Here is a 47447-nt window from a genome sequence, read left to right as displayed (position 1 = left end):
TGTCCCCCGGTAAACGACGGCGGCGAACGGTCGCATGCGCAGAAAGCGTCAGACAGTGCTGTATCCACTCGACGGGAAGGTGCTCTGCAAACAGTTGTGCAGAGGGCGGTGGCATAAGCGGATGGTCACTGAAATCGAGCAGATCATTTAGAAGTGGCATAAGAAAACGGCTCCCTGTTGTGGAAGCCGTTATAGTGCCGCAGTTTAAGGATCGGTCAACCGATCCTTAACTGATCGGCATTATGCTGGAAAGCGAACTTTTTGGTCATGAAAAAGGCGCATTTACCGGTGCACTGACCCTGCGCCAGGGACTGTTTGAGCGTGCCGACAGCGGCACATTATTCCTTGATGAAATTGGTGAAATGCCGTTGGTATTGCAGGCTAAATTGTTGCGCATTTTGCAGGAGAGGGAATTTGAACGCATAGGCGGCCATCAAACCATCAAAGTCGATATTCGCATCATAGCCGCTACCAATCGCAACCTGGACGCGATGGTAAAAGAAGGAACTTTCCGTGAAGATCTCTTTTATCGACTCAACGTGATTCATTTAATGTTGCCGCCACTTCGCGAGAGACGAGAAGACATTTCCCTCTTAGCCAATCATTTTTTGCAAAAATTCAGTAGCGAAAACCAACGCGATATTATCGAAATCGACCCCAGCGCAATGTCATTGCTTACCGCCTGGTCATGGCCTGGCAATATCCGTGAGCTTTCTAACGTCATTGAACGCGCCGTGGTAATGAACTCGGGGCCGGTGATTTTTGCAGAAGATCTACCACCACAATTTCGCCAGCCTGTCTGTATGAATCACGATGTGAAAAGCACGCCACCGGGCGAGCGCAATCTCAAAGAAGAAATTAAGCGCGAAGAGAAACGGATTATTATTGAAGTGCTGGAGCAACAAGAAGGAAACCGTACTCGCACCGCGCTGATGCTCGGTATCAGTCGCCGTGCCTTAATGTACAAACTGCAAGAATACGGCATTGATCCAGCCGGTGCGTAAGACAAAAACTGCTATGCAGAAATTTGCACAGTGCGCAAAATCCTGCATAGCAGTGCAATATCCCCTCACCACCTCCTTCCTTTTTATTTCAATATTTTCAATCTATTAGAAATTATTTTCGCATAATTTCATTCTGGCACTCCCCTTGCTATGCCTTCTGTGTACCCACAACGGTGTATTCAAGAGGGATAAAAAATGAAAACAAAATTGATGAGCATAGAGGACGCCGCCAGCTTCTTTCGTGATGGCATGACCATTATGGTTGGCGGTTTTATGGGAATTGGCACGCCTCCCCGCCTCGTTGAGGCATTACTGGAATCCGGTGTCAGGGATCTGACCTTAATCGCCAATGACACGGCATTTATTGATACTGGTACTGGCCCGCTGATTGTCAACGGTCGGGTCAGCAAAGTCATCGCTTCACATATTGGCACTAACCCGGAAACCGGACGGCGCATGATTCTGGCGAAATGGAGGTCGTTCTCGTACCGCAAGGTACATTGATTGAGCAAATTCGCTGTGGCGGTGCCGGACTTGGTGGTTTTCTCACCCCAACCGGTGTCGGCACCGTCGTCGAAGAAGGCAAACAAACGCTCACCCTCGATGGCAAAACCTGGTTGCTTGAACGTCCATTGCGGGCAGACCTGGCGTTGATCCGCGCCCACCGTTGCGACGCACTCGGAAACCTCACCTACCAACTCAGCGCCCGCAACTTTAACCCCCTGATTGCTCTCGCAGCAGACATCACGCTGGTGGAACCCGACGAACTGGTCGACACCGGCGAATTGCAACCTGACCACATTATCACCCCCGGCGCTGTTATCGACCACATCATCATTCCACAGGAGAGCAAATAATGGACGCGAAACAACGTATTGCGCGCCGCGTGGCGCAGGAACTTTGTGATGGTGACATCGTTAACTTAGGGATCGGTTTACCCACAATGGTCGCCAATTATTTACCGGAGGGTATTCATATCACTCTGCAATCGGAAAACGGCTTCCTCGGTTTAGGCCCGGTCACGACAGCACATCCCGATCTGGTGAACGCAGGCGGACAGCCGTGTGGCGTTTTACCCGGCGCGGCGATGTTCGACAGCGCGATGTCATTTGCGCTGATTCGTGGTGGTCATATTGATGCCTGTGTACTCGGTGGCTTACAGGTCGATGAACAAGGCAATCTCGCCAACTGGGTCGTGCCAGGAAAAATGGTGCCTGGTATGGGTGGTGCGATGGATCTGGTGACCGGGTCGCGCAAAGTGATCATTGCCATGGAACATTGCGCCAAAGATGGTTCAGCAAAAATTTTACGTCAATGCACCATGCCGCTAACCGCGCTTCACGCAGTTCATATGCTGGTGACAGAACTGGCGGTGTTCCGCTTTATCGATGGCAAGATGTGGCTCACTGAAATTGCCGAAGGTTGTGATTTAGAAACTGTGCGTGCCAAAACTGAAGCGCAGTTCGCCGTCGCTGATGATCTTTTGCTCCCACAGGGGGCGCTATGATCGGTCGCATCTCGCGTTTTATGACGCGCTTTGTCAGTCGCTGGCTTCCCGATCCCCTGATCTTCGCCATGCTACTGACATTAATCACCTTTGCCGTAGCTCTCTGGTTAACGCCACAAACCCCTCTCAGCATGGTGAAACTATGGGGTGACGGCTTCTGGAATCTGCTGGCATTCGGGATGCAGATGGCGCTCATCATCGTGACCGGACATGCGCTCGCCAGTTCTGGTCCGGTGAAAAGTTTGTTACGTACTGCGGCGTCAGCAGCCAAAACGCCTACCCAAGGGGTCATGTTAGTCACCTTTTTTGGTTCCGTCGCCTGCGTAATCAACTGGGGATTCGGTCTGGTGGTTGGCGCAATGTTTGCTCGCGAAGTTGCACGTCGGGTACCAGGCTCCGACTATCCGTTGTTGATCGCTTGCGCCTATATCGGCTTTCTCACCTGGGGCGGTGGTTTTTCCGGCTCAATGCCGCTACTGGCAGCAACACCGGGGAATCCCGTTGAGCACGTCGCAGGGTTAATTCCGGTCAGCGATACCCTGTTTACTGGCTACAACATCTTTATCACCCTGGCCCTGATTGTGGTGATGCCGTTTATCACCCGCATGATGACGCCTAAGCCTTCCGACGTGGTGAGTATCGATCCGAAGCTGTTGTTGGAAGAAGCGGATTTCCAGAAGAAGCTCCCTGCAGACGCCCCACCTTCAGAGAAACTGGAAGAAAGTCGCATCCTGGCGTTGATTATTGGTGCTCTGGGCATTGCTTATCTGGTGCTGTACTTCTCCGAGAAGGGATTCAACATCACCATCAACACCGTCAACCTGATGTTTATGATTGCCGGTCTGTTGTTGCATAAAACGCCGATGGCCTATATGCGGGCGGTAAGTGCGGCTGCGCGCAGTACTGCCGGGATTCTGGTGCAATTCCCCTTCTATGCCGGGATCCAGTTAATGATGGAACACTCCGGCCTCGGTGGCCTGATCACCGAATTTTTCATCAATGTCGCCAACAAAGATACCTTCCCGCTGATGACCTTTTTTAGCTCTGCGCTAATTAACTTCGCCGTGCCTTCTGGCGGTGGACACTGGGTTATTCAGGGGCCATTCGTCCTTCCTGCCGCGCAGGCGCTAGGGGCCGATCTGGGTAAATCAGTAATGGCGATAGCTTACGGTGAACAGTGGATGAACATGGCACAACCGTTCTGGGCGCTACCTGCACTGGCAATAGCCGGACTCGGTGTCCGCGACATCATGGGCTATTGCATCACTGCCCTGCTCTTCTCCGGCGTCATTTTCGTTATTGGTTTAACGCTGTTCTGACGGCAACTTTATAAAAGGAAGAAAAATGAAAAATTGTGTCATCGTCAGTGCGGTACGTACTGCCATCGGTAGCTTTAACGGTTCACTCGCCTCCACCAGCGCCATCGACCTGGGGGCAACGGTGATCCAGGCCGCTATAGAACGCGCAAATATCGATTCACAACACGTTGATGAAGTGATTATGGGTAACGTGTTGCAAGCCGGGCTGGGGCAAAATCCGGCACGTCAGGCACTGCTAAAAAGCGGACTGGCAGAAACGATATGCGGCTTCACGGTCAATAAAGTGTGCGGTTCAGGTCTGAAAAGCGTGGCGCTTGCCGCCCAGGCGATTCAGGCAGGTCAGGCGCAGAGCATCGTAGCAGGTGGAATGGAGAACATGAGTTTGGCGCCCTACTTACTCGATGCAAAAGCACGTTCTGGTTATCGACTGGGAAACGGGCAGGTTTATGACGTAATCCTGCGCGATGGCCTGATGTGCGCCACCCATGGTTATCATATGGGAATTACCGCCGAAAACGTGGCTAAAGAGTACGGGATTACCCGTGAAATGCAGGATGAACTGGCGCTACATTCACAGCGTAAAGCGGCGGCAGCAATTGAGTCCGGTGCTTTTACAGCCGAAATCGTCCCGGTTAATGTTGTCACCCGGAAGAAAACCCTCGTCTTCAGTCAAGACGAATTCCCGAAAGTGGATTCTACGGCTGAAGCGTTAGGCGCATTGCGCCCGGCCTTCGATAAAGCAGGAACAGTCACCGCCGGGAACGCGTCTGGCATTAACGACGGTGCTGCCGCACTGGTGATTATGGAAGAATCTGCGGCGCTGGCAGCAGGCCTTACCCCCCTGGCTCGCATTAAAAGTTATGCCAGCGGTGGCGTGCCCCCCGCATTGATGGGTATGGGGCCAGTACCTGCCACGCAAAAAGCGTTACAACTGGCGGGGCGTACAACTGGCAGACATTGATCTCATCGAAGCTAATGAAGCATTTGCCGCGCAGTTCCTTGCCGTTGGGAAAACCCTGGGCTTTGATCCTGAGAAAGTGAATGTCAACGGCGGGGCCATCGCGCTGGGGCATCCTATCGGTGCCAGTGGTGCTCGTATTCTGGTCACACTATTACATGCAATGCAGGCACGCGATAAAACGCTGGGGCTGGCAACACTGTGCATTGGTGGCGGCCAGGGAATTGCCATGGTGATTGAACGGTTGAATTAACGAACAAAAACGCCCGATAGCGAAAGTTATCGGGCGTTTTCTTGAACATCGGCAGCGAAGGTAACCCCATTAATCACCAGTCAAAACTTTTCACCAGCGTCAGCTCGCCAGCATTACGCATCGGTACAATAAAAGTTTCCTGTTTCTCATTGACCGATCCTTCATCGGTGATCAGCGTCAATTGGGCGGTAGTTAATTCCGTTTCGCTGCGCCCGCCGTAGTAGTTGATATACACCTGATAGCGCCCGTGAATCGGCGCTGGCATGGCGAAAATCTCGGGTCCGTACCCCGTCGTGACATCCATATCCAGTGCACCACTGTTTTTCAGCACCGTGTTACCGTACCAGGCATGTTCACCGTCAGGCGTAACGACATGAAGATCGAGGTCGGTATTGTCCGTATCCCACGAGAGAACCAGCCGTAAACGCGCGCGAATCGCTCCAGCCCCCGGCGTAGAGTAAAACTGCATTTTTTGTCGGCTTTGCCCATCGGGGCTGATGACCTGCACGCTGTTACTGCCTTCCGTGAAAATATAAGGGCGTGCAAATGAACCATCGGATTCAATTCTCTGCGGCATACTGGCACCGTTGACCACCAGTCGCCCCTGCTGGACTTTTCCCGCCGCAGCATAATTTTTTATTTTGCCGCGGATTTGCGCAGAGATATTTTGATCATCAGCCATGTTGACAGATGACGCGGGGTAATTGATCGACTGTGAAAAACTGGCATCTTCGCCCTCTGCCGGATGCCAGCCAGAGAGCGGTGCATCAATCTCGACTTCCTGCACACCTTCACTGTGAGCGACAGGCGAAAGCGCCACCAGTAACAACGGAAGAAAAATCTTTCGCATAGCATTAGTCCATTAATAATTGTCGGGTCAGCGTTTCGATATAGTTCTCATCAAGCCCGGTGGGATAACCATCAAAGGCCAGGTGAAGATACTCATGGGTTAAATCAAGACGATCCTGAAGCGTAAAGAAGTTACGAATAAACAGCCGTTTCTGCTGCCGATCGGTAAAGGGGAATCCCGAGGCTAAACGGCAAACCGCAAATACATCTGGTTCGTTGTAACCCGTCTCGCCTTGTAACACGCGTCGCCACTGGGGCATTTTTTTCGCCAGCCAGGCTTTCGCTTTTGGCAAAATCTGGCAAGTGGAGCGTGGAGCTCCCCAGCGACTAAGGCTGTTATCGGGATAAGCAAAGGCGAGTATCTGATCGTAACGTTCACCTTGCACCGCCTGGACCGTGGCTTTACGCCAGGATAACGTGCCTTCGGCAGCACGGCTGCCGTGATAATGAACCGGATCGCCCGCATAGATGAGATCCTGCGTCCAGGCGGTCATCGTTCGCGCCCCCGTGGTAGCTGGCGAAGCAGAAACACGCTGCGTGGCGCTGCTGTCCGGGATGGTCAGGCAATCGCCTTCCCGATCGGCATTTTGCTGTAAAAACGTGCGAATCGCCACGGTCATGGCTTTCGCTGCTTCAGGAGGCGTGCTTTTCGCTTCGCGATCCAGAACTCTGGCAACATACTCTTCACGATCGAGATGCGACTGTAATTTCAGTTTGCCCTTCTCTGTAAGTAACGTCGTCTCACCACGGCTAACAAACGTAATGTGGTTACCATTGGCGAACGTCACACGATAACGCCCATTGAGCACACCAGGTTTTACTGCCGTCGAGCTCTTTTCCTCAGTGACTTTTTTCAACGGATAGCGAGCAAACAGATCCACCAGTACACATTGCCCGCTGGCAACTTGCGTCGGCACAGGCAAAACCTGATTAAGTACCGTCGCATAACGGGTTAGTACCGTTTTGCTGGTGCCGCCACCTGCAACCCACAGCGGCGTGCCATCAGTTAACCATCCGGCAAAACCACCCTGGCGGATTTCCTGTTTATCATCGGCAAACCAGCTCCAGGTTTTCACCCGCACACGACTACCGAGCATAGACGCAACACCAATTTTCGCCTCGTCCAACACCACATCCAGTAAGACTTCCTGAGCTTTGTTTTGCGCGGGTAACGTCGCTAATGAATCAAGCAGCGATGTAACGGTTACCGACGTTTCTGGTTTCAGCGTAGAAAGAGATGCTAACCACGCCGGAGCCTGACGCGGTTGCCAGTATTGCCCCCATACATCTGCACTAATGTGCAACCGCTGCGGTGCAAAATAGAGTCCACAGGAGCGTACCAGCGCGGTATCGCGCGTTATGCTCTCCCCCGCCTGGCAACAATAAACCTCTTCCGGGGAGTTTCCGCGACACTGGTAGGGCTGCTCCGGTTGATGGGTATCCTCCAGCCAGGCGTAAACATACAGTTTCCACAAACTCCCTAACGGCGTGGTGAGCGTGTCAGGTAACGTCGAGACATTTGTCACGCCTGACGACGATAACTGATACAGTTGGTCATGCTGCGCGCCCCGCAGCGCCAGTTGTAACGGCTTCTCCTGTGCAAACGTCGGCAGGGTAACCAGCGTTAATAGCCAAACGACTCTGCGCCAGTTCACTTATTTCACCTGCATTCCGGTCCATTCGCTCCCTGCCGCAACACTTTGCTGCGCAGGTGCATAGGAACGCACATAGCGAGCAGGCGGCAGAACGAATTGCCCTTTTTGTGAGAAGCGCAGCAGATGGCGGAAAGTGACCGTTCCCGTCAGTTCTTTCACCGGCACCATATAGGCCAGTTCGCCCATTTCATTACGCGCTTTTTCCAGCGATTGCCCCTGCTGTTTCGCGGCGTTGGGTTTATTGACCGAAATGCCCCACGTTGTCCGTTCAACATCGGCTCCCGGCGGCAGTGGGACTTCCACCTGACCGTAGCGCAGAACTGCATCCTGCTCGCTGGTAAGCGTGATTTCATCGAGATACAGCGCATCGCTGTTAATCTCATTGCTGGTCACCGGCTGCAACGTAAAACTCATTTCTTCATCACCGGGGATAAGCAGATACAACTGGCGTTCAACGGTCACCGGAATATTACTTTGTTGAGCCGTTTTTATCGGTTCACGCCAGCGGACCTGCACGTTTTGCGGCGGTAATTCGTCACCCAAAGAGAGAATTTCCGGCACGCCCTGACCCACCCAACGCCAGTATTCGCCCCCTCCGGTTAACTTATGTTTGGCCCATGCGCCCGCAGGCGCAGGCAACACAACTGGATGCATCGTCGCCATATATTTCGCCAGCCAGTTCATGGCCAGCGCGCGCTCAATAGTGGATTGCTCAGCGGTCAAACCACTTAAAATAGCGGCCGCCTGGGTGGTGTCGCCACCGCTATTGAGCAGCACAACCGTGTGCGCCAGCGGCTGATTGCTGCTTGCCGCTTTATCCCACGCATATTGCTGAACCTGGGGCATCACAGTGGACTTCAACTGCGCTTTTTTCAGCAACGTCATGGTTAAGACGTTTGCCACCGCATCTGCCAGCGGAGATTCCGGTGTATCGAGGATCAAACTGTCATTGATATCGCTGGTGTATTCCTCAGAGAAATCTTCTGTTTTAGTTCCGCGCCGGGCGATAACTTCATCCAACCCTTTCAACAACGTTTTGCACGGCAGATTCATCTCCTGCGCCCACGCCAGCACCAGCGCCCGATGCAATAACGGCATGTTATCCGCCTGCTCCGCGTAGCTGTCGAGCATATGTTGCCAGTATTCCGGTTGTTGCGTTACGCCGAGCGCCTGGCTGGCCTGCCAGTCGGCGTACCATGCCCATGCCGTGAGGAATGCATCGCCATTGCCATCTTCACCCCACCAGGTAAAGCGCGCTCCTGGCCCCGCCAGTTGCATCAGCCGCAGACGGTTATCCTGAATCATCTGACGAATGTCGTTAGCGGCGGCACTTTGATGATCGGCAAGCGAACGCCAGGCAAGACTGAGCGGGATCAGACGGCTACCGGTGTTGATCACGCCCCCCCAGGGTTCCTCTATTAACGCATCAAGATTGTTACGGAAAATCTCCTGCGGCGTTTCGCTACTTTGTAGCCGGATATTGCTCGCCTGCTCGGGCAACATCAGCGCGTTATCGCCACCGCCGAGCATGACGTTTTTCTGCTGTTCAACGGGCCAGCTGTTATCAACAAAAGACAGTTTTGTGCTAATGCTGTCCTGCACTTGCCCATTTTGTTGCAGTTCTGCGCTTAACAAGCCAGATTGCTGAATGTTCTGCGTCAGCGAAATATAATTCGCCCCTTTGTGCAGCGTCAGCGTCTGGCGCATCTCAGCGCCCGCAAATTTAGTCACCAGCGCCACCGGTTCGTTATCCTGCTGACTGAAGATAAACAGTCCTGCCGCCGGTTTGTCGCCCATGCGATAGACCGTTGGCATACTCCACTTCATGTAGAGATTTTTTTCCGAACGCAGATAAGCACGCCCCTGCCCGACCAGTCCGTCGCCGTTCATCCCTCGAGCGGTAATGCGCCAGCGCGTTAACGAATCCGGCATCAGGAATGTAAAGTACGCTTTGCCTTGTTTATCCGTGGTTAGCGACGGTATCCATGCCGCGGTATCCACCTCTTCACGCCGTGGACGTTCAAGCATTTTTACTCGCCGCTCGCTGCGGTTAGTCGCGCCAGGCGCAACCGGCTCGCTGGAGAGCGCCTGATCGTAGCTGATAAATGACAGGCTGGAACTGGTGCGTACATTGTTACGCCCCAGCGGATAGAAAAATTTGCCGATACTCGGCGCGATTTCCGGTTGCAGCGCGTAGATCATTTCATCGACCACGCCAACCGTTAGCTGCGCAGAAACAGGTTTACCTTTCAGCGACGAGGTTAATTCGACATTGACCAGTTCACCTGGCTGGTAATGGGTTTTGTCCGTTTTCACCCGGATATCCAGCTGGGGAACGGCAACTTTGATCCCGGCGTTCTGAAAACTGTACTGACCGTTACGGGTATACAGCACCGAAAAAGTGATGTTAGGCGCAAAGGAATTGCTCACCGGAACGCGGGCTTCATACTGGGTATCGTTTAAGCGTTGTAGCGTCAGCCAGTTTGCCGGATGCGATAGCAGCGACTGCTGTTCCACGCGATCGCGTTCCAGCGTCAATAACGCTTCATCAATTGGCTCCGGGAAGGTAATCAGCATCTTCGCGGTTTCGCCTGGCTGGTACAGCGTTTTATCCGCCACGATGTCTACCGTACCAGTATGCGCCGTGCTGCCCTTACCGCTGACGGCATGGCTTAACCCGGCGAGAATTAAGCCGTCTTTATCGCGTAATGTCAGATTGTAGTTGCCAGGTTTTTCGAAATTAACGGTGAAGGATTTACCGCCAGACGGTAGATCTCCGCTGTGGCTTGTTCGGTCTTCCAGACGTAACCACTCATACTTAACAGGAACCTGCTTTGAAGATTCCAGCGCGGCATAACGGAAAACAACCGACTCGCCGCTATTACTGTATTGTGCGGCGGTGCTTAGAGAGTAATGCGCCAGACCGCGTTCAATGAGGATCTCTTTGGTTGTGGTAACACGATATGCCGCACCGTCGCTGGCAGAGACGGTCAGTAAATAGCGGCTCGGTTTATCTGCTGCGGGAAGATTTAACGCCACATGACCGCTGGCGTCTGAAACTGTTTCACTGCCTTCAAGCGACACAGGGAAGCGCCCGGCATAACGCAAATCGTTACCGACCATCGAAAGTTGTTGAGCGCGCAAACTTAACTGCACGCGGGCATTTTTTACCGGCTCGCCATCCGGGTAGAGCAGTTGCAGTTTGCCGCTGACCGCTTCGCCAGTTTTGAAATCTTTTCTGTCGAGAGCTAAACCAATTTCGAAATGTGGTTTGATGTAGTTTGCCACGCGAAAACTGCTGCTATAGACCTGCTTGCGGTAAGCCAGGCGTAACTCATAACCTCCGGCAACGGCATTTTCTGGCAAGCGGAAACTCCCCTGCCCGCCATTGCGCGCATCAAGCGTGACATCGACGGTTTGCAACAGGCTACCGTTGGCGTCCAGCACTGAAAGCTTCGCCGGTGCGCTGACGATAGGGGATGAATGCAGCGGGTCGTGGAACTCGCGGCCCATCACTTTGACATCAACACGGTCGCCTGCGCGGTATAGAGGGCGATCGGTAAAGATATACAAGCGGGTATTGTAGATTTCGCTTTCGTAGAAGAAGTTCTCGGAGACAAAAACGCCGCCTTCAGCATCTTTACCCAGAATGTATGAACGTTCAGGCGATATATGTTGTAACTGCAAGGTGCCGCTGTCATTGGTGACGCCTCGGGTCATCACGCCAAGACCGTCAGTCCACAGGATTTCTGATCCAGGCTTCGCTTCCCCCTGCTTTTTGCCAGCGGTCCACACCAGAAGCTCGTTACCCGACACTTTACTCAACGCCACGGTATTGGAGACAAACACCACCGTTGTTGCCCGATAACCACCCACCATCGCTTCGACGAGATACAGCCCCGGCTCTTGTTTGCCGAGAGGAATATAAATGTTGCCAGGCTGCGGCGAGATGAAGTTACTGGATGCGCCTTCCAGTTTTACCCCTTGCTGCGGCTCAACCGGTTTTGCCTGCCATAGTGGATAACGGAACTGTTCCACCAGTGGATATTTCTTCAGCGGTGAAAACTGGCTGTTTTGTACATAACGGGAAGGTTTGATGATGGCATTGCCGAGCTGCAATTCCGGTAATGCCTGGGTCACATTCTGCCGTGACTGATAAGAGAAAGAACGCTGCATGACACGGCGAGATTTGCCGTACCAGTTATCCCACAGCCAGGTTAGCGTATTGTTCAGACCGTCACCCAGATACTGCGGTTGTACCACAATGCGGTGCAGGTTTTTCTGCTGGCGCAGAAATGCCATCGGATCAGGAATACGATACAGGCGAACATCCACGCCGCCGTACTCTTCCATCTGATAACGTTGATAATCGCGCCCCGGCGCTTCTAGCCGCACTTTCGCCTCTTCGCTGCTGCTAAAACTGCTGTCAGCGAGCAAAAAGAACGTTCCCCCGGCTGGCGGCGCATAGTTGCTGGAAGGAAGCGAATCGTCAGCATTAACAAGCCCCGCCCCCACAAGAGACAGGCACAGGCAGGCCGCTATTGCGCCAGAAAATTTAAACGATAAATGCCAATGAAATTGGGATTGGAATCGTTGGGTATCCATCGGGTGTCCTTCCATGTCATAAGTTGTTGCAGACTGACTGCGCGCATTCCGTTGTCAGTTTTCGTGGCGCTTCCGGTGTGGTAGATGACGTAACGCCCCATCCAGACCATTAAGTGCTGGGCATCGCCCTGATCGAAAAAAATCATATCGCCAGGCAGTGCCTGGTTTATGTCCTGGCCAATAAACTGGCTGTTGTACTGAATCAAATTAATCGCGGTCACATAGGGTCCGGTTTTCCCGTTCCCCTGGTTCCAGTTTTGTGCCAGTTGTCGTTGCTCAGGTGTTAGCGTCATCTCTGGCGGTAGATACTGGTTTGACAGACCGTTACTTTTTAGCCATTTGCTATCATGAACTTTCAGCGACTCGTTCGCTGCAAAGCGCACCAGGCCTGCGCAATCCTGCTGATACCAACGTGGACTTGGCCCCTGGCGTAGCTGTTCCTGCGCAATGCGCACAAACCAGGCACGAAACAGCCCCGATTGTTCGACATTCAGCATTTCACTCTGAACGCAAAAACAACACAGCCAGCAAATCAGTGCCAGCAGTCCACGCCTCATAATGGCTGCCAGTTGATTGGTAACCATTGCCAGGCGGCGCCCGGTTTCATCTGGTCCAGCTTCATGACATAACGAGGCTGTTGCGATAAAGCGTCCAGTTTCGGCATTAATAAAGTTTGTGCGGCGTTATAAAAAACCGGTTCGAGATTCTTCGGCAGACTGGTCAGCGTTTCGTTACGCAGCAGTTTCGCCATTCCTTGTGGATTGATATAGACCGGAACGACGCCATCAGTGGGTATCACATCCACCATTGCCGGGCGGGTTTTATTCAGTGTTTGCAGCGCGTTATTAACCAGCGTGTCATCGAGGGAGAAAAGCAGCGTTTTGTTTTGCATCGCCAGCGACACGCGGAAAAAATAATCCGACATTAATTGATCTGGTTGCGCCGCCTGCGCTTTCGGATACTGACCGTATCGGGAACTCACTTCGCGACGCCAGATTTGCGCTTCGCCCTGCTGAGTTTGAGTTACCGGTAATACGCCTTCTGGCGCTTTGCTTTCACGAGCACCAATATTTTGGGTAAACAGTTTCCCTGGCAATGGCGCCTGTTCGTCAGTGCCATCAAACTGACCAACAAACAGCGGGGTTTGCAGTTTTGAATCCTCATACCAGCACAGCCCGGCGGCACCATCTAATGCCCCATTCAACTTGTCGTTTTCCTGAGCGATTTGTGAGAGCATCTCTTCAGCAATACCGTGCGAGTAAGGCACCGCCACGCAGAAGCTGGCCCCGGCAGGCATACTGCTCCATACCGGCATAAAATCGAAACTGGCATCCACACTAGCGGATTCATCATTTAACGCCAGAAAGCTATGCCAGCCGTCGTTGCTCATTTCGAAGCGTACGCCAGCAAAAGAAGGCATTAATCGCTGGTAGCCAAAACCCAGCAAATTTGCACTGACCACGATGCGCTGGCGTACTGGCGTTTTTTTCGGCAGCACGCTCTTCCAGACCGAAGCTGGCTTGCCAACGTTTTTTACCGCTCAACAAATCACTTGCGATCGCCGTGGCTTCGGTATCCTGCTGGTCATCTTTAAACAACATATCCGTGCTGGAAAACACCAGCATCTTGTCCTGATATGTCGCGAACATCAGGGCGTTATTGCCGTTATAGCGCAACTGATAAACAGGGATGGTTTCACTATTTAGCTTAATACTACTGATTTCCGTCTTGCTTAATTGGCTGTCGCTGGTAGCAGCAAACAGCAATGGCTCCAGCAACTTGCTCAAGCCACTACGCTGAATAAGCACCATATAATGTGAAAGATGGCCTTGTTTATCGTGCCACAGTGCCGCCTGCGCGGGCTGGTCTAAGAGCGACGAAAAGAGCTTATCTTTCAGCGTGAGATCGTGTTCATAGACAATGCGGCGAATACTGCCTTCAATGCCCAGACGATCGGCATGATTCTGATAATAGAAAACGAAATCTTCACTCAGGACATCGTGGAGAAAAGGAATAGTAAGGAGATCTTTGGGAAGCTGGCTTAGAGAGTCGCTATCGAGAAAGAGGTCAGGTTCATTGAGATCGATTTGCAAATTATTGTGCACTACCAGCGGCGACAACGTTTTTTTCTGGACCACTGCCAGTGTATTGCAATGCCCAGACGCCCGCGGAAAGGAGCGCAACAACACCGACACCTACAAGGCCATAAAACTGCCAGCCTTTCGCCTTTTTTTCACCGCTCATTGCCACATTCCTTGTGTATAACCGTCATTTTTGACGAACGAACTCGCCCTTTAGCGCGCCCTAATACGACAAAAGCCCAGACTTTGCAGCCTGGACTTTTCATTTCGAAGAAGGGATGTTTACTCCCTTCAGTCATGAAGCGATGAAATTATTCTTCTTCCGGTTCGTCGTCAACGTCCACTTCCGGAGCGATTTCATCGTCCCCTTCCGCGGCACTGCCGTCGATGGTATCCAGATCTTCTTCGTCAACCGGTTCAGCAACACGCTGCAGACCCACTACGTTTTCATCTTCCGCAGTACGGATGAGGATCACGCCCTGGGTGTTACGGCCAACGATGCTGATTTCCGAAACGCGAGTACGTACCAGCGTACCGGCATCGGTGATCATCATGATCTGGTCGCAATCATCTACCTGCACCGCGCCAACCACTAAACCGTTACGTTCGGTAACCTTGATGGAGATAACCCCTTTCGTCGCACGCGACTTGGTTGGGTATTCCGCCACTGCGGTACGTTTACCATAACCGTTCTGCGTTGCGGTGAGGATGGCGCCATCGCCACGCGGCACGATCAGAGAGACGACTTTATCGCCTTCGCCTAAGCGAATACCGCGAACACCGGTGGTGTTGCAGCCCATCGCACGGACAGAAGACTCTTTAAAGCGCACCACTTTACCTTCGGCGGAGAACAACATTACTTCATCTTCGCCACTGGTCAGGTCAACGCCGATCAGCTCATCGCCTTCAACCAGTTTGATCGCCACTTTACCGGCGGTACGCAGACGGTTGAACTCGGTGAGGACGGTTTTCTTCACAGTACCGTTAGCGGTCGCCATGAAGACTTTCACGCCTTCTTCAAACTCGGTCACCGGCAGGATCGCGGTGATACGTTCGTCCTGCTCCAGCGGCAGCAGGTTGACGATCGGACGACCGCGCGCGCCACGAGAGGCTTCCGGCAACTGGTAAACTTTCATCGAATAGACGCGACCGCGGCTGGAGAAGCACAGGATATGATCGTGAGTGTTCGCCACCAGCAGTCGGTCGATAAAGTCTTCTTCTTTAATACGTGCGGCAGATTTACCTTTCCCGCCACGACGCTGCGCTTCGTATTCAGAAAGCGGCTGATACTTCACGTAGCCCTGGTGAGAGAGCGTGACGACGACATCTTCCTGGGTGATCAGATCTTCCAGGTTGATGTCTGCGCTGTTGGCGGTGATTTCAGTACGACGTTTGTCACCGAACTGTTCACGAACCAGCTCCAGCTCTTCGCGGATCACTTCCATCAGACGATCGGCGCTACCAAGAATACGCAACAGTTCCGCGATCTGATCCAGCAGCTCTTTGTATTCGTCGAGCAGTTTTTCGTGCTCAAGACCGGTCAGTTTCTGCAAACGCAGATCCAGAATCGCCTGAGCTTGCTGTTCGGTCAGGTAGTACAGACCATCACGCACGCCGAACTCTGGCTCCAGCCATTCCGGACGCGCAGCATCGTCGCCAGCACGTTCGAGCATCGCGGCAACGTTGCCCAGCTGCCACGGATTAGCAACCAACGCGGTTTTCGCTTCTGCAGGCGTCGGCGCATGACGGATCAGCTCGATGATCGGGTCGATGTTTGCCAGCGCCACGGCTAATGCTTCAAGGATATGCGCACGGTCGCGGGCTTTACGCAGTTCGAAAATGGTACGACGGGTCACCACTTCGCGGCGGTGACGAACAAACGCAGCGATGATGTCTTTCAGGTTCATGATCTTCGGCTGACCATGGTGCAATGCCACCATGTTGATACCGAAAGAAACCTGCAACTGGGTCTGGGAGTAGAGGTTGTTGAGCACCACTTCACCGACCGCATCGCGTTTCACTTCAATCACGATGCGCATGCCGTCTTTGTCAGACTCGTCACGCAGCGCGCTGATGCCTTCCACGCGTTTTTTCTTTTACCAGTTCCGCAATCTTCTCGATCAGGCGCGCTTTGTTCACCTGATACGGAATTTCGTGGACGATAATGGTTTCACGCCCGGTTTTGGCGTCGACTTCCACTTCTGCACGGGCGCGGATGTATACCTTGCCGCGACCGGTACGGTAAGCTTCTTCAATACCGCGACGACCGTTAATGATTGCCGCCGTCGGGAAGTCCGGACCCGGGATGTGTTCCATCAGCCCTTCAACGCTGATGTCTTCATCATCGATATACGCCAGACAACCATTGATGACTTCCGTCAGGTTGTGCGGCGGGATGTTGGTTGCCATACCTACGGCGATACCGGAAGAACCGTTCACCAGCAGGTTAGGAATTTTGGTCGGCATGACGTCAGGAATTTTTTCCGTGCCGTCATAGTTATCAACGAAATCGACCGTCTCTTTTTCGAGATCGGCCATCAGTTCATGGGCAATTTTCGCCAGACGGATTTCCGTATAACGCATTGCCGCCGCAGAGTCGCCGTCGATAGAACCGAAGTTACCCTGACCGTCTACCAGCATATAACGCAGCGAGAATGGCTGCGCCATGCGGACGATCGTGTCATAGACCGCCGAGTCACCATGGGGATGGTATTTACCGATTACGTCACCAACGACACGGGCAGATTTTTTATAGGCTTTGTTCCAGTCATTGCCTAGTACGTTCATGGCGTAAAGTACGCGACGGTGTACCGGCTTCAGGCCATCTCGGACATCTGGCAGCGCACGGCCAACAATGACCGACATCGCATAATCCAGATAGGAGCTTTTCAGCTCTTCCTCAATGTTGACCGGTGTAATTTCTCTCGCAAGGTCGCTCATCTAACCGCTATCCCTCTACTGTATCCCGGATTCAAAGGTCGCAAATTATAACACAGCCGCGAAGATCTAGGTAAACCTATACGCTTTATTCACATCCAATGCCTGATATACTCGATTGTCTTGCCAATTACGGAGTAGAAGTGCCAATGAATGCCGAAAAATCGCCGGTAAACCATAACGTAGACCACGAAGAGATCGCTAAATTTGAAGCCGTCGCCTCCCGCTGGTGGGATCTGGAAGGCGAGTTCAAACCACTGCACCGCATTAACCCGCTGCGTCTAGGCTATATTGCCGAGCGTGCTGGCGGATTGTTTGGCAAAAAGGTGCTCGATGTTGGTTGCGGCGGCGGTATTCTGGCCGAGAGTATGGCGCGAGAAGGTGCGACGGTGACCGGTCTGGATATGGGCTTTGAGCCATTGCAGGTGGCAAAGCTGCACGCGCTGGAAAGCGGCATTCAGGTAGAGTACGTACAGGAAACCGTGGAAGAACACGCGGCAAAACATGCCGGGCAGTATGATGTGGTGACCTGCATGGAGATGCTGGAGCACGTCCCCGATCCGCAGTCAGTGGTCAGAGCCTGTGCACAACTGGTAAAACCGGGTGGCGATGTCTTTTTCTCCACGCTTAATCGTAATGGCAAGTCGTGGCTAATGGCGGTGGTCGGCGCTGAATATATCTTGCGCATGGTGCCTAAAGGCACGCACGACGTGAAGAAGTTTATTAAACCGGCAGAATTGCTGGGCTGGGTGGATCAAACCAGTCTAAAAGAGCGCCATATGATCGGGCTGCATTATAACCCGATCACTAATACTTTTAAGCTCGGCCCCGGCGTTGATGTGAACTATATGCTGCACACGCAGAATAAGTAAGGTTATTGTTTGGATTCATCCGGCAACCGTGCCAATGCCTGATGCGACGCTTGCCGCGTCTTATCAGGCCTACAAATGCTCCCCGTCGGCCGGATAAGGCGTTGACGCCGCATCCGGCAACCGCGCCAATACCCGATGCGACGCTTGCCGCGTCTTATCAGGCCTACAAATGCTCCCCGTCGGCCGGATAAGGCGTTGACGCCGCATCCGGCAACGATGCCGGGCGGACAGCGATTACCATTTCACCGTCATCGACAAAAACCCGGCCGTCTGGGCAAAATCATCGCTTCCTTTCTGCCACGCCACGCTGCCACGCAGCGAAACTCGCTGACTGATATTGCCCGTTACTCCCACTTTTATTTCACCACGCTGCTTCGCCGCATCGTCGCTGATTTGGCTACCATCTTCTTCAATTTCCGTCGAATGGGGATCGTGATAATAATTCAGATCTAATGTTGGTGTGACATGAACAGCGGTACGCCATTCACTGTGTAATCCCAGCCGCGTCTGAATATCATCGCCCTGCGATTGTGACACCCGCGCATGGTTAGCGGCGGTAAAATCATCCTGCTGCACGCCCTGATAAATCACCTGCGCCTGCGGTTCAATCACCACACCACGCCCCGGTAACCACTGATACCCCGCTTCCAGCGAAGCAACGATCCCTGATGAGTGGTAATGGTCCGCGCCGTCGTTTTGTTCGCTAACATCATTCGTAAACCACGCGTATTGCAGCCAGCTATCCAGCCAGGCCCCCTGCTTCTGATTACCGTGCTGAAACCAGCTTGAGGTCAGCCCAACAGCATAACCGTGGTTCTGGTTATCGGCGTGAGATCCGGTCATATTCGAGCGGCTGTCCCCCTGGTTATCGCTGTAGCCACCTACAATCCCAAGCATCCACTCGCCATCATCGCCCCTGCGCCCCCTAATCAGGTCACCGCTAAGCTGCACCGTAGAAGTGTCTTCATGCTGAGCCAGTTGCCCTGCCGCCGTGTAATGATAACGTCCGCCGGTAACACGTAAATTCAGCGTTTGACCATCGCCACCAGCGTGATCGTGTCGCTCCATCACAAATGCCTGATTTGCCGCCCGCAGGTTATTAAAATATCCACCAACTTTGGCATTCAGCACAGGCTGATAAGCGGGTGTTGGGTCGGGCTCCGGCGTGGGATCGGGAGTCGGATCCGGATCGGGCGGTGGCGTCGGAGTGACTTTTTGCGAGCGCAGATACCAGTCATTATCATCTTCCACCAACGTATAGTCGTAAGCGCCCATATTGACGTAGCCGCTGCCCGCCAGACTAAACTGCGCATTGTTTTGAAATTGCGTGGGTTCGGCTGCGAAATCAATCACTTTAATGCCTGTAGATGTCGGCTCACCAATCCCGGTAATGGGGTTAACCACCACGGTCGTGTTGCCAGCAGTATTACCGTTCAACACCAGTTGGTCGCTTGCTGAGTCCTCGCCGTTTAATTCGCTATCGAGCAGTAGCGTACCGCCGCCGGTATAATCACCGTTTACCGTCAGCGTATCGCCAGCGACGCCATTTTGCAGGCTAACCGCACCGGACGTATTGGTCAGATCACCATTAACCGTCACGTCTGAAAGATAAGTCAGACTGTCGGTTTCCAGGTTGGTATTAAGCTCACCTGTCAACATCACACCATCGGTGGCATTCACCAACGTACCGTCGCCGTTAAACAGCGAGGCATCCAGTGCGGCGGAAGTATCCTGACTAGTCAGGCGTAAAACCGTACCATCGCTGATGTCGATAGTGCCGCTGGAAGTAGCATCAATAGACTGAATATCCTGATCCGCACCAGTCTCGAACGTCCGCCCCATCACCGACCCACAGCGATGATGCATAAGGAAAGATATCCACAGCATCGCCTTTCAACGTGCCTTCTTCCACTCGCACCGCCGACTGCGCCGTGCCACTGGCAGTCAGTTCCAACGTTCCTGCACCGGTTTTCGTCAGTGTGGTTCCCGCGTCCTGCTGCTGCCCGCTGCTGTCAGCCATCAGTGCGCCCCACTGCGTGTCTACACCCGCATCCACCATCACTTCACCATCGGCGCGCATTTCGATATCACGTCCGTGGCCTGCCGCATCTGAACGCGTGTCAACGTCGGAGGTAATCTCCATCGTGCTATCTTGTTGATTATCAGTAAAGATAACCTGGCGGTTATAGTGGGTATCACCAAGCTGAGAGTTGTCGCTCACCACCAGCGTACCGGAAGCGATTTGTGTTGTGCCGAGGTATTGATTGTCATTTGCCAGGCTGACCTGCCCGTCACCTGCATCCACCACCACATAAACACCATTATTCCCGTCATCGCCAATATGCAGATCATCGCCACCGTAAAGATCGACAACATCCTGCTGACCAATCACCGTACCGCCGCTGCCACTGATTTCCAGACCATCGTTCTCTGACGTACCGCTCTGCCAGGTAGTGAAATCGGAGAGATCCAATACGCCGCCGTTTAACACGATGGACTGCGGATCGTCCTGCATATCCGCAAGGTCCGTGGCGTTACCCGAAAGCGAGAGGATTGCGCCATCTTCCACCACAATATCGCCGGTCAGCGCCATCGACTGCGCACCCGCCAGTACATAACTCCCGTTTTCAGCAATAGTGAGTTGCCCGGCACCTTCAATGGTTCCGCTAAACCCACCTGCATTAACGGTAACATTACCGCCAGCATCAATATTTAACGTGCCATTCTGAAACCCCGTCAGGGAGTGAACAAAAGTCTGCTGTGTAGCGCCAACGTTCAATTCCGCCAGGTCATCCCGATGGCTGATACTGCCGACCATCAGGCCATAGCAATTTTGCGAATTACTCTGGCAACGGTCATCGCCGACATTCATCAGCGAATTGCTACGCCCCAGCGTCACTTCACCGTTTTCGATCCGCATCTCGCCGGTAAAATTATTATTATCCGCATTGAGCACCAGTTCGCCCGCGCCGGTTTTACTGATACTCCCGGTTCCGGCAATGGAATCGATCGCACCATCGTTACTTACGTTACCGATAACCAGAGTTTTATTGGCAGCGATATCAAACCTTACCTGGCTTGAATCGACGAACATAAAGCCGCCCGCCGCTGGAGAAGGAGCATTGCTATAACCTGCTGCGCTGTTGTTCTCATCCACTAACACGCCGCCGTTCTGGCTGTAGCTGTCATCAACAGAAATATCAATAAGATAGGGAGCCGTCGCGCTATTGGTATAAATCGCCCCGCCATAACCTTCGGCAGTATTATTTGTAAAGGCAGTGTTATTTATTATCGTATAACCTGAAGGGTGTGTAATATCGCTATTATTATCGGTGACATCGATTGCACCACCATCACCATCACTGTAACTTGTTGATGTGTATGCCTGGTTATTATCAAAAATATCATCACTTAAATAGACGTCATTATTGATAGTATAAATTGCACCACCTTTGCCGTCATTGGCAATGTTTTTGCTGAACACAGTATTAGCAACACTTATATCTACTGCACCAGGGTCATTGGTCCCAGAAGAGTAGATAGCGCCACCATATCCTCCGGCCACGTTACCCACAAAAATAACATTATCAAGATTCAGCGTTGAGTTTTCTTTGGCAAATATTGCCCCACCATTATTATATTCGCCATTTACGGTATTATTCGCAAACAAGGTCATACCGCTTTCATTTTCTGGCGATAGTAAAAGTCCTGCCCCCTGTTGCAAAAATACTGCCCCTCCGCTGGCGTTATTTGTCATATCCGAAAAAACCAGCCATTGTCCATCAGCGACGATCCAGTCTTGTGTAATGCCTGAAAGGCTTTGTCTGCTGGCCTGGCAACTGCTGGTTACGTAGCTTCCCTGACATGATTCAAAAGCCTGCGACGAGGCATTTGCGGCTGTTAATGACCCCGCCATTATGGCAGGGATCCCCCATATCATCCCTTTAGCAGAAAAAAGAATCCATTTTTTACTTTGCATGACCTGGTTACCACTTAAATAACATCGGTCTATTAAAAAACAGGTTCTGCCTTTAAATAAAAATTAATTGTAAATCGAAAATAAATTAACCTTATGATATGGCAGTTAATGATAATAAATAGATCTGAAAATTTTCTTAAACTCACATTAATTCTTTAATTAACAATACTTAAATGACATTAATTTTATTAAATAATTTATCAACCATAAGAAAAATCAACATTGAGAGTAATTATTTAACATTAACTGAATAAAAAAACACCGTTACCGACCTTACAGCAGGTTACAAATGCTCATATTGTGAACAATGAAAATAAATGATTGCTCCAGATGCTGTTGTGGCAAAATCAATTTTTGTTGAATTGAATTAAGCGCAACAAATAACCTGGATCAATAATCATCTTAAATTGAACGTTCAAGAAATCACCGAACGGTTATTTTTAACAAATTTTTCTCTTCCCATTGACTTTCCCGAACACCTTGTCTGACCTAAGGTACGCGGAAGTCACTTTTTCCTTCCTGAGTTATCCACAAAGTTATGCACTTGCAAGAGGGCCATTTTCACACTATCTTGCAGTGAATCCCAAATAGACCCCCTATATATAGTGTTCGTTGCAGCTTTCCTTACTACAGGTAGTTGCGCGAAACTATTGCGGAAAAAACAGGTACGACATACATGAATCAGAATCTGCTGGTGACAAAGCGCGACGGTAGCACAGAGCGCATCAATCTCGACAAAATCCATCGCGTTCTGGACTGGGCGGCAGAAGGACTGCATAACGTTTCGATCTCCCAGGTCGAGCTGCGCTCCCATATTCAGTTTTATGACGGAATCAAGACCTCCGACATCCACGAAACTATTATCAAGGCTGCCGCTGACCTGATCTCCCGTGATGCACCGGATTATCAGTATCTCGCCGCGCGCCTGGCAATTTTCCACCTGCGTAAAAAAGCCTACGGCCAGTTTGAGCCGCCTGCGCTGTACGACCACGTGGTGAAAATGGTCGAAATGGGCAAATACGATAATCATCTGCTGGAAGACTACACGGAAGAAGAGTTCAAGCAGATGGACACGTTTATCGTTCACGACCGTGATATGACCTTCTCTTATGCTGCCGTTAAACAGCTGGAAGGCAAATACCTGGTACAGAACCGCGTGACCGGCGAAATCTACGAGAGCGCCCAGTTCCTTTATATTCTGGTTGCCGCGTGCCTGTTCTCGAACTACCCGCGCGAAACGCGTCTGGAATACGTGAAGCGTTTTTACGACGCGGTTTCCACATTTAAAATTTCGCTGCCGACGCCAATCATGTCAGGCGTGCGTACTCCGACCCGCCAGTTCAGCTCCTGCGTGCTGATCGAGTGCGGCGACAGCCTGGATTCCATTAACGCGACCTCCAGCGCGATTGTGAAATACGTTTCCCAGCGTGCGGGGATCGGCATCAACGCCGGGCGTATTCGTGCACTGGGTAGCCCGATTCGTGGCGGTGAAGCGTTCCATACCGGATGTATTCCGTTCTACAAACATTTCCAGACGGCGGTGAAATCCTGCTCCCAGGGCGGCGTGCGCGGCGGTGCGGCAACGCTGTTCTACCCAATCTGGCATCTGGAAGTGGAAAGCCTGCTGGTGTTGAAAAACAACCGTGGGGTTGAAGGCAACCGCGTGCGTCATATGGACTACGGGGTACAAATCAACAAACTGATGTATACCCGCCTGCTGAAAGGTGAAGATATCACCCTGTTCAGCCCGTCCGACGTACCGGGGCTGTACGATGCGTTCTTCGCCGATCAGGAAGAGTTTGAACGCCTGTACACCAAATATGAGAAAGACGACAGCATCCGCAAGCAGCGTGTGAAAGCCGTTGAGCTGTTCTCACTGATGATGCAGGAACGTGCGTCTACTGGTCGTATCTATATTCAGAACGTTGACCACTGCAACACCCACAGCCCGTTTGATCCGGCTATTGCGCCAGTGCGCCAGTCTAACCTGTGCCTGGAAATCGCTCTGCCGACCAAACCGCTGAATGACGTTAACGACGAAAACGGTGAAATCGCGCTGTGTACGCTTTCTGCTTTCAACCTGGGGGCAATTAACAGCCTGGATGAACTGGAAGAGTTGGCCGTTCTGGCGGTACGCGCACTTGACGCGCTGCTGGATTATCAGGATTACCCGATCCCGGCAGCCAAACGCGGGGCGATGGGTCGTCGTACACTGGGTATTGGTGTGATCAACTTCGCTTACTATCTGGCGAAGCACGGTAAACGCTACTCCGACGGCAGCGCCAACAACCTGACGCATAAAACCTTCGAAGCGATTCAGTATTATCTGCTGAAAGCCTCTAATGAGCTGGCGAAAGAGCAAGGCGCATGTCCGTGGTTTAACGAAACCACCTATGCGAAAGGGATCCTGCCGATCGATACCTATAAGAAAGATCTGGATGTCATCGCTAATGAGCCGCTGCATTACGACTGGGAAGCACTGCGTGAGTCAATCAAAACGCACGGTCTACGCAACTCCACGCTTTCTGCTCTGATGCCGTCCGAGACCTCTTCGCAGATCTCTAACGCCACTAACGGTATTGAACCGCCGCGCGGTTACGTCAGCATCAAAGCGTCAAAAGACGGTATTCTGCGCCAGGTGGTGCCGGACTACGAGCATCTGCACGACGCCTACGAGTTGCTGTGGGAAATGCCGGGTAACGATGGCTACCTGCAACTGGTTGGTATCATGCAGAAATTTATCGATCAGTCGATCTCTGCGAATACTAACTACGATCCGTCACGCTTCCCGTCAGGAAAAGTACCGATGCAGCAGTTGCTGAAAGACCTGCTCACCGCCTACAAATTCGGGGTCAAAACGCTGTATTATCAGAACACCCGTGACGGCGCAGAAGACGCGCAGGACGATCTGGTGCCGTCAATCCAGGACGATGGCTGCGAAAGCGGCGCATGTAAGATCTGATATTGAGATGCCGGATGTGGCGTAACCCTTATCCGGCCTACGGTTCGAATTTGTAGGCCTGACAAGACGCGCCAGCGTCGCATCAGGCACAGGATGCTGCGTAAAATGCCTTATCCGGCATTAAACTCCCAACAGGACATATTCATGGCATATACCACATTTTCACAGACGAAGAATGATCAGCTCAAAGAACCGATGTTCTTTGGTCAGCCGGTCAACGTGGCCCGCTACGATCAGCAAAAATATGAAATCTTCGAAAAGCTGATCGAAAAGCAGCTCTCTTTCTTCTGGCGTCCGGAAGAAGTTGACGTCTCCCGCGACCGTATCGATTATCAGGCCCTGCCTGAACACGAAAAGCACATTTTTTATTAGCAACCTGAAGTACCAGACGTTGCTCGATTCAATTCAGGGTCGTAGTCCGAACGTGGCGCTGCTGCCGCTAATTTCTATTCCGGAACTGGAAACCTGGGTAGAAACGTGGGCATTTTCAGAAACGATTCACTCTCGTTCTTATACCCATATCATTCGTAATATCGTTAACGATCCGTCTGTTGTATTCGACGATATCGTCACCAACGAGCAGATCCAGAAACGCGCAGAAGGCATTTCCCGCTATTACGATGAACTGATCGAGATGACCAGCTACTGGCATTTGCTGGGCGAAGGCACCCACACTGTTAACGGTAAAACCGTGACCGTTAGCCTGCGCGAGCTGAAGAAAAAACTGTATCTCTGCCTGATGAGCGTTAACGCGCTGGAAGCGATTCGTTTCTACGTCAGCTTTGCTTGTTCCTTTGCCTTTGCAGAACGCGAACTGATGGAAGGTAACGCCAAGATTATTCGCCTGATTGCCCGTGACGAAGCCCTGCACCTGACTGGCACCCAGCATATGCTGAATCTACTACGCAGCGGCGCGGATGATCCGGAAATGGCGGAAATAGCCGAAGAGTGTAAGCAAGAGTGCTATGAGCTGTTTGTCCAGGCGGCACAGCAGGAGAAAGACTGGGCGGATTATCTGTTCCGTGACGGTTCGATGATAGGTCTGAACAAGGACATTCTCTGCCAGTACGTCGAGTACATCACCAACATCCGCATGCAGGCAGTTGGTTTGGATCTGCCGTTCCAGACGCGTTCCAACCCGATCCCGTGGATCAACACCTGGCTGGTGTCGGATAACGTACAGGTTGCTCCGCAGGAAGTGGAGGTCAGTTCTTATCTGGTCGGTCAAATTGACTCGGAAGTGGACACCGACGATTTGAGTAACTTCCAGCTCTGATGACCCGCGTTACCTTGCGCATCACTGGCACACAACTGCTGTGCCAGGATGAACACCCTTCCCTTCTGGCGGCGCTGGAATCTCATAATGTGGCGGTTGAGTACCAGTGCCGCGAAGGCTATTGCGGCTCCTGTCGCACACGCCTGGTTGCAGGTCAGGTTGACTGGATTGCCGAACCGTTAGCCTTTATTCAGCCAGGGGAGATTTTGCCCTGTTGTTGCCGGGCAAAAGGCGATATCGAAATCGAGTTGTGATCTGGCACTAGTGCCAGATGCGACGCTGATGCATCTTATCTGGCCTACAACGGTTTTTTGTAGGTTGGATAAGGCGTTTACGCCGCATCCAACATGGCATGCGCGAATAGTTGCCAGATGCGACGCTGATGCGTCTTATCTGGCCTACAACGATTACATGGCGTAGTAATACGCTTTCACCTGTTCCCAGTCGGCTTTGGGAATCGGCTCCAGATATTTTTCCAGTTGGCGGAAGTCATGATTGATCGCTTTATGGCGCCGTACACGACGGCGGCTTTTCTCCAGGTCAAGAAAACCAGCTTCTGCTTTACCTTCCGTTTTCACATAGATATGTCGAACATAACAGCAACCATGCTGCCGATTAACGCTATGCATTTTCTTAAACGCCAGCGCTACCGCTTTTAGCATCCCTTCGCGAACATCATCAGCAAAAGGCGTAATTGCATGTTGCGCATACCAGTCAGCAATGCTGACAAACCCCGCCATATCTTCTGTCACCAGCAACGCACGCCATTCGCCATCAATTTTCACCGCTTCTCCAAAAACGATTTTCGGCACAATCACGCCAGCGCGTTCCAGATCTTTTATCACCGCAACCTCGCGCACAATCGTCGGGCGACCAAACGGATAGCGGAGGGAATGAAACAGGTGCTGAGTCATGCGCTTCACGTAAATTTTTTGCCCGTCTCGTTCAACGCATTGCACCCCACTCATGCCATTGCGGCGGAAATTCGGCTCTTCAACCCAGTCTCCTTCCGTTGCCCACCAGTGATTAAATTCATCGAGTTTTGCTGAAACAACCATACCCTGTCGCCTGTTGTTATTGTTAACGACAACGACTATAGGTGTTCACCTTAAGAAAAACTTAATAAAAAGTGTTTATTAATGGGTTTCTTTTGCCGGAAACAAGTCATCCCGCGCTAAATAACAGCAAGTAAGGATAACCAACAGATTTTATTGAAGAATTAACTATGCCCACTATGTGTAGGGGTGTGGATGAAGAGTGGTATCGGATGGCACATAAGTGCCATCCGACACTGAATTTACTCTTTGTTGAGGAATTTTACCGCCTTGTCAGGGAAGTCGGTAAATAACCCATTAACACCGGCTTTATTGTACAGAATGTCATACAACTGATTCACATCGGTGGCATATTCCGGTAGCTTGTCGGCCCGCACGGTATAAGGATGCACCACCAGCTTATTCTGCTGTGCATCTTTTACCATTCCGGTAAGCTTGATATTACCCGGCTGCGATGTCTCATCAATCACCATATGGTAATCCGGGCCAATACCATCAGCATATTCCGCTACCTGTTTCATGGCACCCGGTTTGAACATCCAGTCATAGCTGTAATTAACCCAGCTTCCGTCCGGTTGTTTCTGCTGAGTTTCGTTCCAGTCGGTATAGGCAATCAGCTGTACCAGGTTGAGGTCCATACCCATTTTAGGTTCCAGCTCATTCTTAATACGCTTCAGTTCATCAGCATCAAAGCATTGCAGATAAACCTTATCATCCTTACCGGTGTAGCCATATTTCTTCAGCACTTCCAGGGTTTTTGCCGCAATATCCTTCCCTTCCTGATGATGGAACCACGGCGCTTTAATCTCTGGATAGATACCAATATTTTTCCCGGTCGAATGGTTTAGCCCCTGAACAAATTCAATTTCCTCTTCGAAAGTGTGCACCCGGAAGTCAGATTTACCCATCGGGAAACGCCCGGGAAAAGTCTGCACTTTTTTACCGTTTTCAATATCGAAGCCTTCAGTGAATTTTAAAGACTTAATTTCATCCAGCGTGAAATCTATCGCGTAGTAACGACCGTCTTTACGCGCCTGTCCGGGAAACGATCGGCAACATCAGTAACACGATCGAGATAGTGGTCATGCAGAACGACCAGATGGTCGTCCTTCGTCATCACCAAATCCTGTTCAAGATAATCGGCCCCCTGCGCATACGCCATCGCCTTTGCAGGCAGCGTATGCTCCGGCAAATAACCACTGGCGCCACGATGGGCAATCACTATTTTCTCACTGTTATCCGCCGCCATTGCACTGCTTCCCATGATCATTCCACTCATCATGATAGCCATGCTAAGGTTTTTCAGCGTCAATTTCATGCCATTAGCCTCCGTTGCGTTTTTGCTGTAATTCCTGATGGCGACGTTTTTTCGCCAATCATCACGACAATTAACAAGATAACCGCCAGGATGCTGCCGCCAATCATCACCATGAAGCCACCATCCCAGCCAAAGTAGTCAACGGTGTAGCCGACAATCGCGCTTGCCGCTACGGAACCACCAAGGTAACCAAACAGTCCGGTAAAGCCCGCCGCCGTACCTGCCGCTTTCTTCGGCGCCAGTTCCAGCGCGTGCAGACCAATCAGCATGACTGGGCCGTAGATCAGGAAGCCGATAACAATCATACAAATCATATCGACGGTTGGGTTGCCTGCCGGGTTCATCCAGTAAACGATGGTGGCGATGGTCACCAGTGTCATAAAGAAGACGCCGGTTGCCCCACGGTTACCGCGGAAGACTTTGTCCGACATCCAGCCGCACAGCAGGGTGCCCGGAATACCCGCATACTCATAGAAGAAGTAGGCCCAGGAGGATTTATCCAGCGCGAAGTGTTTCACCTCTTTCAGATAAGTCGGTGACCAGTCGAGGATGCCGTAACGCAGCAGATAGACGAACACGTTGGCGATGGCGATGTACCACAGCAGTTTGTTCGGCAGCACGTACTGCATGAAGATCTGTTTCGCGGTCAGTTCCTGTTCCGCTTTTTCGTTATAGTCGTCCGGGTAATCATTTTTGTACTCTTCGATCGGCGGCAGGCCACAGGATTGCGGGGTATCGCGCATCATCGCAAAGGCGAACAGAGCCACCAGAATGGCACAGAAAGCCGGCATATAGAGCGCCGCGTGCCAGTCATTGAACCAGGCCATCCCCAGCAGGAACAACAGCGGCGGAATACCACCACCGACGTTATGCGCACAGTTCCACACCGACACAATGCCGCCACGTTCTTTCTGCGACCACCAGTGCACCATAGTACGACCGCACGGCGGCCATCCCATCCCCTGGAACCAACCGCAGAGGAACAGCAGCACAAACATCACCGCAATGCTCGATGTCGCCCACGGAACAAAGCCCATAAAAAGCATAACTGCCGCAGCAAGAATCAGACCTGCTGGCAGGAAAACGCGCGGATTCGAGCGGTCCGACACCGACCCCATGATGAATTTCGAAAATCCGTAGGCAATTGAGATCCCTGAAAGGGCAAAACCTAAATCACCACGTGAGAACCCCTGCTCCACCAGGTAGGGCATCGCGAGAGCAAAGTTCTTACGAACCAAATAGTAAGCGGCATAACCAAAGAATATCCCCAGGAAAATTTGCCAGCGCAATCGACGGTAAGTCGGGTCGATCTCCGCAGCAGGTAAGCGCGCCTTGTGTGGCGCTGGTTTAAAAATACTCAACATTTATAGCCTCCGTGGCCGTGGTCTTATTTATGATTAACAGCCTGATTCAATGGAAGAACCTGCCGTTTCTTGAGTTGCCGCGATGTTAATTAATCATTCATTCCATGAATGTGAATTACCGCACACATTATTAAATAAGATTTACAAAATGTTCAAAATGACGCATGAAATCACGTTTCACTTTCGAATTATGAGCGATTATGCGCGAAATCAAACAATGTATGTTTTTTCTGTGGCTAAATGAGACAAAACGAACTTTTGAGGGATAACAATGAAAACTCGCGATTCGCAAACAAGTGACGTGATTATCATTGGCGGCGGCGCAACGGGAGCCGGGATTGCCCGCGACTGTGCCCTGCGCGGGCTGAAAGTGATTTTGGTTGAACGCCACGACATCGCAACGGGAGCCACCGGGCGTAACCACGGTCTGCTGCACAGCGGCGCACGCTATGCGGTTACCGATGCGGAATCGGCCCGCGAATGTATTAGTGAAAACCAGATTTTAAAACGCATTGCGCGTCACTGTGTCGAACCAACCAACGGCCTGTTTATCACCCTGCCGGAAGATGATCTCTCCTTCCAGGCGACTTTTATTCGTGCTTGCGAAGAGGCTGGAATCAGTGCTGAAGCCATTGATCCGCAGCAAGCACGCATTATAGAACCTTCCGTTAACCCGGCACTGATTGGCGCGGTAAAAGTTCCGGATGGCACCGTTGACCCATTCCGGCTGACCGCAGCGAACATGCTCGATGCAAAAGAACATGGTGCCGTTATCCTTACTGCTCATGAAGTCACGGGACTGATTCGTGAAGGCGCGACGGTGTGCGGTGTTCGTGTACGTAATCATCTCACCGGTGAAACTCAGGCACTTTATGCGCCTGTAGTGGTGAACGCTGCGGGGATCTGGGGGCAACATATTGCCGAATATGCCGATCTGCGCATTCGCATGTTCCCGGCGAAAGGATCGCTGCTGATCATGGACCACCGCATTAATCAGCATGTGATCAACCGCTGCCGTAAACCTTCCGACGCCGATATTCTGGTGCCTGGCGATACCATTTCGCTGATTGGCACCACCTCTTTACGCATTAATTACGATGAGATAGACGACAACCGAGTGACGGCAGAAGAAGTGGATATTCTGCTGCGTGAAGGGGAAAAACTGGCCCCCGTGATGGCGAAAACGCGCATTTTGCGGGCCTACTCTGGCGTGCGCCCGTTGGTTGCCAGCGATGACGACCCGAGCGGCCGTAACGTCAGCCGTGGCATCGTGCTGCTCGACCATGCCGAACGCGATGGTCTGGACGGGTTTATCACCATCACTGGTGGCAAACTGATGACCTATCGTCTGATGGCGGAATGGGCTACCGACGCGGTATGTCGCAAACTGGGCAACACGCGCCCCTGTACGACCGCTGATCTGGCACTGCCTGGTTCACAGGAACCCGCTGAAGTCACCTTGCGTAAAGTCATCTCCCTGCCTGCCCCGCTGCGCGGTTCTGCGGTTTATCGTCATGGCGATCGCACACCCGCCTGGTTAAGTGAAGGCCGTTTGCACCGCAGCCTGGTTTGTGAGTGTGAAGCCGTTACCGCTGGCGAAGTTCAGTACGCAGTAGAAAATTTAAACGTCAACAGCCTGCTGGATTTACGTCGCCGCACCCGTGTGGGGATGGGCACCTGCCAGGGCGAACTCTGTGCCTGCCGGGCAGCTGGATTGTTGCAACGCTTTAACGTCACCACCTCCGCGCAATCTATCGAGCAACTTTCCACCTTCCTTAACGAACGCTGGAAAGGCGTGCAGCCCATTGCATGGGGAGACGCATTGCGCGAAAGCGAATTTACCCGCTGGGTTTATCAGGGACTGTGTGGTCTGGAGAAGGAGCAGAAAGATGCGATTTGATACTGTCATTATGGGCGGCGGTCTTGCCGGATTACTCTGCGGCCTGCGATTGCAAAAACACGGTCTGCGCTGTGCCATTGTCACCCGTGGACAGAGCGCTCTGCATTTCTCATCCGGATCGCTGGATTTGCTGAGCCACCTGCCAGACGGTCAGCCGGTGGCAGACATTCATGCAGGGCTGGAGTCTTTGTGCCATCAGGCACCTGCCCACCCTTACAGTCTTCTCGGCCCACAACGCGTACTGGATCTCGCTTGTCAGGCGCAGGCATTAATTGCGGAAAGTGGCGCGCAATTGCAGGGCAGCGTGGAACTGGCCCATCAGCGCGTTACCCCGCTCGGCACTTTGCGTTCGACCTGGTTAAGTTCGCCAGAAGTTCCCGTCTGGCCGCTACCCGCGAAGAAGATATGTGTAGTGGGGATAAGCGGGCTGATGGATTTCCAGGCGCATCTTGCGGCGGCTTCGTTGCGCGAACTGGATCTTTCGGTTGAAACTGCTGAAATTGAACTGCCGGAACTGGATGTGTTACGCAATAACGCCACCGAGTTTCGCGCGGTGAATATCGCCCGTTTCCTTGATAACGAAGAAAACTGGCCGCTGTTAATTGATGCGCTAATCCCTGTCGCCAATACCTGTGAAATGATCCTGATGCCCGCTTGCTTCGGCCTGGCCGATGACAAACTGTGGCGTTGGTTGAATGAAAAACTACCTTGTTCACTTATGCTTTTGCCAACGCTGCCGCCTTCCGTGCTGGGTATTCGTCTGCAAAACCAGTTACAGCGCCAGTTTGTGCGCCAGGGCGGCGTGTGGATGCCGGGCGATGAAGTGAAAAGTGTGACCTGCAAAAACGGCGTGGTGAGCGAAATCTGGACCCGCAATCACGCCGATATCCCGCTGCGTCCGCGTTTTGCTGTGCTTGCGAGCGGCAGTTTCTTTAGCGGCGGGCTGGTGGCAGAACGCGACGGCATTCGTGAGCCGATTCTCGGCCTTGATGTACTGCAAACCCCTACGCGGGGTGAGTGGTATAGAAGTGACTTTTTTGCTGCGCAACCGTGGCAACAGTTCGGCGTAACCACTGACGAGGCGCTACGCCCGTCACAGGCTGGTCAAACAGTAGAGAACTTGTTTGCCATCGGTTCGGTGCTGGGCGGATTTGATCCCATCGCCCAGGGATGCGGCGGCGGTGTTTGTGCCGTCAGTGCTTTACATGCCGCTCAACAGATTGCCCAACGCGCAGGAGGCCAACAATGAACGACACCAGCTTCGAAAACTGCATTAAGTGTACCGTCTGCACCACCGCCTGCCCGGTGAGCCGGGTGAATCCGGGCTATCCAGGGCCAAAACAAGCCGGGCCGGATGGCGAGCGTCTGCGTCTGAAAGATGGCGCACTGTATGACGAGGCGCTGAAATATTGCATCAACTGCAAACGTTGCGAAGTCGCCTGCCCGTCCGATGTGAAGATTGGCGATATTATCCAGCGCGCACGAGCGAAATATGACACCACGCGCCCGTCGCTGCGTAACTTCGTTTTAAGTCATACCGACCTGATGGGCAGCGTTTCCACGCCGTTCGCACCAATCGTCAATACCGCTACCTCACTGAAACCAGTGCGGCAACTGCTTGATGCGGCGTTAAAAATCGATCATCGCCGCACACTACCGAAATACTCCTTCGGTACATTTCGTCGCTGGTATCGCAGCGTGGCAGCCCAGCAAGCGCAATATAAAGACCAGGTCGCTTTCTTTCACGGCTGCTTCGTTAACTACAACCATCCGCAGTTAGGTAAAGATTTAATTAAAGTGCTCAACGCGATGGGCACCGGTGTACAACTGCTCAGCAAAGAAAAATGCTGCGGCGTACCGCTGATCGCCAACGGTTTTACCGATAAAGCACGCAAACAGGCAATTACGAATGTAGAGTCGATCCGCGAAGCTGTGGGAGTAAAAGGCATTCCGGTGATTGCCACCTCCTCAACCTGTACATTTGCCCTGCGCGACGAATACCCGGAAGTGCTGAATGTCGACAACAAAGGCTTGCGCGATCATATCGAACTGGCGACCCGCTGGCTGTGGCGCAAGCTGGACGAAGGCAAAACGTTACCGCTGAAACCGCTGCCGCTGAAAGTGGTTTATCACACTCCGTGCCATATGGAAAAAATGGGCTGGACGCTCTACACCCTGGAACTGTTGCGTAAGATCCCAGGGCTTGAGCTGACAGTGCTGGATTCCCAGTGCTGCGGTATTGCGGGTACTTACGGTTTCAAAAAAGAGAACTACCCCACCTCACAAGCCATTGGCGCACCACTGTTCCGCCAGATAGAAGAGAGCGGCGCGGATCTGGTCGTTACCGACTGCGAAACCTGCAAATGGCAGATTGAGATGTCCACAAGCCTTTGCTGCGAACATCCGATTACGCTGCTGGCCCAGGCGCTGGCTTAAACTCCTTTCTGATGCCCGGTAAGCATGTTGTTACCGGGCATTTTTGCGTACACGATTCCGTGCCCAATGTATGCGTTGCAACGCAGTGAAAATTCCTCTGAAAACGTCTCGCAAAGGCTGAAACTGGCAGATGTCAAAGGCCTGGGATAACCGTAATGTCGCGTCATCATAAATATCAGGTGACGGACAACCATGACTGAATCAACAACATCCTCCCCGCATGATGCGGTGTTTAAAACCTTTATGTTCACACCCGAAACCGCACGGGATTTTCTCGAAATACATTTACCAGAACCACTGCGCAAGCTTTGCAACCTGCAAACCTTACGCCTGGAACCCACTAGTTTTATTGAAAAAAGTTTACGCGCTTACTACTCGGATGTTTTGTGGTCCGTGGAAACCAGCGACGGTGACGGCTATATCTACTGCGTGATTGAACATCAAAGCTCTGCAGAAAAGAATATGGCTTTTCGGCTAATGCGCTATGCCACTGCCGCCATGCAGCGTCACCTGGACAAAGGCTATGACAGAGTCCCGCTGGTGGTGCCGTTGCTGTTTTATCATGGCGAAACCTCGCCCTACCCGTACTCACTCAACTGGCTGGATGAGTTTGATGATCCGCAACTTGCCCGGCAGTTGTACACCGAAGCTTTTCCGTTGGTGGATATCACCATCGTACCTGACGATGAGATCATGCAACATCGGCGTATAGCTCTGCTGGAACTGATTCAAAAGCATATTCGCGACCGCGATTTAATCGGTCTGGTCGACAGGATCACCACGCTTTTGGTTAGGGGCTTGCACTAATGACAGCCAGGTGCAAACGCTGTTTAATTATCTACTGCAATGCGGCGATACCTCCCGTTTCACCCGCTTTATTGAGGAAATTGCCGAACGTTCACCACTACAAAAGGAGAGATTAATGACTATTGCTGAACGGCTGCGGCAGGAAGGACACCAGATTGGCTGGCAGGAGGGTAAATTAGAAGGTTTGCAGGAAGGCATGCATGAACAAGCCATTAAAATTGCCTTGCGAATGCTGGAACAGGGCATCGATCGTGACCTGGTACTCGCAACTACCCAGCTAAACGAAGCCGATCTGACAGCGAAAAACCACTAACTAACATACCGGCCCACAGGTAATCCCTATGGGCCTTTGATATCAATAACTACCTTTTATGCGTGGCCCATTTTTGCCTGATTTAAATATCGCCAGTCGTTGATCCAGGGCATCGCTATAGAGCATCGTGTCAACGCCAACAGCGACAAAGTTCGCTCCCCACGCCAGGCATTGCTGCGCCATATCAGGAGCCACAGCCAGAAAACCAGCCGCTTTACCCGCAGCGCGGATCCGCCGAATGCTTGCTTCAATAATACGCTGTACTTCCGGGTGGCCGGCGTTATCCGGATACCCCAACGACGCTGAGAGATCCGCAGGCCCAATAAATACGCCATCAATCCCCTCGACTTCGAGGATTTCGTCCAGGTTATCCAGTGCCGTTTTACTTTCCACCTGCACCAACAGACAAAGCGAGTCGTTGACTTGCGCCATGTAGTTCTCAATGCGTCCCCAGCGCGCAGCACGAGCCACGCTGGCCCCGACACCACGCTCACCGTAGGGTGGATATCGGGTAGCAGACACCACCTGACGTGCCTGTTCGGCAGTATCGACCATCGGGATCAGTAGGGTTTGAGCGCCAATATCCAGTACTTGTTTAATCAGCGACTTACTCCCCTCCACCGGGCGGATCACGGGTTGGCTGGCATAGGGCGCTATCGCCTGTAACTGGTGATAAAGATCCTGAATGGTATTTGGCGCGTGCTCTCCGTCAATCAGCAACCAGTCATAACCGGAAGTAGCGGCGATTTCTGCCATATAGGCAGTCGTTGAGCTTAACCATAGACCAATTTGCACTTCACCTTTGCGTAAGCGTTCTTTGAAGGGATTGGTTAATAATGCGTTCATCATATTCCTTAACCTATTAGTGATGTGCCACGTTAGTCTGCACAACTGAGCGACTTACACGTAGAGTGAAAATAATCAGCGAGCCGACGACCGCCACCGCAGCCAGCGTCAGCAATCCTGCCGCATCGCTGGCAAACAAGGTTTCTGCTCTTACGCGCAGGATCGGGGCGATAAATCCGCCCACTGCGCCAAACAGGTTAACAAAACCAATCCCCGCCGCCAGCGCCGTACCAGAAAGCAGTTGTGTCGGCATAGTCCAGAACACCGGCTGCACGGCAATAAACCCTATTGCTGCAACACATAGCGCAACGATTGCCAGTACTGGCGAAAGTAGCCCGGAAAGGCCAATACCAATGCCCGCGGCCAGCAATGTCAGCGCCGCGACATTACGCCGTTCGCCGGTTTTATCGGAATAGCGCGGAATAAGCCAGGTCCCAAACAAGGCCGCAACCCACGGAATGGCGGTGACCACCGACGCTGTAAAGCCCACTTTTGTTCCCAGCAATGCCGCAACCTGGGTCGGCAGGAAGAAAATTAATCCGTAAACCGCCACCTGAATGGTCAGGTAGATAATCGCCAGTTGCCAGACTCGCCCATTACGCAGCGCATCGCTCAGCCGAGAAGTCACTTTCTGTTGTTCTTCACTTGCCAGTTGATTGATAAGCAACGTTTTTTCTTGTTTACTCAGAAAACGTGCCTGCTCCGGTGTGTCATCAAGCCAAAAGAATGTGAATACCCCAGCGCCGACTGCCAACAATCCTTCAATCACAAACATCCAGAACCAGCCGGGATGCCCCATAAATCCATGCATCTCCAGCAGCGCGCCGGAAAGCGGTGATCCCAGTGTTAACGCCAGCGGTGCGCCCATATAGAACAGCCCCATAATGCTGGCGCGATTACGCTGCGGAAACCATTGCGAAGTGAGATAAATCATACCAGGGAAAAATCCGGCTTCCGCTGCGCCAAGCAGTGTGCGAACGATCAGAAATTTCGCTTCAGTATCGGCCCATGCCATGGCTGCCGAAAGAAATCCCCACAGCAGTGTTGTCGTACCAATCCAGGTTCTGGCCCCCAGTTTTCGCATCAAAAGATTCGCCGGAACACCCAGAAACGCATATACCACAAAGAAAATGCCTGCTCCCAGCGCATAAGCTTCATTACTCAACCCGGTATCAATCTGGTAGGTCTGTTTGGCAAAACCGATATTCGAACGGTCGAGAAACGCCAGCACATACAGCGCCAACATAAACGGAATTAAACGCACACGGTTTTTCTTCACCACGGCGTCAAGCAAAGCGGTGCTCATAAAAAGCTCCTTAGAATATGTGGGCGTTACCGTTGTCACAGCAACGCCCGGAGTGATTAGTGGCTGTAGGGGCGTTTCAAATTGCAGTCACGATTGAGTTCGACGCCAAAACCGGGTTTATCAAGCACTGATTTATGAATACGACCATTCACCGGAACCGGCTCATTGAGCAGAATCGGGTCAAACTGCGGACGCATCGTTGAACAATCCGGACTGGTCATCAGGAATTCGCTGAATGGCGTATTGGTGAAGGTGATCACCGCATGGTGGGAGTAAACAGACGAACCGTGCGGCACCACCAGTTGCCCCCTGGATTTGGCGATTGCGGCAATTTCCACCAGCGTGGTTAAGCCACCGCACCAGCCAACATCCGGCTGCATGATGTCGATACCGGTTTCTGAAAGCGTACGAAAAGATTGCAGTGTGCCGTGGTGCTCACCGCTGGTGACCATCATTCCGACTGGCGCGTTGCGTTTCAGTTCGCGATAACCTTCATACTGCTGTGGCGGCAGGCACTCTTCGATCCATTTCAGGTTATAGGGCGCGCAAGCGTGGGCCAGTTTGGTCGCATAGTTCACGTCCTGACTCATCCAGCAGTCGAGCATTAACCAGAAATCCTCACCGCATTTTTCACGCATATCCGCGACCATAGCGGCATCTTTGCGAATCCCCGCATCGCCATCATGTGGCCCCCAGTGCGTCGGCATTTTGCCACCGATAAAGCCCATCTCTTTTGCCAGATCCGGACGCGCACCTGTGGCGTAGAACTGAATCTCATCACGAACAGCGCCGCCTAAAAGTTTATAAACCGGAAGCCCGACCACTTTGCCGAACAGATCCCACAGAGCCAGATCGACACAGGAAATCGTATTCATCACCAGGCCACCAGAGCCGGAGTAATACAGGGTGGCATTGAGCATTTGATCGTGGATCAGTTTGATATCACTGACACATTTACCCTCAATGAAACGGTTAAGGTGTTTTTCGACGATAAAACAGCCCATTTCACCGGCTGTCGAAACAGCGAATCCGGTCTGGCCGTTTTCTGCTTCGACTTCAACAACCAACGTGCCAAGAACGTTAATGCCAAATGACTGGCGTGACTGCTCATAATCGCGGTATTTACTCATCGGGGTGGCAATATGATCGTCTATCCAGTGATTCGCCCCCTGGTCGTGATAATCACCGCCGCCAGCGCCTTTTTCTGCTGTCGCACCGCCAGTAAACCAGGCGCGAACCTGTTTAATTTTTGGTAGGGTCATGATGTTCTCCATTGTTATGAGGCTTGTAAGTCAAAGGGACTTTTCCATCCCAACAGACGTGAAATATCCCTGGCGCAGGCAATGGCCTTGCCCGCCAGATAATCACGGTATTCTTCATTGATTTGTAAGCGGGTACCGACCACCGAAATCGCAGCGGTAAGCTCGTTATTGGCGTTAAACACCGGCGCAGCGACACAACGGACATCGGCGTAATCTTCGCCGTTGTCATAGCTCCAGCCCTGACGGCGAATACGCGCCAGTTCTTCGTGAAGTTGCTGTGGATGAGTAATCGTTGTGGGTGTCGCCTGCTCCCAGACCAGCCCTTCGATAATACTTTGCTGTACAGTTGCAGGTTGCCAGGCAAGCAGGCATTTACCTATTCCGGAGCGATAAAGCGAAAGGCTTTTTCCTTCATGTGAACGCACACTGATGGTGGCTGAAGACTCCACTTTCAGAATGTAATAAGCACTACCGTTATCGATGATCCCAAGGTGGCATAACAGCCCAGTGGTATCCATCAGTTGCGTCAGGCGTGGTCGCGCCAGCTCCCTGAGATCCATCTTGCTTAACGCATGAGCGGAAAGCTCCACCAGCTTGGTCCACAAACAAAAATTTTCCTGGTGATCAAGGCTAAGAAAACGCTGGCGTTTAAGTTCGTTAAGCAGCAGATAGGCCGTGCTTTTCGGGATCCCCAATGTGTCGATGATCGTTGCAGCACTACAGGGGCCAATGCGGGCAATCAGATTGAGAATATCAATAGCCCGTGTCAGGGCGGGTACTTTGCTTGATTCCAACATACTGGACTCCAGTCTTAGATACTGGAATCAGTCTCGTCGCTCAGGGTGAGTAAAATTGTGAAGCGCATCAAATCCCGTTTCTCGTCCAGCGGACTGGAGAAATTACGCACAAATTTGTGAATCAGCGCACGGATTTTTTCTTATTGAGTACAACAGGTTGGACAAATTTGCGGGAGGGGAATGTGCCGGTGCAGTAAACCGGCACAGCGTGACTGAATCAGACGGATAAGGTCATGGACTCAACAACCTCAATCCAGCCATGCTCGCTGGCGATGTCCTGACCGTTCAGCCAACGGCGCAGCATATTAAGCGCCATCATTGCGCACACTTCCTGACGAATAGCCAGACTGTAACGCGTGGCGCTGAAATGTACGCGCAGAGAATAAGTGCCGTCCGGCGTGGCTAGCGCAAAGTTGAGATGCTCGTTCTCGAAACCCGAAACGGCCAGTGCCAGCCCGGCAAAATGGTTGGCCCGCCGCTCTGTGATCCAGTGCGCGGTTTGTGCCAGAGTCTCTTCCTGTGAAGGAACCACTTCACACGCCAGCAATGGCGCACCTGCGCGAGAAAGTTGCAAAGCCAATAAACCACCAGTGAATTGCTCGCTCAACGTCAGACTGAACTGGCGGTTTTGCAATTCGCGACTGATCTGCGCGGGCAGTCCTTCGGTGCCTTCGAAAATCACGCTCTGTCCGGCAACACGTTTAACGTCCAGCCACAGTTTTTCCATCTCCTGTTGCTCGCTTGCCGGTCCGGTAAGTTTCAGTTCAATGATCGGCATCGAGGAGCGATAGCCCATTGTTACGCCAAGCGGCAGTTGTAGAGTGTCCAGGCTGTGTGCCAGATCGCTTTCCGAACGACCAAAGGTAGTCAAACGCAGGCAAACCGGCGGCTGCGGTAAAGAAAAACGCTCGCGCAGGCGCGGCAGGATTTCGTGCTCGACCATCACCTTAAATTCTGACGGTACGCCGGGGGTAAAGAACATCAGGCAACGATTAAGCTGCACGGCAAAACCACAGGCGGTGCCTACGGGGTTATTGATGAACTCGGCACTCGCTGGCAATTCTGCCTGTTTACGGTTGCTCGGCGCCATCACGCGACCACGTTCGTGGAAATAGCGTTCCATCTCTTTAAGCCAGGCTTCATGTAGCACCAGACCTTCACCTTTTGCTGTCGCAGCAGCGAGCGCGCTTAAATCATCGCTGGTTGGCCCCAGTCCGCCGTTGACGATCAGCACATCGGCGTGCTGACTGCGCTCACGAAGAATGGTGACTAAATCTTCAAGGTTATCGCCCACCGTATTACGGCGAGATAGCGGCAAGCCCTGATGAAAGAAAAAGTCGGCCAGCCAGGCTGCATTCGTGTCAACGATTTGCCCGTGTAACACCTCATCCCCGGTGGATAGCATTTCCACTTTTAACATGGTTATCTCCTGCTTTTGTTATCGAATCACTATAACGCAAAGGGAGATAAGGCGTAGTAAGAAACTGAATGGCGCGACAGAACGCCGCGCCGGAAGGTATCAGAAGCTGGCGTTAACCCCGACATAAGGGCCGTCAGCCACGGCATTATCGCGGTCGCCGTCTTTCCCAGACAGGTTCAGATAACGGTAGCCTGCCTCAATACTGACTGGACGCATAATGGTGTAACGCGCGCCAGCATTCGCTTCTTCATAACTTTGAATACCGCTGGAGAGCGAATCCGGAGAGTAATAATACTCGCCAAACAGACGGAAGCTGTCAGCAATTTGCCACTGTAAACCACCACCGACTGCCGCCGCATAACCTTCATCGCCGTAATTCGGGTTGGTATAAACACCTTTCCCACCTACAGTTGCCATTAACGGCCCCAGAGGAAGATTCAGGCCCAGCCCCACGCCCGCGACATCACCGTCGTCGTCGTTATGTGTCCAGTTACCGCTTAACGCCAGTCCCGTAGACTCGGTCCCGAAACCGACGCCAATATTGGTATATTCTTTTCCCGCCTGGCCACTAATGCTTATCGCATTTGCCGATGCAGAAACCAACAGCATTCCAGCCAGAACTGGTAGCGCAAATTTTTTTCATTTTTACCTTTTTCCGCAAGAAGATAATCAACATTCCCCAAAGCTGCGGGATTGTACTGCCTGACGCAGAGGATTCAATGCGTGAAAAAAGCGATCTGCTAACTTATTGTAACTAAATACGTCTTTAATAATTTAACGCCGAAAAAATAAACATGATTTACGTTATAAACCAAAATAATAATCAGCGCAGTTATCATCGCAAAAGAGACTAATGTCACTTTCGCATATTTATGAGTTGCCGTATTCTCTTGGTTTATTTTCGATTATAAGGAACATCCCTGTGCGACAACGGACTATTGTTTGCCCTTTGATTCAAAATGATGGTGCTTATCTGCTATGCAAAATGGCTGACGATCGCGGCGTTTTCCCGGGTCAATGGGCGCTTTCGGGTGGTGGCGTGGAACCTGGCGAACGTATTGAAGAAGCATTACGCCGTGAAATCAGAGAAGAGTTAGGCGAGCAACTGATTCTTACTGACATAACTCCGTGGACTTTCAGCGATGACATTCGCACTAAGACGTATGCAGATGGTCGTAAGGAAGAGATTTATATGATTTACCTGATCTTTGACTGCGTTTCTGCCAACCGTGAAGTGAAAATAAACGAAGAGTTTCAGGAATACGCGTGGGTAAAACCAGAAGATCTGGCGCAATACGATTTAAATGTCGCTACCCAGAAAACATTACGTTTGAAGGGTCTTCTGTGATAGTGATGACAGCCATTACTGGCTGTCAGATTCAAAGATCAGTGATTGACAAATTCCCCATCCAGTAAAACTTTACCGTTTTCCACATGCATCACCAGTCCATCCAGATAATCTGGTTTAAATGTCACGTTACGTTTATCTTTCGCGATATACGTCAGACAGTGGTTGTGGGTGAAGATAACAATATTTTTATCAGGCGCTTTACTTTGTAAGTCTTTAATTGCGCTATAAATCTCATTACCACATTGTAACAGTCGTTTATCTACCGTCAGTTTTTTGCCCGCAGAAAACCAGGTTGCCGACTGAATAGTCCGAACGGTATTACTGGAATAAAGATCGAAATCAGGGATATCTGCGCTGAAGGCTTTACCCAGTTCACGCGCATCCTGAGAGCCATTTACCGTAATACCTGTTTTGTCTGACAAGCATTGATTGGAGGAACGATCGCAGCGTTCTCCATGGCGAAACAGAACCACCACCGGGTGCTGCTGCGCCAGCCTGGCCAACGTTTTATTGTCGATTCGTGGCAACCCATTGCTACTCCAGGCAGCATGACTACCCAACCCGGCAATTACAGCAAGCACCAGTAAAATGAAGATATATTTTTTAGACTTCATCGAAGTCCGACAAAAAGCTAACACCTAAGCTCCACCTATAGACACGCGTAGCCCGCTAAATGACCGTGAAAACAAATAATATTTTCACCGACAAATAGGGGCTGGGGATAGTATTAAAACATTACGATGCACGCAAAATGCCTTAAATCTTGTCAAATGAAAAGCCCGAATAAGCTAAAAAAACGAAAAAAAATAATATTTAAGTACTATATTAGTTCCTTAAGGTTAAATTAATATTCTACCCTTAGAATTTCACTCCAAATGGCAAAATACATATAACGCTCCCTATAACAAATATTAGTGAATAGATGGGGAAAGTATTCAATGGCCGAAGGAATAATAATGTCAGATTTTTTGCCCTTTTCACGTCCGGCAATGGGTGTGGAAGAACTCACTGCGGTTAAAGATGTTCTCGAATCTGGATGGATCACCACAGGTCCGAAGAATCAGGCGCTTGAACAAGCCTTTTGCCAGTTGACGGGAAATCAACATGCCATCGCGGTCAGTTCAGCCACAGCCGGAATGCATATCACGCTGATGGCGCTGGAGATAGGTGCTGGCGATGAAGTGATCACGCCTTCTCTGACCTGGGTATCAACCCTCAATATGATTTCTTTGTTGGGCGCTACGCCGGTAATGGTAGATGTCGATCGCGATATGCTGATGGTCACGCCTGAAGCGATCGAAGCAGCCATTACGCCGCGTACCAAAGCCATCATTCCAGTGCATTATGCCGGTGCGCCAGCAGATATTGACGCCATTCGTGCCATTGGCGAACGTTACGGTATCGCGGTTATTGAAGATGCCGCCCATGCCGTCGGTACGTATTACAAAGGCCGACATATTGGTGCGAAAGGTACTGCTATTTTTTCGTTTCACGCCATCAAAAATATTACCTGTGCAGAAGGCGGCCTGATTGTTACTGATGATGAAAACCTCGCCCGCCAGCTACGTATGCTGAAATTTCATGGTCTGGGCGTCGATGCATATGACAGACAAACCTGGGGCCGCGCGCCGCAGGCAGAAGTATTAACGCCGGGCTACAAGTACAATCTGACCGATATTAACGCCGCGATTGCCCTGACACAGTTAGCCAAATTAGAGCAACTCAACACCCGTCGTCGGGAAATTGCCCTGCAATATCAGCAAGCACTGGCAGCTCTCCCCTTTCAGCCATTAAGCCTTCCCGCTTGGCCGCACGTTCACGCCTGGCATCTGTTTATTATTCGTGTCGATGAACAACGTTGTGGTATCAGTCGCGATGCGTTGATGGAAGCGTTAAAAGAAAGAGGCATTGGCACCGGATTACATTTCCGCGCCGCTCACACGCAAAAATATTATCGCGAGCGTTTTCCCACGCTGTCGTTACCGAATACCGAATGGAACAGCGAACGCATCTGTTCGTTGCCGCTTTTTCCAGATATGACCACCGCCGATGCCGACCGCGTCATCGCTGCCCTTCAGCAACTCGCAGGACAATAAGCCATGTTTGAAATCCACCCTGTTAAGAAAGTCTCGGTGGTTATTCCCGTTTATAACGAGCAGGAAAGCTTACCGGAATTAATCAGGCGCACCACCGCAGCCTGCGAAACGCTGGGGAAAGAGTATGAGATCCTGCTGATTGATGACGGCAGTAGCGATAATTCCGCACAAATGCTCGTCGATGCCTCACAAGCAGAGGGCAGCCACATCGTGTCTATTTTGCTTAATCGTAATTACGGACAGCATTCGGCGATCATGGCAGGTTTCAGTCACGTTACCGGCGACTTAATTATTACCCTCGATGCCGATCTCCAGAATCCGCCAGAGGAGATCCCCCGTCTGGTAGAAAAAGCCGATGAAGGTTACGACGTAGTGGGTACTGTGCGCCAGAATCGCCAGGATACCTGGTTTCGTAAAACGGCATCGAAGATGATTAACCGACTTATTCAGCGCACCACCGGCAAAGCGATGGGCGACTATGGCTGTATGTTACGCGCCTATCGCCGTCATATTATCGATGCCATGTTGCACTGCCATGAACGCAGCACCTTTATCCCGATTCTGGCGAATATCTTCGCTCGCCGCGCTATTGAAATTCCGGTGCATCATGCCGAGCGTGAGTATGGCGAATCTAAATACAGTTTTATGCGCCTGATTAATTTGATGTACGACCTGGTGACCTGCCTCACGACCACACCGCTACGTATGCTGAGTCTTCTCGGCAGCGTGATTGCGATTGGTGGGTTCAGCATTGCGGTACTGCTGGTGATTTTACGCCTGACCTTCGGACCACAATGGGCGGCAGAAGGCGTCTTTATGCTATTTGCCGTGCTGTTTACTTTTATTGGCGCTCAGTTTATCGGCATGGGATTGCTCGGTGAATATATTGGCAGGATCTACACCGATGTCCGCGCCCGCCCCCGCTATTTTGTTCAGCAAGTTATCCGTCCATCCAGCAAGGAAAATGAATAATGAAAACCGTCGTTTTTTGCCTACCACGATATGGGATGCCTCGGTATTGAAGCCCTGCTGGCTGCCGGTTACGAAATTAGCGCCATTTTTACCCATACTGATAATCCTGGCGAAAAAGCCTTTTATGGTTCGGTGGCCCGCCTGGCGGCGGAAAAAGGCATTCCGGTTTACGCGCCGGATAACATTAATCATCCGCTGTGGGTGGAACGCATTGCCCAACTGTCACCAGAGGTGATTTTCTCTTTTTATTATCGCCATCTCATTAGCGATGAGATTTTACAGCTCGCTCCCGCAGGTGCATTTAATCTGCATGGTTCGCTGTTACCAAAATATCGTGGTCGCGCGCCGCTGAACTGGGTGCTGGTGAACGGTGAAACGGAAACGGGCGTTACATTGCACCGAATGGTTAAACGTGCCGATGCCGGGGCCATTGTTGCCCAACTGCGCGTTGCCATTGCGCCAGATGATATCGCCATTACGCTGCATCATAAATTGTGCCATGCCGCGCGTCAGTTGCTGGAACAGACGTTACCCGCCATTAAACACGGTAAGATTCTGGAAATAGCCCAACGCGAGAACGAAGCCACCTGTTTTGGTCGCAGAACGCCGGATGACAGCTTCCTCGAGTGGCACAAACCGGCAGCCGTATTGCATAACATGGTCCGCGCCGTCGCCGATCCGTGGCCGGGTGCCTTCAGCTATGTTGGTAATCAAAAATTTACCGTCTGGTCGTCACGCGTACATCCTCATACATCCACAGCACAGCCGGGAAGCGTGATTTCTGTTGCGCCGTTGCTGATTGCCTGTGGCGATGGCGCGCTGGAAATCGTCACCGGACAGGCGGGCGACGGCATTACCATGCAAGGCTCACAATTAGCCCAGACGCTGGGCCTGGTGCAAGGTTCACGCTTGAATAGCCAGCCTGCCTGCGCCACCCGACGCCGTACCCGGGTGTTGATCCTCGGGGTAAATGGTTTTATCGGTAACCATTTGACAGAACGCCTGCTGCGCGAAGATCACTATGAAGTTTACGGTCTGGATATTGGCAGCGACGCGATAAGCCGTTTTCTGAATCATCCGCATTTTCATTTTGTTGAAGGCGATATCAGCATTCATTCCGAATGGATTGAGTATCACGTCAAAAAATGTGATGTCGTGTTGCCGCTGGTGGCGATAGCCACGCCGATTGAATATACCCGCAACCCGCTACGCGTATTTGAACTCGATTTTGAAGAGAATCTGCGCATTATCCGTTATTGCGTGAAGTACCGTAAGCGAATCATCTTCCCGTCGACTTCAGAAGTTTATGGGATGTGTAGCGATAAATACTTCGATGAGGACCATTCTAATTTAATCGTCGGCCCGGTGAATAAACCACGCTGGATTTATTCAGTATCAAAACAATTACTTGATCGGGTCATCTGGGCCTATGGCGAAAAAGAGGGGTTGCAGTTCACCCTCTTCCGCCCGTTTAACTGGATGGGGCCACGACTGGATAACCTTAATGCGGCGCGAATTGGTAGCTCACGCGCGATTACGCAACTCATTCTCAATCTGGTGGAAGGTTCACCGATTAAGCTGATTGATGGCGGAAAACAAAAACGCTGCTTTACTGATATTCGGGATGGTATCGAAGCGTTATACCGCATTATCGAAAATGCGGGAAATCGCTGCGACGGCGAAATTATCAACATTGGCAATCCTGATAACGAAGCGAGTATTGAAGAGCTCGGCGAGATGCTGCTGGCGAGCTTCGAAAAACATCCGCTGCGCCATCACTTCCCACCGTTTGCGGGCTTTCGCGTGGTAGAAAGTAGCAGCTACTACGGCAAAGGATATCAGGACGTAGAGCATCGTAAACCGAGCATCCGCAATGCCCGCCGTTGCCTCGGCTGGGAACCGAAAATTGATATGCAGGAAACCATCGATGAAACGCTGGATTTCTTC

General features: G+C 51.7%; 24 protein-coding genes and 11 pseudogenes (1 of these 35 cut by a window edge). 17 read left to right on the top strand and 18 right to left on the bottom strand.

Annotation, left to right across the window (positions count from 1 at the left end; genetic code table 11):
• Positions 1-160 (bottom strand): transposase domain-containing protein (locus tag CRI63_RS16575; protein WP_205713423.1); only part of this gene is annotated, 160 nt, incomplete at its 3' end.
• 82 nt (positions 161-242) lie between these two features.
• Here CRI63_RS16575 and CRI63_RS16570 point away from each other — a divergent pair.
• The 5 genes and pseudogenes from CRI63_RS16570 to atoB all read left to right on the top strand — a co-directional run.
• Positions 243-1004 (top strand): annotated as a pseudogene (locus CRI63_RS16570) (sigma 54-interacting transcriptional regulator); the annotation flags it as partial.
• Between the two features lie 195 nt (positions 1005-1199).
• Positions 1200-1861: pseudogene (gene atoD, locus CRI63_RS16565) on the top strand (acetate CoA-transferase subunit alpha).
• Positions 1861-2511 (top strand): 3-oxoacid CoA-transferase subunit B, encoded by a 651-nt coding sequence (locus tag CRI63_RS16560; RefSeq protein ID WP_130217054.1) that lies wholly within the window; start codon positions 1861-1863, stop codon positions 2509-2511. The pseudogene atoD and the gene CRI63_RS16560 overlap by 1 nt, the downstream one beginning before the upstream one ends.
• Positions 2508-3830 (top strand): TIGR00366 family protein, encoded by a 1323-nt coding sequence (locus CRI63_RS16555; protein WP_130217052.1) that lies wholly within the window; start codon positions 2508-2510, stop codon positions 3828-3830. The genes CRI63_RS16560 and CRI63_RS16555 overlap by 4 nt, the downstream gene beginning before the upstream one ends.
• A 25-nt stretch (positions 3831-3855) precedes the next feature.
• A pseudogene (gene atoB, locus CRI63_RS16550) lies at positions 3856-5041 on the top strand (acetyl-CoA acetyltransferase).
• Between the two features lie 73 nt (positions 5042-5114).
• On the opposite strand, the gene CRI63_RS16545 reads toward atoB, so the two are convergent.
• The 6 genes and pseudogenes from CRI63_RS16545 to gyrA all read right to left on the bottom strand — a co-directional run bounded on the left by CRI63_RS16545 (position 5115) and on the right by gyrA (position 17171).
• On the bottom strand, positions 5115-5891 hold the full coding sequence (locus tag CRI63_RS16545) for a YfaP family protein (RefSeq protein WP_089521837.1): 777 nt from the start codon (positions 5889-5891) through the stop codon (positions 5115-5117).
• A 4-nt stretch (positions 5892-5895) separates the two neighbouring features.
• Positions 5896-7545 (bottom strand): YfaQ family protein, encoded by a 1650-nt coding sequence (locus CRI63_RS16540; RefSeq protein WP_135520146.1) that lies wholly within the window; start codon positions 7543-7545, stop codon positions 5896-5898.
• Positions 7546-12060 carry an alpha-2-macroglobulin gene (locus CRI63_RS16535; RefSeq protein ID WP_205713421.1) on the bottom strand — a complete coding sequence of 1505 codons (4515 nt, stop codon included), beginning with the start codon at positions 12058-12060 and terminating at the stop codon, positions 7546-7548.
• A gap of 23 nt (positions 12061-12083) precedes the next feature.
• Positions 12084-12707, bottom strand: coding sequence for a DUF1175 domain-containing protein (locus CRI63_RS16530; RefSeq protein ID WP_135520145.1), 624 nt, complete (start codon positions 12705-12707; stop codon positions 12084-12086).
• Positions 12704-14394: pseudogene (locus CRI63_RS16525) on the bottom strand (DUF2138 domain-containing protein). Before CRI63_RS16525 ends, CRI63_RS16530 begins: the two are co-directional and overlap by 4 nt.
• A gap of 148 nt (positions 14395-14542) precedes the next feature.
• Positions 14543-17171, bottom strand: a pseudogene (gene gyrA, locus CRI63_RS16520) (DNA topoisomerase (ATP-hydrolyzing) subunit A).
• Positions 17172-17317: 146 nt separating this feature from the next.
• Between gyrA and ubiG the strand changes: the two are divergent.
• Positions 17318-18040, top strand: a complete 723-nt coding sequence (gene ubiG / locus CRI63_RS16510; RefSeq protein ID WP_130207157.1) for a bifunctional 2-polyprenyl-6-hydroxyphenol methylase/3-demethylubiquinol 3-O-methyltransferase UbiG — start codon at positions 17318-17320, stop codon at positions 18038-18040.
• A gap of 234 nt (positions 18041-18274) precedes the next feature.
• Here ubiG and yfaL read toward each other — a convergent pair.
• Positions 18275-21980: pseudogene (gene yfaL / locus CRI63_RS16505) on the bottom strand (AIDA-I family autotransporter adhesin YfaL/EhaC).
• Between the two features lie 715 nt (positions 21981-22695).
• Between yfaL and nrdA the strand changes: the two are divergent.
• From nrdA to yfaE, 3 genes and pseudogenes are all read left to right on the top strand, one after another.
• Positions 22696-24981 carry a class 1a ribonucleoside-diphosphate reductase subunit alpha gene (gene nrdA / locus CRI63_RS16500; RefSeq protein WP_130221912.1) on the top strand — a complete coding sequence of 762 codons (2286 nt, stop codon included), beginning with the start codon at positions 22696-22698 and terminating at the stop codon, positions 24979-24981.
• A 144-nt stretch (positions 24982-25125) separates the two neighbouring features.
• Positions 25126-26257 (top strand): annotated as a pseudogene (gene nrdB, locus CRI63_RS16495) (class Ia ribonucleoside-diphosphate reductase subunit beta).
• A complete protein-coding gene (gene yfaE / locus CRI63_RS16490; protein ID WP_130207161.1) occupies positions 26257-26511 on the top strand; it encodes a ferredoxin-like diferric-tyrosyl radical cofactor maintenance protein YfaE in 255 nt (84 codons plus the stop codon). Before nrdB ends, yfaE begins: the two are co-directional and overlap by 1 nt.
• A gap of 153 nt (positions 26512-26664) precedes the next feature.
• On the opposite strand, the gene inaA is transcribed toward yfaE, so the two are convergent.
• The 3 genes and pseudogenes from inaA to glpT all read right to left on the bottom strand — a co-directional run bounded on the left by inaA (position 26665) and on the right by glpT (position 29994).
• Complete coding sequence (inaA, locus tag CRI63_RS16485; protein WP_135404783.1) at positions 26665-27315, bottom strand: lipopolysaccharide kinase InaA; 651 nt, start codon at positions 27313-27315, stop codon at positions 26665-26667.
• Between the two features lie 239 nt (positions 27316-27554).
• Positions 27555-28630: pseudogene (glpQ, locus tag CRI63_RS16480) on the bottom strand (glycerophosphodiester phosphodiesterase).
• A gap of 4 nt (positions 28631-28634) precedes the next feature.
• Positions 28635-29994, bottom strand: a pseudogene (gene glpT, locus CRI63_RS16475) (glycerol-3-phosphate transporter).
• Positions 29995-30265: 271 nt separating this feature from the next.
• Between glpT and glpA the strand changes: the two are divergent.
• From glpA to CRI63_RS16455, 4 genes and pseudogenes are all read left to right on the top strand, one after another.
• Positions 30266-31894, top strand: coding sequence for an anaerobic glycerol-3-phosphate dehydrogenase subunit A (gene glpA, locus CRI63_RS16470; protein WP_135520141.1), 1629 nt, complete (start codon positions 30266-30268; stop codon positions 31892-31894).
• Positions 31884-33143 (top strand): glycerol-3-phosphate dehydrogenase subunit GlpB, encoded by a 1260-nt coding sequence (gene glpB, locus CRI63_RS16465; protein WP_135520139.1) that lies wholly within the window; start codon positions 31884-31886, stop codon positions 33141-33143. Before glpA ends, glpB begins: the two co-directional genes overlap by 11 nt.
• On the top strand, positions 33140-34330 hold the full coding sequence (glpC, locus tag CRI63_RS16460) for an anaerobic glycerol-3-phosphate dehydrogenase subunit GlpC (protein ID WP_135520137.1): 1191 nt from the start codon (positions 33140-33142) through the stop codon (positions 34328-34330). Before glpB ends, glpC begins: the two co-directional genes overlap by 4 nt.
• A gap of 192 nt (positions 34331-34522) precedes the next feature.
• A pseudogene (locus CRI63_RS16455) lies at positions 34523-35450 on the top strand (ISNCY family transposase).
• 42 nt (positions 35451-35492) lie between these two features.
• On the opposite strand, the gene yfaU reads toward CRI63_RS16455, so the two are convergent.
• The 6 genes and pseudogenes from yfaU to CRI63_RS16425 form a co-directional block, all read right to left on the bottom strand.
• Positions 35493-36296: a 2-keto-3-deoxy-L-rhamnonate aldolase gene (gene yfaU / locus CRI63_RS16450; protein WP_130257805.1), complete on the bottom strand. Its 804-nt coding sequence runs from the start codon at positions 36294-36296 to the stop codon at positions 35493-35495.
• A 16-nt stretch (positions 36297-36312) separates the two neighbouring features.
• A complete protein-coding gene (locus CRI63_RS16445; RefSeq protein ID WP_135404774.1) occupies positions 36313-37602 on the bottom strand; it encodes an MFS transporter in 1290 nt (429 codons plus the stop codon).
• A gap of 56 nt (positions 37603-37658) precedes the next feature.
• Positions 37659-38864 (bottom strand): L-rhamnonate dehydratase, encoded by a 1206-nt coding sequence (rhmD, locus tag CRI63_RS16440; RefSeq protein WP_000174592.1) that lies wholly within the window; start codon positions 38862-38864, stop codon positions 37659-37661.
• Between the two features lie 14 nt (positions 38865-38878).
• A complete protein-coding gene (locus tag CRI63_RS16435; protein WP_135520135.1) occupies positions 38879-39661 on the bottom strand; it encodes an IclR family transcriptional regulator in 783 nt (260 codons plus the stop codon).
• 217 nt (positions 39662-39878) lie between these two features.
• On the bottom strand, positions 39879-41081 hold the full coding sequence (locus CRI63_RS16430; protein WP_135520133.1) for a nicotinamide mononucleotide deamidase-related protein YfaY: 1203 nt from the start codon (positions 41079-41081) through the stop codon (positions 39879-39881).
• 99 nt (positions 41082-41180) lie between these two features.
• Positions 41181-41720, bottom strand: a pseudogene (locus tag CRI63_RS16425) (YfaZ family outer membrane protein); the annotation flags it as partial.
• A gap of 283 nt (positions 41721-42003) precedes the next feature.
• On the opposite strand from CRI63_RS16425, the gene nudI reads away from it, so the two are divergent.
• On the top strand, positions 42004-42429 hold the full coding sequence (gene nudI, locus CRI63_RS16420; protein WP_130221921.1) for a nucleoside triphosphatase NudI: 426 nt from the start codon (positions 42004-42006) through the stop codon (positions 42427-42429).
• Between the two features lie 38 nt (positions 42430-42467).
• On the opposite strand, the gene ais is transcribed toward nudI, so the two are convergent.
• Positions 42468-43070, bottom strand: a complete 603-nt coding sequence (ais, locus tag CRI63_RS16415) for a lipopolysaccharide core heptose(II)-phosphate phosphatase Ais (RefSeq protein WP_130217014.1) — start codon at positions 43068-43070, stop codon at positions 42468-42470.
• A gap of 318 nt (positions 43071-43388) precedes the next feature.
• Here ais and arnB point away from each other — a divergent pair, with 318 nt between their 5' ends.
• The 3 genes in view from arnB to arnA are tightly spaced (at most 30 nt apart) and all read left to right on the top strand, a layout consistent with a single transcriptional unit that may run on beyond the window.
• The gene (gene arnB, locus CRI63_RS16410) at positions 43389-44528 is read left to right on the top strand and encodes a UDP-4-amino-4-deoxy-L-arabinose aminotransferase (protein WP_135520129.1); all 1140 of its coding nucleotides are present in this window, start codon (positions 43389-43391) and stop codon (positions 44526-44528) included.
• Between the two features lie 3 nt (positions 44529-44531).
• Positions 44532-45500, top strand: coding sequence for an undecaprenyl-phosphate 4-deoxy-4-formamido-L-arabinose transferase (gene arnC, locus CRI63_RS16405; protein WP_130221923.1), 969 nt, complete (start codon positions 44532-44534; stop codon positions 45498-45500).
• Positions 45501-45530: 30 nt separating this feature from the next.
• On the top strand, positions 45531-47447 hold the 5' portion of the coding sequence (arnA, locus tag CRI63_RS16400; protein WP_135520127.1) for a bifunctional UDP-4-amino-4-deoxy-L-arabinose formyltransferase/UDP-glucuronic acid oxidase ArnA. Its footprint extends 36 nt past the window's final position; only the first 1917 of its 1953 coding nucleotides appear in the window; the start codon lies at positions 45531-45533; its stop codon lies off the right edge, out of view.

It is taken from the genome of Escherichia sp. E2661, from assembly GCF_004745185.1.
In the GTDB taxonomy this organism is placed as follows: domain Bacteria; phylum Pseudomonadota; class Gammaproteobacteria; order Enterobacterales; family Enterobacteriaceae; genus Escherichia.
The sequence above is the reverse complement of the archived record's forward strand: the minus strand, read 5'-3'. Positions and strand labels throughout refer to the sequence as shown.

Coding starts and splice junctions, on each gene's coding strand:
- yfaU (WP_130257805.1), bottom strand. CDS start 36,296: ATGAACGCATTATTAACCAATCCCTTCAAAGAACGCTTACGCAAAGGT.
- CRI63_RS16555 (WP_130217052.1), top strand. CDS start 2,508: ATGATCGGTCGCATCTCGCGTTTTATGACGCGCTTTGTCAGTCGCTGG.
- glpC (WP_135520137.1), top strand. CDS start 33,140: ATGAACGACACCAGCTTCGAAAACTGCATTAAGTGTACCGTCTGCACC.
- inaA (WP_135404783.1), bottom strand. CDS start 27,315: ATGGTTGTTTCAGCAAAACTCGATGAATTTAATCACTGGTGGGCAACG.
- nrdA (WP_130221912.1), top strand. CDS start 22,696: ATGAATCAGAATCTGCTGGTGACAAAGCGCGACGGTAGCACAGAGCGC.
- glpA (WP_135520141.1), top strand. CDS start 30,266: ATGAAAACTCGCGATTCGCAAACAAGTGACGTGATTATCATTGGCGGC.
- CRI63_RS16445 (WP_135404774.1), bottom strand. CDS start 37,602: ATGAGCACCGCTTTGCTTGACGCCGTGGTGAAGAAAAACCGTGTGCGT.
- rhmD (WP_000174592.1), bottom strand. CDS start 38,864: ATGACCCTACCAAAAATTAAACAGGTTCGCGCCTGGTTTACTGGCGGT.
- CRI63_RS16560 (WP_130217054.1), top strand. CDS start 1,861: ATGGACGCGAAACAACGTATTGCGCGCCGCGTGGCGCAGGAACTTTGT.
- CRI63_RS16530 (WP_135520145.1), bottom strand. CDS start 12,707: ATGAGGCGTGGACTGCTGGCACTGATTTGCTGGCTGTGTTGTTTTTGC.
- CRI63_RS16435 (WP_135520135.1), bottom strand. CDS start 39,661: ATGTTGGAATCAAGCAAAGTACCCGCCCTGACACGGGCTATTGATATT.
- ubiG (WP_130207157.1), top strand. CDS start 17,318: ATGAATGCCGAAAAATCGCCGGTAAACCATAACGTAGACCACGAAGAG.
- arnC (WP_130221923.1), top strand. CDS start 44,532: ATGTTTGAAATCCACCCTGTTAAGAAAGTCTCGGTGGTTATTCCCGTT.
- CRI63_RS16545 (WP_089521837.1), bottom strand. CDS start 5,891: ATGCGAAAGATTTTTCTTCCGTTGTTACTGGTGGCGCTTTCGCCTGTC.
- yfaE (WP_130207161.1), top strand. CDS start 26,257: ATGACCCGCGTTACCTTGCGCATCACTGGCACACAACTGCTGTGCCAG.
- arnB (WP_135520129.1), top strand. CDS start 43,389: ATGTCAGATTTTTTGCCCTTTTCACGTCCGGCAATGGGTGTGGAAGAA.
- glpB (WP_135520139.1), top strand. CDS start 31,884: ATGCGATTTGATACTGTCATTATGGGCGGCGGTCTTGCCGGATTACTC.
- CRI63_RS16430 (WP_135520133.1), bottom strand. CDS start 41,081: ATGTTAAAAGTGGAAATGCTATCCACCGGGGATGAGGTGTTACACGGG.